The organism is Chryseosolibacter histidinae, assembly GCF_018598225.1.
Classification (GTDB): Bacteria; Bacteroidota; Bacteroidia; order Cytophagales; family Cyclobacteriaceae; genus Chryseosolibacter; species Chryseosolibacter histidini.
In genome coordinates this window covers 1-57,671 of the sequence record NZ_JAHESF010000010.1, presented here as the reverse complement: position 1 = coordinate 57,671, position 57,671 = coordinate 1, and the positions used below count along the sequence as shown (strand labels likewise).

Genomic DNA, 57,671 nt, shown 5'->3' with positions numbered 1-57,671 from the left:
TGCCCCTATCGAGATCGCCAAAAAGCTCAACATCAAAAAAGGCGAGCCCGTGCTCTTCCGCAAAAGGCTGGTCTGCGACCCCGGAGACAGGCCGATCGAGTATAACCTCGGTTATTACAGGGCGGATAGTTTTACCTACGAAATTGACATTCAGCGGTAAATAGGTACGAGGTACGATTTACGAGGTACGAAGTTCAGCCTCCGATCGAAGCCCATCACGTACCTCGTATTTCGTACTTCGTACCTTTTTCTTCAAGCGGTACCCCAATCTTCGCGATTTAGCCCGATCTTTGTGCCGTGTCCTTTCGACAAGTTTCATGAACATCTCTGAACTGAGTTTAAAACGCCCTGTTTTGGCCGTGGTGATGAACATTATCATCGTGGTGTTCGGGGTGATCGGCTATAATTTCCTGGGCATCCGCGATTACCCTGCCATTGACCCGCCCAACATCAGTGTACGTACCTCATATTCAGGCGCCAACGCCGACATCATAGAATCGGAGATCACCGAGCCGCTGGAGAAATCCATCAACGGTATTGCCGGCATCAAGAACATTTCTTCCAACTCCAGCCAGGGCAGCAGCAGCATCAACATCGAGTTTGAGCTGGGTGTAGACCTGGAGGCTGCCGCCAACGATGTGCGTGACAAAGTATCTCAGGCTGCCCGTCAGCTTCCCCGCGACCTCGATTCGCCGCCGGAGGTATCGAAATCTGATGCGAGCGCCGACTACATCATCTCTGTTTCCGTGCAAAGCAATACGCGAAACCAGCTGGAGCTTACGGAATACGCCAACAACGTGCTGGCCGAGCGGCTCCAGACCATTCCCGGTGTCGCCAGCATCCGCATCCTCGGTGAGAAGAAATACGCGATGCGCATCTGGCTCGACCCGAAAAGACTCAGCGCCTACGGGCTCACACCGCTGGATGTACAGCAGGCATTGAACAGCCAGAACATCGAGCTTCCGTCGGGCAAGATCTCGGGCAACTCCACCGAGCTTACCGTGCGCACGTTCGGAAAACTTTTTACAGAAGAGGACTTTAACAATGTACGCATCAGGACTACAGCCACGGGCACCATCCGCTTGCGCGATATTGGCGAAGCGGTGCTGGGGCCGGAGAACGAAGAAGTTGCACTGAAGGGCAGGCTCGTGCCCATGGTGGGGGTTGCCCTCAATCCGCTGCCAGGCTCCAACTTTGTGGCGATCGCGGATGAGTTCTACAAGCGTATGGAAAAGATCAACCGCGAGGTGCCTGACGACATTACGCTGACCGTGGCCACAGACCAGACCGTGTTCATCAAACGTGCCATCACGGAAGTTGAAGAGACCCTGCTGCTTTCGTTCATCCTGGTGGTGCTTATCGTTTATCTTTTCTTCCGCGATTTTATCATCGCCATGCGCCCCCTGATCGATATCCCGGTGTCGCTGATCGCCACGTTCTTCATCATGTACCTCTGCGGGTTCTCCATCAACGTGCTCACCATGCTCGGCATTGTGCTCGCCACAGGCCTGGTGGTAGACGATGGTATTGTGGTAACGGAGAACATTTACAAGAAGCTTGAAGGGGGCATGAACAAACATGACGCCGCACGCGAAGGCTCGAAGGAGATTTATTTCGCGGTGATCGCTACGTCCATTACGCTGGCCTTTGTATTTCTTCCCATCATCTTTTTGGAAGGTTTTGTGGGCAGGCTCTTCCGCGAATTCGGTTTCGTGGTGGCGGGCGCCGTGCTCATCTCATGTTTTGTGTCGCTGACCCTCACACCTGTGTTAAGTGTGAAGCTGACACGCGACCACCGGAAAAAATCGCGCTTTTACGAGGCGACAGAACGTTTCTTTGTGGGCATGGAGAACGCCTACTTCAACAGCCTTTCAGGGTTCATGAAAATGCGCTGGGTCTCCATCGTCATTGTAGTGTTGTGCCTGGCGGCATCGTACCTGCTGATCAACAACCTTCAGTCCGAGTTGGCGCCCCTGGAAGACCGCAACCAGTTCAGGCTGCAGGTGTCTGCGCCGGAGGGAACGTCGTTTGTATACATGGAGAACTACATCGACAACATTGCCGAGTTCCTGATCGATTCCATTCCGGAGGCCAACATCATCTACTCGCTCACCGGTGGGTCGGGTGGCGGTGCCGGCAGCACGAATAACGGCATGGTGCGGGTCTTTCTCAACGATCCCGATGAAAGAGAGCGGTCGCAGCAGGAAGTGGTGAATATGGTGAACCGTAACTTGCCCAAGTTCTCGGCAGGGAGGGCCTTCGCCGCGCAGGAGCAGACCATCTCCACCAGCAGGAGGGCAGGACAGCCCGTGCAGTTCGTGATCCAGAACAATGACTTTGAAAAGCTGAAGCAGGTGCTCCCTAAATTCCTGGAGGCGGCCAACGACCACCCCGTACTGCAGGGCGCGGACACAGACCTGAAGTTCAACAAACCCGAGCTGCGTGTGATCATCAACCGGTTGAAGGCAACGGAGCTGGGCATCAGCGTGCAAGACATCTCTCAAACCCTTCAGCTCGCTTACAGTAACCTGAGGTTCGGTTATTTCACCAAGGAAGGAAAACAATACCAGGTGATCGGGCAGGTAGACCGCATCAACCGCGACGACCCGAGTGACCTGCGCAGTCTTTATGTTCGCACAGCCACCGGAGAGCTTGTATCTATCGACAACGTTGTGACCGTGGAGGAATCCACCACACCACCCTCGCTTTATCACTTCAACCGTTATAAATCGGCCAGCATCTCGGCGGGACTCGAACCCGGCAAAACCATTGGCGACGGCGTTGCGGCCATGCAGGAGATCGCCGATAAGCTGCTTGACGATACCTTCACCACCTCGCTGAGTGGCTCCTCCCGCGACTTCGCAGAAAGCTCGGGCAACACCATGTTTGCCTTCCTGCTGGCATTGGGGCTGATCTACCTTGTACTGGCGGCGCAGTTTGAAAGCTTTATCGATCCATTCGTGATCATGATCACCGTACCGCTGGCCATTACGGGCGCGCTACTGGCACTGTTCCTCTTCGGCGCCACCTTGAATATCTTTTCACAGATCGGCATCATCATGCTCATCGGACTGGTGACCAAGAACGGTATCCTCATCGTGGAGTTTGCCAACCAGAAACGGGAAGAGGGACTGAGTAAAGTCGACGCCGTGATCGAAGCTTCGCGCCTGCGCCTTCGCCCTATACTGATGACGAGCCTTGCCATGGCGCTAGGATCATTGCCATTAGCCTTATCGTTGGGTGCCTCGTCCAGCAGCCGGGTGCCATTGGGCCTTGTGATCGTAGGTGGTGTGATCTTCTCGCTGATACTTACCTTGTTCGTGATCCCGGCCATGTACTCTTACCTGTCGCGGCAGAAGAAAGCTGTTGAGTCGCATGCTCCTGTGTCGGAGCCGAAAAACGGGGCGGTGTATGGGCTTGGAGTAAGGAGTCAAGAGTAGGCGAAATGCAGGTTCACGCAAAGAGCGCGAAGAAGCCGCCTCGTTTCGCCGTCATCCTGAATGGTGGTTTGAGCGTAGGAATGCGCGAATGAAGGATCCCCATTTGACAGTGTGCCTACGAATGTGCAATGCGCTCGAATTAAGTACGCAGTAAGCGATCTGGGGATCCTTCGCTCCCGTATGCTATCACACCTGCATCGCTCAGGATGACGGGTTTCAGAAGAGAGGTTCGCTACCTCTGCGTTCTTTGCGCCTCCTTTGCGATCTTAGCGTTTTGCATTTTGTATTTTTGCATTTGATTTCAGCGCTTGTTCTTCAACAGAAAATACGGGCGACCCTTATCAGGATTTCGCCAGTTGGTAAGCTCACTGATCAATTCTTCGTTGCCGTCTTGCCTTACGTTTGCGATGAATTTTTTCCAGATATCTTCCCGCACGAAAGTGTAGGAGGGTGAAAGCCGGTGGATATGTTTCAGGTCGTCGGGGCTGAGATAGAAACGGAACTGTACATCTTTTATGCCGGCGGCGATTCTCCACAGCTTCTCTTTTTCTATGTTGTATTCAGGGATCCATGACATGGCATCTGTTCCGGTTGCATAGACCACATATTCGGCGAGGGACTTGTGCGCGATGATCAGCTCGCAGGGTTCCTTGCTGGCCACGAGCTCTCTGCACATCATACTATACAGGCCGTAGGGTGGATCGTGCCTGGAAGGATCGTAACTCCGATACGAGAAAGCGCTGAAGAATAGCAGCATCGCACAGGAGACTGGAGCGATGTATCTCAGGCGAACATCCTTTAGTAAAAAGGTGATGAACAACGGACATAACAATATGAATACCAGCAGAAGCCTGAAGCCCGGTGCATCCATCGACCAATGAAAGAACGGAAAGATCAGGAAGGCAGCGATCAGTATCAATGCAGTGAAGCGTGCCTCTGCGTTCTTCTTTATAATAGCCTTTATTACCAATACCAGAGCCGCTAGAAACACGAGACAGCAAAACACTATTTCTGCAAGCCACCAGGATGAAATGAGACCTGGACCGAATCCGCTCACAAAAGAATACGGAGCGAACTGTGGATGTTGAGAGAAAATTCCTTGTAGCCTCTCAGAATCAAAAAAGTTGAGGATCCCCGGAAGGAAAAAACCAGCGACAACAAAAACGAACAGAAACAGGATCAGCACCATCGCTATACGCCCAGGCATTCTTTTCATTGCTGCATACAACGTCATGTATGCCAATGACAACACCGCCGTTACCCGGTGTCCGAAGAAATTGAGCGCCAGCAGCAGGAGGGGAATCACCTTGAGCCTAGCATCCGCTCCATACAGCAACATCAGGAAGAAGATCACACCCAGCAGGTTCTTGGGGTACTGTGCTGCAAAATAGGTAAGGTGGGGACTAAAAAGACAGAAGCTCCCCACGATCAGCGCAACAGCATTTCTGCCCGACCATTTCAGTGAAAGCAGGTACGCCATCACACAAAAAGCACTGGCCAGTATCGCGCCCGTTACTTTGTACATGAGGATATAATCCCCGGTGAAGCATTGAACACCCATCATGATCGGGTAGATGAGCGCGCTGTCCGCAACATCCATTTTCCCCTCTTCAAGGAACGATCTTACCTGGTTGATGTAAAAGTACCCATCCCATCCGTTGGCATACACTGTCTGGCTAAACGCGAGGTACCGAAGGACAAACGAAATGCTGAACAACGCCACGGAGATACCCGCTGCAGGGAGCAGGTCTTTTATCCTCGCAACGCCACTTGATCCCAAAATCAAAACAATAAGGCCGTGTTACCGGTCACCCGGTGATCCGTTGTAGAAGGTATCCACATATTTTTCACCCTTCACCTCTGCCGGCGTGATGGTCAGGTTGTCCTGGAAGATCTTGACAAACGAAGATTGCGTATTGCCTTTGTAATAATCTACCGTCTCAGACAGGTTGATGAGCTTGCCGAAGATCCTCACCCTGGCATAATTACCTTGCTGCTCCACAATTTCCCAGTTGCCATCCGCAACGATCTCTGAATTTTCTTCCCTGGAGGCATCGCTGGAAGTGGTATGCTCGTACAGCACAAAGGTTTTATTAGACCGCAATATGAGCGATTTGTCGGAGGTGGCGTAAGGTGTTTCCTGATGGTTTTTAAGTCTCCGGTCCACAAACGACTCCATCAGCGAGCCCCTGGTGGAAGCGATCAATGACTTGATGTTCTCTTCTGCTTTACCATCGTCCCTGATCAGCACGGGCGTGGCCTGGTCGAAGAAAAGCACTTCACTGATCACAAGGTCTTTGTAAGCGCTGCCCGGAACAGCTTCGAGTACCGTAAGCTCAAACTCTTTTCCGGTGAGCGGCTCGCCCAATGTCACGAGCTGGGGTTCCATGCTGTCTTCAATTGTATATTTTGCTTTGGCGCCGTTCTTCAGCCCGAACTCAAAAGATTTTACCCTGGCATTGGAGGTAAAATGTTTCTCCGAGCGCTGATAACCATTCCAGATCTTGACAGCTGAGATGCGCTGGTCTGCGCCGAAGGTGAATGTGAGCTTTTCATTTTCACCGGTGCCGGCAGCACCTTCTGCCCACACAAATTCCTTGCGTGAATCGAAGAGCATAGAGGGAGCATAGGCTTCGGCGGGCTTCAGGGTAGATGAAGCCGTGATAGCACCTGCAACAGCCAGCGGCGCATGTACCTTCAGCGGGCCTTCGTTGTTGAAGAGCTTCAGGTCTGCAATGCCCACGGAGAACTTGCTGTCAAATGTTTCGGTAGAGAGTGTTTCGTCGCCGCCTTCCTTGACGAGATCTTCCGTGCTTGACTGGTCTGCCGACGCGATCTTGATGAAGAGCGCTGTTACATCTTTTTCGATCTTCACGGGTTGTGAAGCGTCGAAGCTTTCGACTCTTTGTCCATCGGCATAGACGGTAATTTCTTGTACCGTGGCCAGGTCATCGTTTTCAGCCTGCTTGAGCACCAGCTCTTTCACGTAAGTTTTAGCAGGAAAATAGAGCATCAATCCTTCATCCGGTCCTGCGCCTTTGGCGGTTGCCCAATAAGTTGTTGTGTCGTCGTCAAAAACATTTTCAACGCCATACTGCGCCAGGGGCAGGAGGGTAGAAGTGGCATATACACCTTCCATGTAGATCACTTCCTTTGCCTCGGGACCGGAGGAACCAGTTTCTTCGGCAGTGTTTTCAGCGCTTTTTGAATTGGTGCCGCACGATGAGATCAATGCAGCCATTGAACAGGCCATCACGGCCATGAGGGAGTGGGGGATTTTCATGCTGAAAGATACGAATTGCAAAAGTTTTGACAATATCTTTCCGCGCGTGTTTGAAGCGTACAAAGTTTTCGCCTACTTTTAAAAAGTTTGCTTGTGAAAAAGAAGGCATCGGCATGAAGGCAACGTTGATCGAACGGCACAGTCTGCTCAGGGAGGTAATATTTTTTATCAAATCGCGTGGTTTGATCCTGCTCCGGGCATTGCGCAACAGGTTTGATAATGATCTACAACGCTTCCCTTTCGGTGAAACGCTGAAAAGCGGAGCCGTGATCTCCTTTTCAGAAAGCGATCTGTGGAACCCCGACGACGATGAGCAGAACTGGATCCTCACCGCGGGAAAGATCCAGAACCTGCGGGTGGCAACCAGGAAACTGAATGGGCTTGAAATACCTGCCGGAAAGGTCTTCAGCTTCTGGCAGCACGTAGGTTATCCCGGTCGCAGCAAGGGTTATGTTACGGGCAGAGAGATCAGGGAGGGCTGCATCATTCCGACTGTAGCCGGTGGTCTTTGCCAGCTCTCGAATGCGCTTTACGATGCGGCCCTGAAAGCCGGCTTCGAGATCGTGGAGCGGCACAAGCATACCAAAGTAGTGAAAGGTTCCCTGGCGGAGAAGGGCCGGGACGCCACTGTAAAATGGAATTACATAGACCTGCGCTTCAGGTCATCATCATCTTTTCGCATCGAAATAGACCTGGCACCCGAAAGCCTTGTGGTGAAGTTCAGGAGCACAACAGATCATCGTGTACAGCAGATTCCTTCGGCGATGACGGTTCAGCCCTCCAAACTCAACGACTGTTTCTCGTGCGGCAACTTTGAATGTTTTAAACATCCCGGCAAGGTAGTGCTCCAAAAGCGAAAGGCAGTCACCACTTTTATACTGGACGAACGGTGGAGCGAGTACGAAGAGTACATCAGTAAAACCGCAGCAACGGGCGATCGTTTCGTGGTGCCGTTCACGCCGGATCAGCGGATCAGGATCAACCGTTATACCTGGAATGTTGCCAAAGGCTTTCGTGCGCGGGCAGTTCCGTTGATGGCGCTTTACAGGTCACTTAGCATCAGGTTGTTTTCAGGTGGCGGGAACAACGTCTTTTCACAGATGCTGAGGCTCGACAGCAAGGTGACTCAAAGAATGCTGAAACACATTCCGCTTGAGAGCACACACATCGTCATATCGCAGAACCTGCTTCCGTACGCCTGGGCTGCCGGTGTGCTGGGTGGAAGAACTTTCGATGTGCTGATGACCCGGCTCCCGATGGAGAAGCTGCATGAGCGCCTCGATGCAGCGTATCGTCACTATCCTTCCAGCAGCACCCTGAATGATTTTCGTGCACCCGATGAACTTGTGGATCTCGAGAGCATGGCGCTCACCAGATCGCGACACATCATCACACCGCATCGTGAGATTGCAAACCTGTTTAATAACAAGTCCATACTGCTTGACTGGAGTCGTCCCCGCGTTCAGGTGAAAACAAGATCCGCAGGCAACAGGATCCTTTTCCCCGGTCCAGCGCTGGCACGCAAAGGAGCCTATGAAATGCGGCGGCTTGCAAGCGAGCTGAAGCTTAGTGTCACCATCATGGGCGGAGCAACGGAAGAAGATTCATTCTGGAATGGTCTATCCGTAGAAAAAGCAGGTGCTGATCCGTTCGAAGGTGTCGGGTTAGTGGTGTATCCCACCTATGTTGAGCATCATCCGCGTCTGCTGTTGAAGGCCATCGTTCTCGGCCTGCCTGTGATCACAACAACGGCAAGTGGGTTGCAGCCTTCGGATCAGGTTACCATTGTTGAGGCGGGTGATTATGATGCATTGAAACGCGCCGTACTTGAAAAGCTGCCTGAAGAAATCATCCCCATCCCATCAATGTCTAATGCCTCCCGATAGCTATCGGGATCCCAATGCGTAACAGTTGCCCACTACCGGACGGATTCGTACGTATGGGAACAACGATCGGGGACAGAAAGCGTGTTTTTAAGCGATAATCGCACATGGCACCCCGCTTGCAAGAGTGTCGGAGTTAACTATTTGATTTACCGAACCGCCACCTCATGCTTAAAAACTACCTGAAAATCACCCTGCGCAACATTGGTCGTTACAAGACCTTCAGCATTATTAATATCCTTGGTCTTACCGTCGGACTCACGGCATTTCTCGGCATCAGCCTGTACATTACCGATGAGTTTTCGTACGATCGTTTCCACAGCAAGATCGATCGCATCTATCATGTGCTCACATTGCCTAATGGCGATGAAAAAGACGAAAAATGGGCGGGTGTAGCCAACAAGGTGGGGCCTACCATCGCCCAGGAGATCCCCGAAGCAGAAAAGGTCGCCCGCATTCTTTATCACAATTTTGGTGGCGATGCTTTTGTATCGGCGGGAGAGACGCGGGTTGTGGAGAAGAACCTTATATGGGCTGACCCCGAGCTGTTGGAGATCCTCTCCATAGACCTGCTCAAAGGAAAGCCCGGCGATGTGCTGAAGGGTGCGAATGGGGTGATCATCAGCAGTGCAGCGGCCCGTAAATATTTCGGCAGCGAAGATCCCATGGGTAAGGTGCTGCTGATCGACAACAAGACCGAGCTCGAGGTGACCGGCGTATTCAGGGACCTGCCCTTTCATTCGCGTTTCGATTTTCAGCTGATCGCTCCTTTTCAAGGCAGCTGGGCAGGCCGTAACAATAAACAGAGCTGGGGCAATGCCAGCTTCGAAACACTGGTACTGTTGCAACCGGGTGCCAATGCAGCTACCGTAGAAAAGAAAATGAACGTGATGATCGAGCGCAACATCCCCTCCGAAGAGCGGTGGTATGCGCTGGGCCTTCAGGCGCTGAAAGACATGCACCTGTATGCTGCCGATATCCAGAGCGATGCGGGCAATGCCGGCGACATCAGCCAGGTGAAGTTGCTGACGGGATTATCCCTGATCATCCTGATCATCGCTTCCATCAACTACATGAACCTCTCCACGGCACAGTCGCAGCGACGTCAGAAAGAAGTGGGCATCAGCAAGACGCTTGGCGCCTCCGCGGTGCAGCTCTCGCGCCAGTTCTATACCGAAGCTTCTGTCTTTGTGCTGATCGCCATGGTGCTGAGCCTGACCTTGTTCCTGGTACTGCTTCCGGTTTTTAATGATCTTACCTACAAACACATCACCGACGACTTCCTGTATACCGCCTGGTTCTGGGCAGGTTTTGTTTCACTGTGGGCCTTGCTGACGCTGGTGTCAGGCTCGTATCCCGCTTTGTACCTGTCTTCATTCGCACCGAACAAGGTGCTGCAACGCGCGGCTACGGGTTCAGCCGGAAACGTCTCTGTGCGCAAGGTGCTGGTGGTATTCCAGTTCACCGCTTCTGTAGTGCTTATTGCCGGAACGCTGGTGTTGTATGGCCAGCTGGAGTATGTACGCAATAAGAAGCTCGGCTATCAGCCCGAACAGGTGGTGGCTGTCTCCATCGGAGGTGCTGACAAGAAGACTCAGCTCGAGCCGCTGAAGCTCGAATATGAAAAAATACCCGGTGTATTAAAGGTAGCGCTTGCACAAGCGTTTCCCGGTCGCGAGGCCAGTGGTCGCACCATGCCGTCACCCGGCAGCAACGAAGAACGGATCTCCATCAGCACAAACCGCGCCGGTGCAGAGGTGGTAGACCTGCTCAACATCCGGCTGCTGGCAGGTACCTCATTGCCAGTGAAAGCACCCGGTGATACCACAACACAGGTGGTGCTCAACAAATCAGCGGTGGACTATCTCGGCATGAAGCCGGCGGAAGCTGTGGGCGAAAAGATCAAGATCGGTGGCTTTCAGTATCCTGTCGAGATCGCCGGTGTAACAGAAGATTTTCATTTCAGCTCCCTGCATCAGCCCATCGGCGCATATTGTTTTCACAATGTTCCTACAGAGTCTTACAATTACCTGCTGGTGAAAGTATCGGCCGCCAACCTGCCGGCCACCATCGCAAGGCTTGAGCAGACTTTCGTGACGGCTGTTCCCGCTGCCTTCGATTTCGTTTTCCTCGATCAGCACATGGCTTCGCTTTACCAGCGCGAGCAGCACCTCGCCAAAGTGATTCTGTTGTTCTCCGGCATGGCGGTGTTCATTGCCTGCCTGGGATTGTATGCGCTGGCTTCATTCATGGCGGAGCAACGTATGAAAGAGATCGGTATCCGCAAGGTGCTGGGTGCTTCGGTAACGGGTATCGTGGGCATGCTGTCGAGAGACTTCATGCGCCTGGTGTTGATCGCCTTCATCATTGGCGCACCGCTAAGCTATTATCTCATGAGCCAGTGGCTGGAGTCGTTCACCTACCGCATCGAGATCGGCGCAGGGCTCTATGCGTTGTCGGCGTTCCTGATCTTTGCCATCGCGTGGATCACGGTGGGCCTGGAATCGGCAAAAGCGGCAATGGCCAACCCGGTAAAATCCCTCAAAAACGAATAGGGGCACGGGTTTAAAGTTTCAGGTTTCAAGTTTAAAGTTTCAAGTTTCAGGTTTAAAGTTGAGTGGAGGTCAAACTTTTAACTTTAAAGTTTAAACTTTAAATTTTACCTTTGAAGCTTGAATTTTCCGAAGTGCTGCCGGGTTTTAAAATATTGCTCCGTAAAGAGGGTTTGAGCGTAAGTGAGAACATCATTTACCGGAATTTCAATATCCTGCTGAGCATTGCTTTCCTGGATGTACTTGTTTTCCTTTTTTTACTGAAAGATCTCGAGCCTTCCTGGCCTTTCAAGCTGTGTGTAGCGGAGCTTGTCATCTTTGTGGTGCTCATGATCCTTCATGCCAGGGGATACATGGTGTTTGCCCGCTACGCGGTTTTCCTGGTCACCCTTTGCGTACAGTCCATGGCGTCGATCATTCACGGAAAGTCAGAGGGGTTTGACTACCTGTTCTTCGCCATCGGCCTGCTGCCCATGCTTTTCTTTCAGCGCGCCGCCCACTACGCATCATTGTTCTTCATCAGCATGGCGACCATGCTCTCCGTGCATTATGTTTACAGCATCACCGATCCCATCCTCAGCCTCGGACCGTACATTCTCTATTGGAACATGTTCTTTACCGGCACCATCATCTTTTTGATGATGTACATCTTTAAATCAGGGTACGAGCGCACACAGAAGAAGCTGCTGGACCAGAACAACATGATCAGCCAGCAGAAGGAAGAGATCGAGGTGATCAACAACAACCTGGAACAGATCATCGTAGACCGCACCGCGAAGATCAAGGACCACGAGCAGCGCATCACCAAATTCACCTTCATTAACGAGCACCGGGTCCGGAGCCCGCTGGCCCGCATCATGGGCCTGTTGAACCTGATCGACCTGGAAAGCAACAAGGCCAAAACACTCGAAGACTACCTGCCCATCTTAAAAAGCAACGCCGAAGAGCTCAACAACATGCTCAAGGAAGTAAGCGATACGCTGAACGAGATCAATATCGAGAAGAAGAAGTAACGGAAGGGTTCGCTGACCCAGCCTGCTCCCCGCAGGTCCAAACCCGCCTGTGCGCTTTCATCCCCAACTAACAAAGTCAGAATCCCCTGAATTCTAACGATTAGCATTTTTTTCCTCCTGTTAACCCTGTTTTAACCCACAATTTTAACCACTAACCGGTTAGAATAACGTTTGCAAACGGTTTTCAATCGATAACAGGTGGTACCTGGATCACGATCAGCCGGGCAGCCTTTAGGAGCCAAACTGAACATGTCTTTACCCTTAAAACCATATAAACAATGATCAGAATTTTACAAACCTTTATGTACGTGGTGTTGCTGGGGGCATTTATTGTCTCCTGCGACAAGGAAGACGACCCGGTCAATGCCAGCCTGGGCACCATCAGCGGGGTCGTTAAGGATGATACAGGGCAGCCCGTTTCCGGGGTTAAGGTTACCGTTTCCGGCATCAAGGAAGATGATCTGTCAGTAACCACGGCAGATGACGGGACCTACACCGTTGAAAATGTATCATTGAAGATCCACGCCGTGACCTTCTCCAAAACAGGATGGTTGACCGTCAGCGTATCGGTTTCGCCTGAGAAGTTTGATACCAGTAAAAAAGCTACCGCCAATGCCACGCTGGTGAGTGCTTCTTCGAAGATCGTTGGTATCGTTACGGATGCCAAGAATGGCGACACACCGCTGGCAGGTGTCACGGTCAGCGTAGGTGTTGCGGGTACGGTCACCAGTGGAAGCGATGGTGCCTTTACCATCGAGAACCTGGTTGCCGACGATTACACCGTAACCTTTACCAAAAACAATTATGTAACCCTTACCAAAAAGGTAACGAAAGCCGATTTTGTCAACGGCATCGCCACAGCCAATATCAAGATGGGTGGTGTGGAGCTTCTGCGCGGGTTAACGGCTTCGGACCTGGCAAGCGCTGACAAGTGGTACTACAACGAGTACCGGGGCGGACGTAATGGCGATGCTTATCCGCATTGGGACTGGGCGTGCGACTATATGTGTACCCTGGATTTCCGCGGCGCGTGGCAGGAGCAAAACGAAGGCACCACGTTGCAAATCCGCAATAACGTGGAAGACCGCGGCAACCCTGCCGATCTGAATGTATTCGATTCGTTTGTGTATGGAAGCAAAAAGATCACGCAAGACAACAGGATCCTCTCATTGAGGGTGCGCACCCACAATGCCGACGCCGCAAGCCCTGCTCATTTTGGCGTTCAGGTGATCGATCTTTCCGCGCCTCAGGCTGCCACCGTAAAAATCGGCGAGAACAAAACCTATGGCTCGGGCGATTACACCGACTTTGAATTTGACCTGAGCAATTACGTAGGAAAAGAAGTGATCATTGCCATTGGCATTTACCGCCAGGCTACGGGCGACTACTGGAAACAGCTTGTTCTTCGCGCCATTCGTTTTGCCGATAAAAAAGTAGTGAACTGGGACTGGCTGCCCGGTACTGACGTTGTTGACGGCTGGAAGCTGAGCCAGGAAACTGTACGGTCCACCATGCCGCACATGAAAAAGTCCTTCACCGGCATCAGCCCTGTAAGCGGCAACCGCGATAATTATTTTGATGCCTACCGGAAATGGCGTGAGGTTGGCCACCTGGGTGCAACCTGGTCTTTTGTTCCGTTGAAGAAAGATCCGGAGGTGTTCCCTTCCGAAGGTTATATCATCAAAACACGCGGTACGCCAGAGGTGAGCACCAAAGTGCCCGAAGCATACCTGTACGCAAAATTTGCCATCGCATCAGGAAACAACCAGGTGACCCTGCGAACACGCAGCTTCGGCACCAACTACCTGTACTTTAAGCTTACCGCGATAGAAGACAACGGTACCGTTACCCACGTGGCTCCTCAGTCCAATACAGCACAGGATGCCAGTGCTGCCGATGACGGTTGCTGGAAGTTTAAACATGGCGATGGCAGCGCCGGCAACCCCGAAGGTTATGCGTCGTTTGTGTACGACCTGTCACCATTCAACGGCAAAAATGTGACACTCGTTCTGGGTGTGTACAATGGCGTTGCTAACTCAGGTGAGAACAAGATGGCTATCCACAGCATTGCGCTGAACTAAAAACATGAATCATAGCATGACAATTTTTCGCAACATCATTATTACCTGCAGCTTTATTTTGCTGATCATCATCACGGCCTGTAGCGATACGGCAGACGATGCGCCCGAGCCTCCCGCGGAGGTAAGTGTTTCGGAGCAGAACCTGCTTCGTGCCATGGAGCTCACTGACAACGCCATCGCTTCTCATTTTACAGGCGATGGCATGGCCATGGCCAGGTACTATAATCCTTACACCGGCGTACGTTCTGACGAGAAAGGCAGTATCTGGATGTATACCAGCGCCATCGAAGCAGTGAATGCCATTCTTCACGGCCTCGAAGCGCAGAAGGACCATGGCAACGCGGCGCTGCACAGTGAACATTTCAACAGGTATTCCGAGCTGCTGTACAAGTTGTATGACAATGCAGATTATTACCTGGGCACTTTCCAGCTCGTCTCTTACACACAAACCAGGGAATGGTCGGTATACGGTGTGAACCGCGGCGGCTCCAAAGGTTCTGCCAAAGTGGAGGGAATCGAAAACGTGTATGATGACCAGATGTGGCTCATCCGTGAATTGCTCGAGGCTTACAAGCTCACCGGCAACAACGTGTACCTGCAAAAAGCGGAGTACCTGACCGCCTACGTGCTTGACGGATGGGATTGCACACGTGATGCCAATGGGGCCGAGCTTGGGGGTATTCCCTGGGGCCCGGGTTATGTTACCAAACACTCCTGCAGCAATGGGCCCATGGTGAGTCCGTTGGTATGGCTATACGAGCTTTACAAAGGCAAGAGTGATGAAGTAACCTACAGCTACATAGACGCTGCAGACAGGCAAACCCGCCTAACCATGCAGGTGAAGAAGAGCGACTATTACCTGGATTTCGCTAAAAAAATATATGCATGGCAGAAGAAAAAATTGCTGCGCGCCGATGGTGTGTACGACGATATGATGGGTGGCTGCACACCAGGCAGTCCTCAGACAGAAACCGTGAATGGCACTACCTACCGCAAGGGCACCACCTGCCAGGATCGTGTAGGCCCTGCGATCACCTATAACAGCGGCACCATGCTCTCCGGAAGCGCCGATCTGTACCGTGTAACAGGCGATAACGCGTACCTCGATGATGCCAGGAAATTATCGGATGCCACTTTCCAGTATTTCGCAAAGCTTGGACAGACCAAGGCCGGATATTATACCTATGATATCAGCGGCTTCAGGAACTGGTTCAATGGCGTGCTGATGCGCGGATATGTAGACGTGTATCCTTCGTATGGAACGGTTGGTGACTACATCAAGTCGTTCCAGCAAAACCTGGATCACGGATACGACAACTTCCTGTACAAGGGTTTCCTGCCCACCAATTTACTGGTAGGGTGGAGTCGTGACAACGGCAACAACAAGACAGAAGCGATGTTCAACTTTGCGTTTGCCGCGGAGTATGCCGTATTGTCGCGTTACGAGCTCGAGCACGGGAATAATTAAGAGATATGAGATGACACGGCTTAAAACCTTAAACCTTAAACCTTAAACTTTAAACTTTAAACTTTAAACTTTTAAGTCTCAAGTCTCATCCCGATAGCTATCGGGACTATTTATAACAGTAGATCCAATCAATATTTACCATATGCAGAATAACTACAGGCAATTATTAAAAAAACTGATCAGGCATGCCGCGTTCGGGATGATTGTTCAGTGTGTTGTTTTTGCTTCCGTTTTTGCTTCGGGAGTGAAGACTATAAATATGAATCGGTCCGCGGCTCCTCTCCAGGAGGTTACGGTAACGGGCAGGGTAACATCGTCTGAAGATGGCGCTACCTTGCCGGGTGTGAACGTGCTGGTGAAGGGCACAAGCCGCGGAACCACCACAGACGCTGACGGAAAGTATACGATACAGGTATCTGACGCGAATGCCGTGCTGGTGTTCTCATTTATCGGTTATGCGTCGCAGGAAGTTGAGGTCGCTGCAAGATCGGTGATCGATGTTTCCATGGTGACGGACGTTCAGCAACTCGGCGAAGTGGTGGTGGTAGGGTATGGCACACAGCAGAAAGTTACCCTGACAGGTGCTGTGTCGAACATCAGGAATGAAGAATTGCGCCGCACCAAAAACGAGAACCCACAAAACATGCTCACCGGTAGGGTTGCCGGTGTTCGTGTATGGCAGAAAAGCGCTGAGCCGGGTACGTTCAATAACAACTTCGACATCCGCGGTTTTGGTGAGCCGCTGGTGGTGATCGACGGTGTTCCGCGTACCATGGCCGATTTTCAACGTTTGAACCCGAGCGACATCGACGAGGTCTCTGCGTTGAAAGATGCCTCCGCGGCTATTTACGGTGTACGCGGCGCCAACGGTGTGATCCTTGTTACCACCAAAAAGGGTACAAAAGATGGTAAGCCGGTAATAACCTACAACGGTACGTATACCATGCAGCGGCCTGCATCCATGCCCAAGCTTGCCGATCCGTATCAAACCATGACGCTCTACAATGAAAAGTCCATGAACAATATCAATGGCGGCAGCATCATCTATGGGGAAGACAAATTCGAAGCCTACCGCAATGGCACGCTCCGTTCCGCCGATTGGAATTCACTGCTGTTCTCTGACGTTTCACCGCAGACCCAACACGATCTCAGCATCGCCGGCGGCAATGACAAAACCCAGTACTACATCGCGGGCGGGTATCTTTTTCAGGAAGGCTTTTTCAAATCAGGCGACCTGAACTATAATAAGATCAACCTGCGCTCGAACATTACGTCACAGCTTGCCGAGGGATTGACCTTCAACCTCAACCTGAGTGGTATTGCCGATCAGCGCAATACACCGTACTCGAGCTCCGTGGATATTATTCGGAACTACTGGCGGCAGGGTGTGTTGTTTCCCGCATACGCCGATCCTGAAAATACCATGCTGAGCTACGAGGGCCTGGACCTGGAAGAAAATACGATCGCCAAGATGACCTCCGATATCTCGGGTTACAGAAAATTCAACCAGAAATACCTCCAGTCTTCGGCCTCGCTGAATTTCGACTTCGGAACCATATCGCCGGCGCTGGAAGGTTTATCCGCAAAAGCGCTGATCAGCTACGATTACCGGAATGACGATAACACAGCTTACCGCAAAGAGTACTATCAATACGCCTACAATGCTGCCACCGACACGTATACTTCCAAATTGTATAATGCCAGCTCGCCGAACCAGTTAAGGCGTGAATTGTGGTCCAAGCAACAACTGTTGGGGCAGTTCCTGCTGAACTATAACCGCACATTCGGCACGCAACATAATGTAGCCGCGCTGTTGGGTTGGGAAAGTCAGAAGAAGAAGGGTGATAACTTCTACGGCCAGCGCAACCTTGCATTTGCCATGGATTACCTGCTCGGTGGTGTCAATGAAGGTCAGATCAGCGGTATGAGCGGCACCCGGGACGACCTCTACCAGATCGCCAATTCCGCCGTGCTGGGAAGGGTGAATTACACCTATGCCGATCGTTACATCGTTGAAGCCCAGTTCCGTTATGACGGCTCCTCGAAATTTGTTGCAGACAACCAATGGGGCTTCTTCCCCTCGGGATCTGTCGGCTGGCGCCTGTCGGAGGAATCGTTCTTTAAGAACATTTCGGCCCTGCAGTTTGTCAATCAGCTGAAGCTGCGTGCCAGCTATGGCATAACGGCCAATGATGGTGACCTGGAATACGACTGGTACCCTGGTTATCTCTATCCGGCAAAAGGAGAGAACGCGGGCGCGGGCTATTATAACAAATACGCGCCGGGTTATGTGTTCGGCAGCCAGTTCGTTAACGGTGTAGACCTGATCGTTCCCAACGTGCAGGCCACCTGGTGGGAAGCGCATACCGTGAACATCGGTGTGGACTTCGAAGGGTGGAACGGCCTGTTCGGTTTTTCAATAGACTATTTCGACCGTCGTCGCGAAGGACTGCTGGAGCGCCGTAATGCAACCATCCCTACCGTTGTAGGTACCGATGCGCCGCGGGAGAACGTGAACAGCGACCGTCAGTTCGGTATCGATCTGGAGCTCTCGCACCGGAACACCATCGGCCAGGTCTCTTATGGCGTAAAAGCCATCAGTACCATTACCCGCAGAAAACATTTGGTTGCGGTCGAGAAGGGGCCCTGGGGAAACTCCTATGACGCCTGGAAGAACGACAACCTCAACAACCGCTATCAGGGCGTGCAGTTCGGCTTCGAGGACGCGGGGCGTTATACGAGCTGGGAAGATATCTGGTCATATCCTATTTACAAAGACCGCGATGTATTACCCGGCGACTATAAATACGAAGATTGGAACGGCGATGGCGAGATCAACGACCAGGACCAGCATCCTTTTGCCTATGATCAAACGCCCTATCTGAACTACAGCCTAGCGTTCGATTGCGCCTACAAGAATTTCGATATGAACTTCCTTTTCCAGGGATCGGCGCTGGGGTCTATGGAATATAAAGAGCCATTGTATTCCATCTGGGGACCCAATGGAGGCGGTACACTTGAGCAGTACCTCGACCGTTGGCATCCCGTGGATCCGCTGGCAGATCCTTACAACCCTGAAACCGTGTGGGCCAGTGGCTACTATGGTTACACCGGAAGATACCCGCGCAATAATTCAGCGTTCAACCGTGTGAGCACAGCTTATCTCCGTCTGAAGAGCATCGAGCTTGGTTACACGCTGCCGAAAAAGGTCAGGGCACTGGCTTCCATGAACCTGCGCGTGTTTGCCAATGCCTACAACATGTTCACGATAACGGGTGTGAAGTTTGTTGACCCGGAACATCCGGACGATGAGCTGGGACGGTTGTATCCGCTCAACAAGTCGTATACCGTAGGCGTTTCGGCCAGATTTTAAAAGGTGATGTTAAAGAACTTATGAGATGTTTATTATGAAAAGGATATATATAGTTTTCCTGACCGCGTTGTTGTACTGCTCCGCCTGTGCGGACCTCGATGTTCCGCCTCCGAATGTGGTAGGCGACGAAACACTGATGACGAGTGTATCCGGTATGAAAGTTTACCTGGCCCGGATGTATAGCAGGATGCCGTTCGAGGATTTCAAGTACCAGGCGCAATGGGGCCTGCGTTACGACGGGTGGCTCAATGCCATGGGTATCGAAGGCACCGGCGAGGCGCTGAACCGCGATGGCATCTGCAGGGCGTTTACCGGCGAGGACACACCTTATTGGAAGGACGCGTTTATTTTGCTGCGCGATGCCAACTACCTGCTTGAAACATTGCCGAAATATCAAAGCTCGTTTCCTGAGGTAACGTACAACCATTACCTGGGCGAAGCCTACTTTGCGCGTGCTTCCGTATTTTATGCGATGGCGCGCCGTTTTGGTGGTGTGCCATTGGTGACAAAAGTGATCCGTTATCCCGGCGAATCTGAGCAGCTGGAAGTGCCCCGTGCGTCTGAAGAAGAAACCTGGAATCAGGTGCTGGCCGACTTTGATCAGGCCGCTGCTTTGCTGCAGCCCACCAGCCCTGAAAGAGGTATGGCAAACAAATATGTGGCGCTGGCATTCAAATCAGAAGCCATGTTGTATGCCGGTAGTGTGGCCAAATACAACGAGTCTGTTTCGGGCCGTCTTACCGGTACGGGTTTGAAAACAGGCGTACGCGTGATGGGTTTTGCACCGGAGTCGTGGCAAACAGCTTCGAGGAAATATTTCAGAGAAGCTTATCTGTCTGCCCGGCAGGTGATCACTGGTGGTGGGTACTCGCTCTATAATAGAAAATGGGCTGCAGGCAACCGTGATGCACAATATCAGAACATGGTAGACATGTTCAGCGACCTCACCAGCCCTGAGAACATCCTGGTGAAAGAGTATGTGTATCCTACTTCCACCCACAGCTACGACGCCTACAACTCGCCGTATATCTTTAAGTCGCCACTGGCATCAGGCACCTGTCCGACGCTTGATTTTGTGGAGCTGTTTGAAGGTTTCGATCGTTATGCTGATGGCACGATAAGGGTTACAACCGGAGCTTCGAATACAGAAGGAGATTACGTGTTGTACAATACGCCCATGGAGTTTTTCAAAAATGCAGAGCCTCGTCTTCGCGCTTATGTGATCTTCCCCGGCGATGTGTTCAAGGCGAAAGAGATCGAGATCCGTGCAGGGGTATACACAGGTGCTACGCCGGTGAAGCCACTGTTCAATAACTACTCCTACGCAACGGCTGAAACACGTTACCAGCAACTGGGTGCTTACACGCAGGCGCCCAAATCACTGTACCTGAGCTCGCGCGAAGGCAATGGCCAGGAGAACGTGCCTTACAACAGCGGTACGATCACGGCAGCCGGACTCAACGGTCCGTTCTACGACAATGGTGAAGGCTGTCTTACCGGGTTGCTGGGCCGCAAGTGGCTGAACCCTGATCCTTCTTTTGTGCCTGCCGAAGGCAAATCGGCGCAGCCTTTTATCCTCATGCGTTATGCCGAGGTATTGCTCAATGCAGCAGAGGCGGCAGTAGAGCTTGCGCTGGCCGGCGAAACTTCTCCCGACGGCGCTGACCTGATGCAGGTAGCGACCTCAGCGGTAAACGACATCCGCGAAAGGGCAGGAGCAACACTGGTTGCCGGTACCATTACCCCGGACGAAGCCGGACGTAACATCGTAAGGAAAGAACGCCGGAAAGAGCTTGCGATGGAACAGAAAACCAAGTGGGACCTGCGCCGCTGGAGAGTGCAACACTACGAAGGACGCGACGGCTTCTGGGGTGAGACCCGGAACAAAGATGCCTACAGCAGCAACGCCCGCTATCGCTTCCGTGGCCTGTACCCGTTCTTTTCAACCCAAAGCGGTAAATATTTCTTCGATGCACGTTTCCAATGGGTGAGCCTGAAAACGTTCGAATACAATATCATTGACTATTACTTTGGCATCCCAACAGGCGAAGTATCCAAGAGCTCGGTCATTGACCAGCAGCCGAACCGTTAATGAACTATGAACAACTAAGAACTACAACAATGAAGAAGATATCATTTTATATATCGTTGCTCGGGCTGGTTTCTTTTACTTCCTGCAGCCTGTTTGAGATCGACAACAAGGACGTGCCTGCAGAAACGTTGCAGGGCCAGGTGGTGAATGCAGAGACCGGCGAGCCCGTGCTTACCGACCAGGGAAGTGAAGGCATCCGTGTTCGGTTGACCGAGCTGAGCTATGGCGACAACGTCACGCCCAACCCCGACTTCTTTTGCATGCCTGACGGAACGTTCCAGAATACGAAGCTCTTCAAAGGCACGTACAACGTCCGCATCGACGGGCCGTTCATTCCTTTGCTTCGCGAGGACGATCGTGGTGTTCCGCTGGCGGATGAAACCCAGACGCTGGAGATCGCCGGCAAGAAGCAGGTGAAGTTCGAAGTGCAACCTTTCCTCAAGGTAGAATGGGTAGGAGAGCCTACGGTGGTCAATGGTAAGGTCAAAGCCCAGGTGCGTGTCACCCGCGGTGTATCGGCAGCTGATTTCCAGGCCAAGATCGAACCGATGGGCGGTTATAGCGCCAGCTTCCTCAATGTTACCGACATCCAGTTGTTTGTCAGCTATTCTTCGTCAGTCGGCTATCGTGCCCGTGACGAGCGCTGGTCTAACAAGATCGAATATTCCGGCACAGCGTTCAATGCTTTGCTGGGACAGACCGTTACCATCGAATCCAGCGGCACCATTCCTTCGGGAAGAGTGGTCTTCATCCGGGCAGCGGCGCGGATCAACTACGATACACCCAAAGGCAGCGGAACAAGAAGGTGGAATTACAATGAAGCCCTGCAGCTGATGATCCCCTGAAATGGTGATCAGTAATCAGTAGTCTGTGTATCTGCGCAAAACCGAATACAGATTACCGGTTACCGATTACCGGTTAAAACCTCGCTGGCACAGGATGTCAGGTCATCACTAAATCTCTTTTTTTGGGTGAGGGTTATAGTGACCGGCATTTCCACCAGCGGGGTTGATTTTTTATCTAACAAAGCGTACTTATATCAATGCGAAAACCGATCATTATTTATCTGCTGGTGGCACTTCTCTTTCAGGCTTGTTCCCAGCCGCCGCAAAAACAGAGATCAAAAGACCAGCCCGGAGAAAAAACAACATTTCAAACTTCCAATCCCTGGAAACCTGTCACCGATGTGCGGGCAGACGTAGCGATTGTTTACAGCGTGAAAGATCATCACCGGAAAGGAGATCTCACCTTTGAGCAACGTGTTCAAACCTGGCGCGACAAAGGATACACAACGCATTTTATGACCGGCATTGCGTGGGGCGAATACCAGGATTATTTCACCGGCAAGTGGGATGGAAAGATGCACCTCGACGAAGGGCAGGTGACTCAGAAAGGAGACACGATATGGCACGGGCGTATGGTTCCGTACATCGTGCCTTCGATGAACTTTATCAGGTACATGAAAGAAAGCGTTATCAAACGTGTGATCGACGCAGGCATCGACGCTATTTACCTGGAGGAGCCTGAGTTCTGGGCACGGTCAGGCTATAGCACCGCCTTTAAGAAAGAATGGAAAGAATATTATGGCTTCGACTGGAGGCCCCAGCACGAATCGCCTGAAAATACCTACCTGTCAAACAAGCTGAAGTATCACCTTTACTACCGGGCTTTGAACGAATGTTTCACCTTCGCCAAAGCGTACGGTAAAAGCAAAGGCATGAACGTTCGGTGCTACGTGCCAACACACTCGCTTGTAAATTATTCACAGTGGATGATCGTGAGTCCCGAAGCCAGCCTGGCCTCGTTGCCTTGTGTGGATGGCTACATCGCTCAGGTATGGACGGGCACCTCACGTGAGCCCAACTTTTTCAATGGGCAAAGAAAAGAACGTGTCTTTGAAACTGCTTTCCTGGAGTACGGGTCAATGGAGTCGATGACGGCGCCTACGGGAAGGAAGATGTTTTTTCTGACCGACCCGATCGAAGACTGGCCCCGCGACTGGGCGGACTACAAAAAAAATTACCAGGCAACTTTTGCAGCACAGCTGCTGTACCCCATGATCGCCGATTATGAAGTGATGCCCTGGCCGGACCGCATCTATGAAGGGTACTATCGCACCAGCGCCAACAGTGATAAAAAGGAGCAGATCCCGCGTTTCTATTCAACCCAGATGCAGGTGATGATCAACACCCTGAACAACATGCCGTTGTCTCAGAACAAGGTGAGCGGCTCGCAAGGCATCGGCATCCTGATGAGCAATTCACTGATGTTCCAGCGCTTCCCCACGCACAATGGTTACGAAGATCCGCAGCTCTCCAATTTTTACGGGCAGGCACTTCCTTTGTTGAAACGGGGTGTTCCTGTTAAAACCGTTCACATAGAGAATGTTTCTTTCGCCCAGACCTGGAAGGATGTAAAGATCCTGGTGATGTCTTATTCTAACATGAAACCCATGGACAAGGCCGCGCACGATCACATTGCCGAGTGGGTGAAGAAAGGTGGCGTTCTCGTATACTGCGGTCGCGACGAAGATGCTTTTCAAAGTGTGCAGGAGTGGTGGAACACGGGTGGCAATACTTTCAAAGCACCGTCTGAGCACCTGTTCCTGAAACTTGGTTTGAAAGAACCTTTCAAAGCAGGCGAATACAAATACGGAAACGGCAAGGTCTGCATTCTGCGCAACGACCCGAAAGAGTTTGTGTTACAAGAGAACGCCGACACAGAATTTGTAAACACCATCAAGCGGTTGTACGAAGCAGGATCCGGCAGCGGAGCACTCACGTTTAAAAATCACTTCACCCTGACAAGGGGACCGTACGAGATCATTTCCGTCGTGAACGAAAACGCCGACCAGACTCCCTACACCATCAGGGGAAAATTGATCGATCTCTTCGATCCTGAAATTCCTGTTCTTGATGAAAAACAAGTGAACCCGGGAGAGCAGGCGTTTTTATACAACATCGGCAGCGTTAAAAACCCAGGAACACCGCAAGTGTTAGCAGCGGCTGCAAGAGTTTACGATGAAAAAGTAACCAGGAACGGATACTCCTTCGTAGCCAAAAGTCCCCTGAACACCAACAACGTGATGAGAGTACTGTTGCCGCAAAAAGCAACCAGGGTAGAAGTGACCGATGCCACCGGCAAGGTGTTACAATCGAATACCTCGTGGGACGATGCAAGCAAAACCCTTTTCCTGGGCTTCGAAAACAATCCGGAGGGTGTTGTAATAGAAGTGAGTTGGTAAATACAGGTCCCGCAGTCCCGAAAGCTATCGGGAACGCTGATGAACGCAGATTTAATATTTCTGCATCCATGTGCGCTCATCTGCGAAATCTGCGGGAGATGCATTTGATATTTGAAACGAAAAACAAGAAAATGAAATGGTTAAGAAATTAGGATTATCGGTGGCGGTTTTTTTAGGGTGTTGTTTGCTGCAAGTAAATGCGCAGGTCTCCGATCCTGTCAGTTATGTCAGCACGCTGGTGGGAACAAATTCCAAGTTCGAGCTTTCGACCGGCAACACTTATCCGGCGATTGCACTTCCCTGGGCGATGAACTTTTGGTCTCCCCAAACCGGCAAGATGGGCGACGGCTGGATGTACACTTACACGGCCGACAAGATCAGGGGATTTAAACAAACCCATCAGCCCAGCCCATGGATGAACGACTATGGACAATTCTCCATTATGCCTGTCACCGGTAAAGCTGTTTTTAATGAGAACGACCGTGCCAGCTGGTTTTCGCATAAAGCAGAAGTTGCCAGGCCTTATTACTACAAGGTGCATTTGGCCGATCATGATGTGACCACGGAAATAACCCCGACAGAAAGGGCGGCGATGTTCCGCTTCACGTTCCCTGACAGCAAGCGCTCATTCATTGTTACAGATGCTTTTGATAAAGGATCGTTCGTGAAGATCATTCCCGAAGAGAAAAAGATCGTTGGCTACACCACCCGCAACAGTGGAGGCGTGCCTGAAAATTTCAGGAACTACTTTGTGATTGTTTTTGATAAACCGTTCTCTTATTTCGCAACGGTTAAAGATGGTAAGATCACAGAAGGAGAGAAGCAATTTGAAGGCAACCATGCCGGGGCCATTATCGGTTTTTCAACCACCGATAACGAGCAGGTGCACGCGCGTGTAGCTTCATCGTTCATCAGCGAGGCACAGGCGTTGATCAACCTGAAAGAGCTGGGCGACTCTGGCTTCGACCAGGTTGTGAGCAAAGGAAAGCAGCGCTGGAACGAAGTGTTGGGAAAGATCAAGGTTGAAGACGATAACATCGACAACCTCAGAACATTTTATTCTTCTTTTTACCGGTCTGTACTGTTCCCGCGAAACTTAAGCGAGATCGATGCCGATGGTAAAGTGGTTCACTACAGCCCGTACAACGGCAAGGTGTTGCCCGGTTATATGTTTACCGACACCGGCTTCTGGGATACCTTTCGCAGCTTGTTCCCGTTCCTGAATTTTTTATATCCTTCTCAGAATGCAAAAATGCAGGAAGGCCTTGTGAATGCGTATAAGGAAAGTGGTTTTCTTCCTGAATGGGCAAGCCCGGGGCACCGCGATATCATGGTGGGCAACAATTCAGCCTCTGTTGTTGCGGATGCTTACCTGAAAGGATTGCGCGGATATGAGATCGAGACTTTGTGGCAGGCGCTGAAGCACGGCGCCAACAACGTGCACCCTAAAGTTTCCGCTTCGGGAAGGAAAGGGTATGAGCAATACAATAAATATGGGTATATCCCCAACGATGTGGACATCGATCAGAATGTAGCGCGCACGTTGGAATATGCCTATGACGACTGGACCATCTATCGCCTGGGAAAAGCGCTGAACAAACCGCAGCAAGAAATTGAGGTTTACGCGAAGCGGGCCCTGAATTATAAAAACGTCTATAACCCAAAACGTAAGCTGATGGCAGGCCGCGCAGCCAATGGTTCTTTTTCCGATGCTTTTAATCCTGCCGATTGGGGCCGCGATTTTACAGAGGGAAACAGCTGGCACTACTCCTGGTCTGTTTTCCACGACCTTCAGGGATTGATCCAGCTGATGGGCGGACAAAAACAATTTGTATCGATGCTCGACTCTGTTTTTATCATTCCGGGCTCGCGGGGCATGGAAAGCCGTTCGATGATCCATGAGATGCGCGAAATGCAGGTGATGGACATGGGGCAATATGCGCATGGCAACCAACCGATCCAGCACATGGCTTATTTGTATAACTATGGCGGCGAACCGTGGAAAACCCAGTACTGGGCCCGCGAGATCATGGACAAGCTTTACGCAGCAACGCCTGACGGATATTGTGGCGACGAAGACAACGGGCAAACCTCTGCCTGGTACGTTTTCTCTGCGTTGGGTTTTTATCCCGTATGTCCGGGCAGTAACGAGTACGTCATGGGATCTCCCTTGTTCAGGTCTGTAAAAATTGAGCTGGAGAATGGAAAGCAGATCGAGATAAAGGCAGATAATAATTCCAAAGAAAACCGCTATATCGCTGATATGAAGCTGAACGGTAAGCAGTATTCAAAAAATTACGTGACACACGAAGAGCTGCTGAAGGGCGCGAAGATCAATTTTACAATGAGTGCGGCACCCAATAAAGGCAGGGGCGTAAATAAAAGTGACTTTCCGTATTCATTCTCAAACGAAAAATAAATATGTTGCCGGCACTACTTGCTCATTGCATTTTCCTTTCAGTCATATGACGTGAGTACATAAGCCAACCTTTGGCCTGGAAGGGGAAAGCGCGGGTTGGGTTGAGTCCGAACGGCATATGACGAGGCTCCAGCGCTGTGCCCGACGTATCCGCCGGTGGGCGGAGAAGGCGGGGCCTCGGAGCGAACTGACTTTTATTGCGTATACGATCTATATTGGAAAAAAAATGAATTGTAAATAAGCCTTATGTTCAAAACATCTTTTAGTCGAATACAGGTATTTTTTGTCGTGGTGATTGCCCTGGGAGCATGTTCCCGGAAATCACAAAAAGAAGAAGCGGGCCTGAAATTGCGTGCGCCGGCTTATCCGCTGGTAACGATCGATCCGTATACGAGCGCCTGGTCAACCTCCGACACCCTGTATCAAACACCGGTAAAACACTGGACGGGCAGGAATCAGTCGCTGATCGGCGCCATTCGTGTTGACGGCCAAACTTATCGCTTCCTCGGCAAGGAAGAGATCCCACTGCAACCTGTTCTGCCCACGGCAAAACACGAAGCCTGGCAAGGAAAATTCGTAACCAAAGCACCTGCCAAAGGTTGGGAGCAACCTGGTTTTAAAGATGCCTCCTGGAAAACTGGCAAAGCCGGATTCGGTACGCCGAACACTTTTGAAACCAACACGCCCTGGCAAACAAAGGAAATATGGGTACGCAGGGAATTTACACTGCCGGCAGTAAACCCGGGGCAGGAGCTTTACCTGGTCTATGCGCACGACGACGATTTTGAGCTTTACCTGAACGGCACACAGATCGTCAATACAGGCAACCGGGCCAGGGGGCATGTCATGGAGAAACTCGACAGAAGCCTGCTCCGTGCTGACGGAAAAAATATCATCGCCGCGCATTGCCTCGACCGTGGTGGTTTGGCTTATGTTGATTTTGGCATTTTCAAGGAAAGTGATGCCAAACCTATTTTTGAAAAGGCTGCAACCCAAAAGCGTGTACAAATTACAGCTACGCAAACGAAATATGATTTCACATGCGGCCCGGTGGACCTGCACCTTGAATTTGCTTCACCCTTGTTGATGAATGACCTGGATCTGCTGTCGCGCCCCGTGAACTACGTGAGCTATGAAGCAGTTTCAAAAGACGGCCAATCGCACGATGTGGAAGTTTATTTTGAAGCCACACCGGAGTGGGCTGTGAACGAGCTGAACCAGGAAGTTGAAGTAACAACCGGAAAAACAGGAAACATCAGCTTCGGTAAAACAGGAACTACCGAGCAACCCGTTTTGCAGAAGAAGGGTGACAACGTGCGTATAGACTGGGGGTATTTTTACCTCGCGTGCGAAGCATCCGAAAACAGATCGCAGGCCATTGGTGATTTTTCGGACATGAAGCAGTCTTTTCTGAAAACGGGGAAAATAAATTCTGCCGGCGAAAAGATCACCACGCTGATGACAAAAGCAATGCTGGTACTGGCATTCACAGATCACCTCGGAAAGGTTTCGTCAACACCGGCGACAGGTTATGTAATGCTGGCCTACGATGATATTGAATCCATCCAGTATTTTGGAAAGAACCTGAAAGCATGGTGGACCAAAGACGGGCAGGTGAGCTTTGACCAGGCCCTGACTGCCGCGGCGGCCGACCACGCAAAAATTATGGCGCGTTGTGATAGCGTTGATAGCAAGATCTACGAGGAAGCCCTTGCAGCGGGTGGTGAACATTATGCCGGCCTTTGTCTGCTGGCCTATCGTCAGTCCATTGCAGCGCACAAGCTGGTGAAAGATACCGCGGGCAACACGCTCTTCCTGTCAAAAGAGAATTTCAGCAACGGCTCGATCGGAACCGTGGATGTGACCTATCCTTCTGCGCCGCTGTTCCTCAAGTACAATCCCGAGCTGCTGAAAGGTATGCTGAACCCGATCTTTTACTACACCGAGAGTGGGAAATGGACCAAGCCGTTTGCGGCACACGACGTAGGCACCTATCCCAAAGCCAATGGACAGACCTACGGCGGCGATATGCCCGTGGAAGAATGTGGCAACATGCTGATCCTGGCAACAGCCATTGCCGATGTGGAAGGTAAAGCTGATTACGCCGAAAAACACTGGGGCGCGCTGACCACCTGGGCCAACTACCTGCTGGAGCACGGCCTCGATCCGGAGAACCAGCTTTGCACCGACGATTTCGCAGGACATTTTGCCCACAACGTAAACCTCTCGGCAAAAGCCATCATGGGCATTGCAGGTTACGGAAAGCTGGCCGACATGCTGGGCAAAAAGGATGTAGCCGCAAAATATACCGCAGAAGCCAGGAAGATGGCGCAGCAGTGGATCGAAATGGCCAACGACGGAGATCATTTCCGCCTCACGTTCGATCAGCCCGGCACCTGGAGCCAGAAGTACAACCTCGTGTGGGATAAATTGCTGAACCTCGGTATTTTCCCCAAAGAAGTGTTGCAAAAAGAAATTGCCTATTATCTTACGAAGCAGAACCAATACGGATTGCCGCTGGACAACCGGAGAACTTATACCAAGGCAGACTGGATCGTCTGGACCGCTACGTTGGCTGATGATACAGCAACCTTCAGGAAGTTCATCAAGCCGGTGTATGGTTTTGTTACTGAAACGCCAGACCGTGTTCCTATGAGCGATTGGTATGAGACCCCCGATGCCAAACAGGTGGGATTCCAGGCGCGTTCGGTGGTAGGCGGTTATTTTATTAAGATGCTGGAAGAGAAATGACATTTAACCGCAGAGGACGCGGAGGCAATCGCGGAGGACCGCAGAGGTTTTTTCGACAATCTTTTGAACGAGCGTTAGCGAAACCTTTGCGTTCTCTGACAATATGAAATAACAGATTCAAAAGGATCTGCGCAGATCAGAGGAAGTATTAGAGTACATTCCTCTGCGATTTCTATGCGTTTCCTTTGCGCCCTTTGCATTTGAATAACCATTGAGATCATTTAACCGCAGAGGACGCGGAGGCAATCGCGGAGGACCGCAGAGGTTTTTTCGACAATCTTTTGAACGAGCGTTAGCGAAATCTTTGCGTTCTCTGACAATATAGAATATAACAGATTCAAAAGGATCTGCGCAGATCAGAGGAAGTATTGGAGTACATTCCTCTGCGTTCTTTGCGTTTCCTTTGCGTTCTTTGCGTTTTGCATTTAAGAAGAAATCTGATAATTATAACCCGATGAAATACAGAAAGGCATTCATAGCCACCTTTTCCATTGTCCTTATTTTTCTTTTCCATTTTTCGCACGCGCAGAAAAGAACAGGCAACAACCACAACCCGGTTTTTGAAGGCTGGTATGCCGACCCGGAAGGTGTTGTATTCGGTAAGGAGTACTGGATCTATCCTACGTACTCAGCGCCGTACAAGGATCAGGTTTTTATGGATGCCTTCTCTTCTAAAGATCTTGTGAGCTGGAAGAAACACGCGCGCATCATCGACACAACAGCGGTTAAGTGGGCAAAACGTGCCATGTGGGCACCCGCCATTGTTAAAAAGGATAATAAGTACTTTCTGTTTTTTGCGGCCAATGACATTCAGAACGACAACGAGACAGGTGGGATCGGCATCGGTGTTTCTGACGCTCCCGGCGGCCCGTTCAAGGATTATTTGGGAAAGCCGCTGATCGACAAGTTTCATAACGGCGCGCAACCCATCGACCAGTTTGTTTTCCACGATAAGGATGGCCAGTATTATATGATCTACGGCGGGTGGCGCCACTGCAACATTGTAAAACTCACGGACGATTTTAAAAGCGTTGCTCCTTTCGAAGACGGTACAAAGTTTAAGGAGATCACCCCCAAGGGTTATGTGGAAGGCCCGTTTATGTTTATTCGTAACGGTAAATATTACTTCATGTGGAGCGAAGGCGGATGGACCGGCCCGAATTATAGTGTAGCCTACGCCGTTGCAGACTCGCCTTTCGGACCGTTTGAAAGAGTGGGAAAAATATTGGAACAGGATCCAAAAGTAGCCACGGGTGCAGGTCACCATTCGGTGATCAATATTCCCGGCACCGATGAGTATTACATCGTTTATCACCGCAGGCCGTTAGGTGAGACCGATGGAAATCACCGCGAAACCTGTATCGACCGGATGTACTTTGACGAGCAGGGCCTGATCAAACCCGTGAAGATCACTTTCGAAGGAGTCGGTAAAAGGGTGATCAGTAATCGGTAATCAGTAGTCGGTGATCAGTAATCAGTTGAAATCCTAACCACGGGCCTACCGAATACCGGTTACCGAATACCGATTACCATTTCACCGGGTAGTCCGTCCCCATGATCTTTTTATACTCGATCACAAAAGCCTGGTACCGGATCCTGGCCTCATCATTCATCTTTAACCGTTGCATCGCTTTGATCTGGAAGGTCAGGGCTGCATCGTTCAGCGGGTCGATGTTGAAGATGGCTTCGGCCAAAGCAAGGGTGGTCTGGTAAAGCTCGGCGTCAAAACTTTTTTCCATTTCAATGCGTAGCACCGGTTCCAGTTTCTTTTCCACCTCTTCCTTGAATGAATCAAATACAGCGTGGTCAGACATCTGTAAAAATTTGCCGCGGGTTAAGATCTCAACGAACTCATCCCTGTATTTTTGTACTTCATTGGCGGCGATGATCTGCAGGCACCGCGTGTAGTCGCAGTAGAGTGCTTCGGTTTGTACGATCTTGAAATAACCTTTCTCATAGATCAACTCTATTCCATCGAGCTCGCTGAGCGCTTTGCGCAAATGATTGATGGTAACACCCCTGGAATTTTTCACCTTATCGGCAGGTTTGTCAGGCCACAGGATGTTGCTGAGGCGCTGAGAAGTGATGCCTTCTTCCGAGGTGCTGTGCTGCAGTATGAGACAAAATATTTGTTTGAGCTGTTCGCTGAACAGGTAGGTGATATCACGGTTTTTCCTGTCGCGTACAGTGAAATCGCCAAAAAGATAAATGGCGTTGGATCTTGTTGCTGTTGTTGTCTTATGGTCCCCAAGCGATTCGTTCCTGGATTCCTCTTCACCGCGGCGATGCTTGGACTTCAGCTTCCGGAATAAAAGATAACCGATGCCCGCGGCCAATGCGCCCGAGAGGAGAATTATCAATACCGTGTTCGCGTTCTTTTCCATCGAATACCCGGCCAGCTCCTGGGCTGTGATAGGAGGGAATGCCAGGGAATAAACCTTCAGGTTCGAAGAAATGTCATCATCAAACTCTTGAACCACCGCATACAGGTTGTTCAGCGCGCTGTCGTAATACAGGTTGGCATTGGTTGTGATCTTATCGGAGTAGATGGGGATCGAATCGCCCAGTATTTCATAACTGCCATCCTTCAGCGAAAACCGGTACAGCTTCAGGAACGATTGAGAAAAATGCTCCGGGTAACACAACGTGTAAAAACTGGAATCGTTCAGGATCACCATGCCCCTTACGGGAACCACATTATCCCGTTTCCAGGGGATCTCCCAGAGTTTTGTAACATGCTTCGTAGTGAGGTCTACCCGGTGAAGATCGTAATAGTATTTTCTCCCCACGGTCTGTTCGCCCGATTCATTGCCCATGCCGCCGAAGATGTATATGGAGTTGTTCTTTTTTAAATACCCCACAGACGAAAAGTAACGGTACGAGATCGGGTCTCCTTTAAGATCCTCCAGGGTGGTGGTCCATTGTTTTTTTTGCAGATCGTAGGAGAAGAAAGTCTTGCTGAAATGCATGTTCCCAAAACCTCCGAAGATGGTATACCGCTCCGTGGATGGATCGAGATAGGAGCCATGGTGATGGAGCTGCGTGGGCAGTTGCTCAAAATTTTCGGCCGTCCATCGGTACGTATTCAGGTCGAGGCTGGCTACCGTAGCCCCATCGTAGTTGTCATTGGGTGTGGCATAATAGACCTCGTAAGAATACAGCTTGTTGTGGCCTGTATCGAGGAAGTTCGTTCCCAGGATCAGTTTCACGGGACATTTCTCTTCGAAGACCTTGATCTGCGTATCGCCTGACCTGACGTTGTAAACGTGCAGCGAATCCCTGTTGAAATAATAGATCTCTTTCTTTTCAGGATTGTAGTTGGCGCCGGCCACCGACTGCGACTGAAATGAAACTTTATACCGCCAGTGGTACGCGTCATTCATGAGCCACTCCGGATTGGCAACAGTGCCAAAGTTTTTACCGCTGATGTCATGAACGATGTTACCTTCACTTTCCTTTAAGGCGAAAATGTACTTCTCCTGGTTGCCCACGGAGAGGTCTTTGATAGCGAATGAAGGCACATCGATAATATGATCGCTTTTGCCGAAGAGGATCACCGGTTGATAGGAGTCGGGCAGGTCTTTAGCGGCGGCGCCGAACGTGCGGTTGTGGATGGTCAGCTTGATGGAATCGCTTTTGAGGTCGAACGCGATCTTCATTTTGAACCATTGCAGGTTGAGCAATTCCTTGTCCATGTCGGCAACGATCAGGTTGTTGGTACCTTCTTCGTTGAATTGAAAGTTGAGGTGACCGCCCTGGCCATCGTAGAACAGGTTATAGATCCGGTTGTTGTCTTTGTTCTTGATCCGGATCAGGTATCCGATCTTGGTTGCAGGATAGAGCGACAGGTTGAATTCTATGTTGAAATGGTCCGAAAACCGGGCAGTTTTATCCCCGAAAACGTCGTACGATGTCCGCTGGTTGATCGGTTGTTCGCTGCCGTGAAACTTTAATCCGCCCAACGAAGGCGCTTGCGGAGGCGTAAAGCCAAAAACTTGCAGGGGAATAAAACCGAAAATCAGGAATATCGCGCAACGTGACCTCACAGATAAAAGCATAGCTTCAAAATTCCGAAAGAAGCCCCTTACATCTCCTTGCATTATAAATCCAGGTGTTTTATTAACTGTTTTTCCGAGACAAAATAGTAAAAAAACCGATGAAGCGATCCCTAATTCTGATATTGCCCCTCCGGTTGAATTTAAGTACAGACGGGCTGCTTTTGATGGTTTTTCACTTTCTCTTTTAAGAACAGATGAATACACTCAATCTCTCCCGATAACCACCGGGTCTCACATCTCACATCCAGGATCACGCGAACAGGTCATGCCTTTTTTATGGAAGATCCAGTACGATGAAAGGGGCACGCAGGCAATCGGGCGGAGAGGCGGCGGGCAAATGCTACTTAAGTTACGAAGCAAAATTGAATATTGTGCATTGGTATTTCACGTGCCACAGGTAATCCGGATCGAGGTACGCTTTTGCTGGCACGTAACGCACGCGTCAGATCAGGGCATCGCGATCGACGCGCCATGAACAGGCAACGCCCATGACATTGAGCGTCTCCGTTTAAACCGAGCTGTTAGGATACATTGCAATTATGGCTATTTTAGCCGGGCTGAAACCATGTTACAGAACTTAATGCGTTAGACCACATGCGATATCATATTGTATTTCTTTTCATCATTTCATATAGCACGTTACAAGCGCAGGTAAAAGTAGACCTCAAGGATTTCAACCGGAAGAACGGAGCAACTGTGACAGCCAACGGAGAGGTGCTGTCGGTAATGTGGCCCGCCGGAAAAAACAAAACCGGCAAACTTACCGTTGACCTTTCTGCCCGGCAGCCCATCTTTAAAAGTATCGGGCTGCAGGAAGCACGTGTGGATCACCCGATCGCGTCAGGCCTCGATCCCGCATTCGTGCTGACCGTTGGCAAGCGCGACCTCATATCGCAGAACGGATGGAATATTTTCTTCGACAAAGTTCCCAATAAACCTTTCAGGTCCTACAACATCGATCTCGAAAAACAGTCCGCCGCGATCAGCAGCGTTGGCACAAGAACGGTCATCAGCATCGGTTCCTTAAAAGCGCCCGGGTTCACCGGTACGTTGCAAATAACGTTATATAATGGAAGCCCTTTGATGAACATTGCCGCGGTGATGTCTACTGACATTGACTCAACCGCTATCTTATATGACGCAGGGCTGGTCTCAAAAAACGCAGCATGGCAACAGATCGGCTGGAGCGATGTGAACAAACAAATGAGATCGGCAAACCCCAACACCGCTGACAGCGCCACAAACCTGCAGGTAAAATACAGAAGCATTGTCGGAGAAAACAGCAACGGAAGCCTGGCCCTGTTTCCGGCACCCCATCAGTATTTTTATCCACTGGATGAAGCGTTCAACCTGAAGTTTGTCTGGGCGGGCAATCAATACCGCAACATGGTCAACGGGTATGGCATTGGCATCCGCCAGGATCTGTATGGCGACCGGAGGTTTGTTCCCTGGTTCAACGCTCCACCCACAACCCGGCAGCGATTGAATTTTTTTGTATGGCTCAGCAGTGGAAACGCTGCCACGGCTTTGGATGAGGTGAAAAAGTTTACAAACAACGACCGGTATACCGCCCTGCCGGGTTATAAAACCATGACAAGCCACTTTCACAACGAGTTCATCATGAAGGTGGTGATGGCCAATAAACCCGTTCCGGAGACACCTGCCTTCATCAATGTTTTTAAAAGAACCGGTGTCGACATTGTTCACCTCGGCGAGTTCCATTACACTGCACATCCCAAAGGTCCCGACAGCCTTCGTTTAAAAGAGCTGCACGCCTTGTTTCAGCAATGCGAACGGCTCTCGTCTAAAGACATTCTGTTGCTGCCAGGAGAGGAGCCGAATGAATTTTTCGGCGGTCACTGGCTGCAACTTTTTCCTAAACCCGTGTACTGGATCATGTCGAGAAAAGAAGGGGCGCCCTTTGTAACGGAAGATCCCCGGTACGGCAAAGTGTACCGCATCTCGAATGAAGGGGAGATGCTTGACCTGTTGAAAAGAGAGCACGGGCTCGCATGGACCGCGCATCCCCGTACAAAAGGTTCAACAGGTTATCCCGATAAGTACAAGTCTGCTGCTTTTTTTAAGGACGAGCATTTTCTGGGGGCAGCGTGGAAAGCGATGCCCGCCGATCTTTCCGTTCCTTTTCTTGGCAAACGTGTGCTCGACCTCATGGACGATATGAACAACTGGGGTGATCGCAAAAAAGTACTGGCTGAAGCGGACCTGTTCACCATTGAACCGGAAAATGAGATGTATGCGCACCTGAACGTGAACTATTTGAAAATGGACAGGCTGCCGGAATACAAGAACGGATGGCAACCTGTTGTGGACGCGCTCCGGCAGGGAAAATTCTTCTCGTCTACAGGTGAAGTGCTCATCCCTGAATTCACTGTCGACGGAAGATCCACAGGGGAGGAGCTCTCCATCGGTGGTAAAAAATCAACCGTTACGTTCAGCCTCCGGTGGACTTTCCCTATGAATTACGCCGAGATCATCTCCGGTGATGGGCAGCAGGTTTATCGCGAGCGGATCAACCTTAACGATACGCAGGCTTTTGGCGAGCAAACCTTCCGCCGGTCAGTTGACCTTACGGGAAGGAAATGGGTGCGGCTGGAAGCATGGGACGTTGCTGCCAACGGCGCCTTTACACAAACAGTGTGGATCAAATAGACGATTCCCCAACGGTACCCTTGACTGCTTAAGGGCATGCCCCTCCCTGGCGCGGAAGTTTCTTCCGAGCGCCCTTCAAAACCTTGTTCGGAGCAAAGCCTCTCTTGGGAACTTAGTTCCCAAAACAAGGCTTTCGGGTAAGCATGAGAAATAAAGGCATGCCCCACAGCGGGGTACTCACAGGTGAAATTGATCCCCGTGCAGCGTTGATTTCAAATGGCAAGATGGCACTTTCGGCCGCAGCTATAGTTGTTTCAGACCGATCATAATAGGTGGGTTCTCACAAACTGCTATTTTTGCGCCATGCTTAAAAACAGGAAGTGGATCATTCGTTCGCTCATGGTGTTGTTGTCATGTCTTACACTGCTGCAAGCCTGCCGCATGAATTACCCGGTAGAGCGGCCCGCGCGTGTAACGGTAGTAAGGCGCCCCGAGCTCCGGGCCGAGGGAAAGCGGCTTACCATGCTCATGTGTGGCAGTTGTCACTACGATGCAAAAACGAAAAGCCTGACGGGGAAACAAATGAAAGACGCCCCAGGTATTGTCGGTAAGGTATTTGCGGCAAACCTGACTAACGATCCCTCTACCGGTATTTTTCATTATAGCGATCAGGAATTGAAAGTTCTCTTTCGGACAGGCATTTCCAGGCAGGGCAAGCTGATGCCCTATATGCTGCGGCCCAACCTCGCGGACGAAGACATCAGCGCCATCATCACTTTTCTGCGATCTGACGACGCGCTTGTGGCACCGAAACCCAATACCATCGGAAAAACCAAATACACGCCCATCGGTAAATTTGGAATAAGCCGGACCAAACCACTTCGGTATACGGATCAACCGGTGCCAAAACCCGCAGCGGATACGTTGGCCCTCGGCAAATACCTGGTTGATAACCTTGCCTGTTATCACTGCCATTCGAAAAGTTTTTTGAAGCTTGATTATCAATCGCCCGAAAGATCCAAAGGTTATATGGCAGGCGGTAATCGGCTGAAAGGCGCTGATGGAAAGACGATCGTAACACCCAATCTTACTTTCCACGAGACCGGCCTCAAGGGATGGACAGAGAACGACCTCATACTTTTGCTTCGACAAGGCATCACGCGTGATAAAAAAATTGTTCGGCCTCCTATGCCGATACTTCCGGAGCTGACCGATGAAGAAATTGTATCGATGTACAAGTATCTGCGAAAGCTTCCGCCTGTTGAAAATGATACCCAATAAGAACACATCACTGGGCATTCTCATCCTGATGCAGTTGCTGCTATCCGTTTGCTGTTATGCCCAGCATGAGCAAATGATGAAAGGCAAACAGGTATTCGAGCAAAACCAATGTGTGGCCTGTCACGGCAAAGATGGAACCACGCCCTACAACCTGAGCGTCAGGCTTGACTCTTTGAGCGACGAGGTGCTGAAAGAATTTATCAAAGACCCGGCGGCTTTCGGCAACAGGCAGATGCCCGCTTTCAGATCCATTCTCTCCGATGCAGACATCGATGCGCTGATCGTGTATGTGCGCACGCTGTCAAAACCTGACCAAAAAAAGAGGCGCAGAAGGTAAACCGGCACCCACTGCCATCCTCAGCGTTGCTCCCTCGCTGCCACCGGTCAGGTACGTTCATGCTGAGTATACCCATATCGTTGTCAGTTTAACATGATTGGCTAAAGCTATGAAGGAGGCACAATGCCAGCACTGAGATAAGCATTCACGATTGTTCAAATGTTTAAAAAGATACCCAATATCGGATGCCTGGCATTAAATCGGCGAGGGCATAGTTGTTATTGCCTTGGTTGGAAACGAAAAAATCTGCTTATGTTCTATCATGTAAAAGATTTGCAATTCAATGCAAGAGTATCGGCCCCCGATCCGCGTTTTGCGAACCTGCTGTTGCAGCAGTTCGGCGGTCCGAATGGAGAATTAAAAGCTGCCATGCAGTATTTTGTACAGGCCTTCGGGGCAAAGGAACCCTATCCTGACAAATATGACCTGCTGATGGATATAGCAACGGAAGAGTTCAGTCATCTCGAAATTGTGGGGGCGACCATACAAATGCTGCTGGCGGGTGTGAATGGAAAGCTCAAAGATGCTGCCGATGAAGCTGAGATCATGAAGATCATGGGTGGTAAAGCGGCCAAAGAGAATGTGATCCATGAAGCCATGTCCAATCCACATTTCCTGATCGAAAGTGGTGGCGGGCCTATTCTGACAGACAGCCGGGGTATTCCATGGAGTGGAACTTACGTGAATGCCAACGGCGATCTTACGGTCGACCTGCGTTCCAACATGGGCGCGGAATCGCGTGCCAAGATCGTGTATGAATACCTGATGAAATTTACGGACGATCCGTATGTTAAGGAAAGCCTGCGGTTTCTCATGACCCGCGAGATCGCACACTTCCAGATGTTTGAAGCTGCGTTGCAAACCATACAACCGAACTTCCCTCCAGGCGTGCTGCAGGGCGATCCAAGGCATAGCAACACTTATTTTAATATGTCTAATGGAACCGCTGTGCGCGGGCCATGGAATGAAGGTGTAAGCCCCGAGCTGGGTGAGGTATGGCGGTATATCGACGACCCGATCGCGCATGTTGCGGCCACCAACGGTTTGCTGAACCAGGAAATAGAAGGCACCCGGCGCGATGAAAAAAGTGTACAGGAGCTCAATCAGGCGCTGTCCAAGCAACGAAGCAAAGAAGTGATCGCTGCTACACCCGATGGTGAAAATCAATGGAGCACGTATTCGTCTGGCGATGACCCGGGCGCAGACATCGATGCGCCGGACAGAGATCCGGACCAGGAAACAGGCAAAACAGGAAGAAGATCAACACCAGGTGAAAGTGCTAAAGGAAAGTCCACAAGTAAAAAAGGCAAATGATCAGAAGGCGGGTCAGGTTAAAATAACATTTTACACTGACCCGCTTTGCTGCTGGAGCTGGGCGTTTGAACAACACTGGCAGAAGCTCTTGCGTGCGTTTGACGGGCACATACAATACCAGTATGTCTTGTGTGGCATGATACCCGATTGGAAAACATATGAGGACCCTATGAATGCTGTATCAAATCCTTTACAGATGGGACCGGTCTGGATGCATGCAAGCGAAGTCACCCGGGTAAAAATGAAATACAGCATCTGGCATGAAGACCCGCCGGCGTCCTCATACCCACCGTGCATTGCTGCAAAAACAGCCGGGCTTCAGTCGCAGGCTGCAGAAGAACAATTGCTTCTGAATATGCGAAAGGCACTGATGGAAGAGGGCTTGAACATTTCGAAACCGGAAGTGCTTTTGACGATCGCAAAAAAAATGGAAGACGCCGGGGCCCATTTCAGTTTCAGCAGGTTTAAGCGCGACTGGAAGAACGGAAGTGGCCTTGAGCCGTTCAGGAATGATCTTCGCCAGGCAAGATTCCATAACATTGGCCGCTATCCAACTTTAACAATTCACAATTTAAAAAAAGCAGAAGGTGTTATATTGGTAGGTTACCGGCCCTATGAGATCTTACAGCAGGTAGTTGAACGGGCGATCGAACCTGATCTTGCTGAATGATCCAAAGGCCTGATGCCGTGCGGGAAGTTACACCGCTGCACGATCCGGAGGTTGCCTGGCAGGTATTGATTTTATAACTTCGGATAAATAAACAAACAAACTATGCGCTCACCCATCTTAGGCTGGTTGTTAACCGGTATTGTTATCCTGATCGTGCTCCTGGTATGGTTCCTCACCATCCGCAATGGAAAGAAGCTTCTGGACGAGCCCAACCGCGAGCCTGTTCCTTACGGGATGTACGCGCCGGATAACGGCCACAGGTTGTCGATCGCCGGAGACCTTCAGCACAAGGCTTAGTGAAGCTTCCTTGCTTTTTATTTCTTTTAAGATGGAACACTGATGTGAAAGATCTGGCTCAGCGCATGACGCAATTGTGTGATGGAGCCAGGTTTTTCAAGGAAATAGTCTGCGCCCCGCTCCATGAATCGTTTTTCCAGTTCCGGCCCTCCCAATCCTGCGTACATAATAAATTTAGTGCTGATCAGTTTCGGATTGGTCACCAGTTTTTCAAGACACTCGTCGCTTGACATGTCAGGCAACCTGCTGTCGAGAAAGATAAAATCCGGTGCAGCCGGCAGATCCGCTACAAGCTTCAAACACTGAATGGCGGTATCGGCCATGCAGCACACGGTGTCCGGTAGCATCTCTCCAATGGCTTCAAACAGTACCTGGCTGTCTTCTTCGTCATCACTAACAATCAGCACGTTCATCAGTTTTTTTTATTGAAAATTAGCCCAAAACTCCGACGCAAAAATTCGTGCCACCTGCATATTTTTCTCGACTGCATTAGCCTTATGACCCCCATGAAGCCTGATCGCCATTACATAATTGCAAAAATGAAGGAAGCCGCCGGACCAGTTGGATGCAATGGACCGAACGCGTTGATGATGGATGTTTTACAACGATTCCTTTACACGTAAGTGCTGAGACTGCTGGCACAGTTTTTTATAGCTGCTGCGTTTTCTTGCAGGCGAGAGGATACCGATCTTGGCTTTTGACCTTGCAAGTGCTATAATTTTACATTGGTGAATTTTTTTTTAATCCGGAGCCCTGTCCCTTAGAGGTTTAAGGCATATCTCCGTATATTCGATACCAACCCGGAAGGGTCACCTGCCTTGCTACCTGTCGTTCATTTTAAACCACAAGCTATGGAAATGACTCTTTCAACCGGAAATGATACGGTGATCAACAACGAATTGGAGCTCATCGTAAAATCGCGGTTGCTGACGTTCGATGGATTCTGGCATCTGGAAGATGGAGTTCTTGGGTCGTTGCACGATACCTTTGCGCTTCCTGTTACCTACGATTACCTGATCAACATACACAATAGTAATAACCTCATCTACCCGGACGACCTTCGCGCTTTTCTCGAGCTGCTGGACTCCCGGTCGCGAAACAGATCCATAGATTTTAACATCCGTGTGATCAACGCTTCCGGCGAAATAAAATCGCTGCGGGGAAGTGGTACGTTCGTGGATACGCAACGCACGAAGCCATCGTTGGCTGATTGGGACGATGCTACGAACGACACGGAGGTAAAATTGAAAACCTTTGAATATGCGGAAGAGGTATCGTCTGCAGGGTGCTGGCGCTGGAACCTGCACACCGATGTGCTCAACATCTCATCGAACCTCAGCCGTATTTTCAGCCTGCGTCTGGGCCGTACCATGACGGGGTGGGAGCCGTTCATGCAATGCATTGTTGCTGAAGACCGTGAGCGGGTATGGTATGCGCTGGCTGCGGGAAAGGAACAGTTCAAAATATTTACAGTGAAGTTCCGTGTGATCTCACCCGATGGTGAGACCCGTTACCTCCGGTGTAAAGGCATGCCGTATGAGTCGAAAAGCCATGAGAATTACCTGATAGGAACTGTTCAGGATGTTACCAGGTATGAAAAGTTCACCCATACCATCAAGACACAACAGGCGGAGCTGGCCGAAAAGCACAAACTGCTGGAGTCTGTGATTCAGTCAGACATTGTTGCGTTGAGCGTGCTCAGGCCTATCCGCGATGCGCATGGAGCGATCGTGGATTTCGAGTGGGTGATGGCCAACAAACTTCTGAAGGCCATGGCGCAGGGTCAGAATGTGATCGGCAAAAAATATACGGATATTTTTCCGGAGGCCGGCGTCAATGGCAGCCTTGCCCTGATGCGCCAGGTAATGCAAACAGGAGAACGCGCGGTGAACGAGTTCTATCACCAGGACAGGAACGTGAAAGGATGGTTTCGCGGTGTCTATGCCAGGATGAGCGATCTGGTGATCGTAAGTGCCGAAGACATTACCTCCGACAAGGAGGCTGCACAGGAGCTGATGAAGAACTTCCAGATCCTTCGGCAGACAGAAGCCGTGGCCGGCATCGGAAGCTGGGAATTTATCCTGCCTGATAACCAGTTCACGTGGTCGGAGGGGATGTATACCATCTTTGAGATACCGTCAGGCACGAAGGTGGGACCTGAAACGTATCTGCAGTTTGCCTCGAAAGAAGATGTGGCAGTGGCTGAAAAGATCGTGCGTCATTTGAAATACGACCCGGCCCCCTTCGAAGAGATCATCAACATCACCGCGGGAGGCAAGCGTAAGACCCTCAAGGTGAAGGCAATGGTGATCAATGATGAAAACAACAATCCCTGGAAAGTGCTGGGAGTCGACTTCGACATTACTGCCGTAACGGAATTCGATCGCCTGAAAGAGCTCAACAGCAGGCTGAGGGAGCTTGACCGTGCCAAGACAAAATTCTTCAGCAATGTGAGCCACGAGTTCCGCACACCCCTTACGTTGTTGCTGGGCCCGCTGGAAGACCTCGTAAAGCACGGTAATACGTTACCTGCGCAGGACTTGCAGAAACTGGAAATGGTGCACCGGAATGGTATCCGCCTGCAGAAGCTCGTCAATACCCTGCTGGATTTTTCACGCATCGAGGCCGGCAGGCTGGAAGCGTTTTTCCAGCCAACCGATCTCGCCGGATTTACGGGGGAGCTGGCTGCCAATTTCCGTGCTGCCGTAGAGAAAGCGGGACTGAAATTCGTGGTGAAGGCAGATCCCGGGGCCGACCATGTTTATGTGAACCGCGAGATGTGGGAGAAGATCGTGCTCAACCTGCTGTCGAATGCATTCAAGTTCACGCTTCGCGGCAAGATCGAAGTGGCCGTGCGGTCCAAACAAAGGCACGTGAAGCTTTATGTACGCGATACGGGTGCCGGCATTGCACCGGACAATGTGGCGAAGATCTTTGACCGGTTTGTGCGCATAGAAGGTGTGAAAGCGCGCACCTACGAGGGCACGGGCATCGGCCTGGCGCTGGTGAAAGAGCTGGTGACCCTGCACGGCGGATCGATCAAAGTGAAGAGCGAGCCGGGCGTTGGCACAACGTTCACCGTCACCATCCCGAAAGGTAAAGCGCACCTGCCGCCCAAACAGATCTTTGAGTCAACAGACAGGTTGCCCGAAACAACGTTATCCCTATCATACTTCCAGGAGGCAGCAAGCTGGCTTCAGGATACAAGGCCAGGCGGTGTGAAGGCGCTGACGGAGAAACGCGATACCAGCGGTAAACCAGTCATACTGCTGGCCGATGACAACGCCGATATGCGTCAATACCTCACACAGGTGTTGTCTGACGACTACCGTATAGTAGCCGTTGAGAACGGGAAAAAAGCGATCGACGTGATGGAACAGGGCCTGAAGCCTGACCTGGTGCTGGCCGATGTGATGATGCCCGAGCTGGACGGGCACGGCCTGGTGAGCGTGATGAAAAGCCGCGAACGTTTTGCGCGCATTCCGGTGGTGCTGCTGTCGGCGCGTTCAGGAGAAGAAGCAAAGATAGAAGGCATCCAGTCGGGCGCGGATGACTACCTGGTGAAGCCATTCTCGCCACGGGAGCTGAGGGTGCTCATCCAGGCAAGGATCCAGGTATCTGCCATGCGCAACATCGCCGCGCAGGAGCTGAACAGCAGGAACCGCGAGCTGGAGCAGCGCGTGCGGGAGCGCACCAGCCAGCTGGAGGAAAGCCGTTTGCACATAGAGAAGCAGAACATACACTTGCTTCGGAAGAATGAGGAACTGAGCATTGTGAACGAGGAGCTGACGAACTTTGCTTTTATTGCCAGCCACGATCTGCGCGAACCACTGCGCAAGATCCGGCTCTTCACCCAGGAGCTCATCGAGCGCGAAGTTCAGGTGATGACCGAAAAGGGCAGGAGCTACGCAAGAAAGATCCAGGACTCCGTTACAAGAATGAACGCGCTCATCGATGATATCCTGGCTTTTTCGAGGGCAACCACAGGCCCGCGTTTAAAACCGTGCCGGTAAACCTCAATGACCAGTTACAGGTGGTGCTCAGTGACCTTGGTGAAATGATCCAGAACAGCAATGCACGCATCGAATCTACAGACCTGCCTGTATTGCAGGGAAATCCTTTGCAACTATCGCAGCTTTTGCAGAACCTTATTGCCAACGCCATCAAGTTTCAACCGCCGGGCAATACGCCTCAGATCCGCATCTCGGGACGTTTCGTGCAGGGAAAGGAAACCGGTGTGCCCCAGGCTGATCCGGATACACGGTATTTTGAGCTTGAAGTGGCCGACAATGGAATAGGTTTCGACGAACAATACGCAGAAAAGATCTTTCTCATGTTTCAGCGCCTGCATGACAAGGCAGAGTTTCCCGGCACCGGCATGGGCCTGGCCATCTGTAAAAAGGTAGTGCAGAATCACAAAGGTTTTATGACTGCCAAAGGGAAATTAGGAGAGGGAGCGGTCTTTTCGTGTTATTTCCCTGTTTGAACAACAAAGCGATAGCCATAAAATAAAAGAGGTCCCCCTGTGAGGACCTCTTTTTCGAATTATGAACAGGCACTTGTATTTTGCTAATGATCACCTGAAGCTGGCAGCAGTTGCGGTTCATGCTTGCACAGCAACGCCTGCACCTGTTGCAGCAGATCTTCACTGTCGAACGGCTTGGGCAAAAAAGAAGCAGCGCCTGCCAGGTAGGCCTTTCGCATGATGCCATGGTCGGCCGACATGATCAGCACCGGTATCTGTTTGGCGATGGGCTGAAGCTTCAGGTATTTACAGAGCGCGATCCCTTCAATGGTAGGGATCGAATTGTCGAGGATATAAAGGTCCGGTAGCCTGCCAGTTGGCTCCAGCAGCATTCGCCCCTCCGGCATCGAATCCACAACATATCCTTGTTCAGTAAGTATGGTCGTAAGAATGGCACAGGCATCGCTGTCGTCCTCGACCAATACAATATTGTGTTTGATAACATCTTTTTCGTTTTCCATACCAATGGTGTTTTTACTCAGCAGTGCCGCGTTGCAAAAATGTCACCTGCCCACGCGACCGTTTCTTCGTGGCGAAAAGACGGCTTCCGTAAGAATCTTACTGGCACGAAAATTTGTGGGGCGTTTTAAGGTGAAAGTGGCGGGTTCTGCGGCACTTTGCAGCGAAAGGTTAAAAAACATGAGCATCATTGTCGCACCAGCGGCCCTGGCTGGCCTGTGGAGAAAACTCTATAAAAACAATTGGAAGTGCTGAACAACTGCGCGTTGGAGCAGCGCTGCGGTGTTGCTAAATGTAGGTGGCAATGAGCTGGCGCAGCTGTTGAATGGGAAAGGGTTTTTCGATCACACCGTCGGCGCCTGCAGCTTTGGCGAGGCTGGAGATGTTGGGTGTGGCCGAGATCATGATCACAGGGATATGGCGGGTCGATTCCTGGGTTTTCAGGAAGCGGCATACCTCGAGCCCGTCAATACCCGACAGTTGCTTATCGAGCAGAAACAGGTCTGGCAGCTCGAATTCATTGTTCAGCAACGGCTCACCTTTTGAAAAGATGGTGACCTTGTATTCATCTTCCAGGATCAGGTTGATCACATCCTGGATGGTGGAGTCATCGTCGGCAAACACGATCTTTTTCATGGTTAAATTTACGGATATTTACGTCTACGAACTAGCTTAAAAAAATCGATCCTTCCTGAATTTTCGGATCTGATACCTGCAGGGGTATAAAGATTGTGTGATCTCTGTTATGGAAAAGAGGAACATCATTGTGATAGGTGCTTCGGCTGGTGGCTTCGAGGCTATCCAGCAACTGGTGGCAAGTTTGCCCGCAGGTTTGCAGGCGTCTATCTTCATTGTTTGGCATATGTCGCCCAACGTAAGGGGCATTCTGCCGGAAGTGCTGAACAGGAAAGGCGCGATACCTGCCACACATGCGATCAATATGGAGGAGATCAGGCCAGGGCATATCTATGTGGCGCCGCCTGACTATCACCTGCTCATTGAAAAAGACCGTGTACGGATCTCACGCGGACCGAAGGAGAACCGCTTCCGGCCTGCCGTAGATCCGTTGTTCCGTTCGGCTGCGTTTGCGTATGGACCACGCGTGATCGGTGTAATACTGTCTGGCGCGCTGGATGATGGCACTGCCGGGTTGTGGGCCATCAAGGCGTATGGAGGCCTTGCTGTAGTGCAGGATCCCGCTGACGCGGCGGTGTCAGCCATGCCCCAAAACGCAATGCAGGCAGTGCATGTCGACTATAAAGCGCCGATAGCTGAAATGGCAGCGTTGCTGGCCAGGCTTGCCGGTGAAGAAGTGCCTGATGGTAACGGTCATGACAAGGGTAACATGGATAGGAGAACAGAAATGGAGGTAAGTGTTGCTATGGAAAATGAATCGATCAAGTTCAATTTACTGAATGAGGGACGCCTCACGCCGTATACATGTCCTGAGTGTCATGGTGTGCTGGCTGCCTTCAGCGAAGGAGCACGCATGCGCTTCCGCTGTCATACGGGACACGCTTTTTCCGCAGACAGCTTGCTGGCTACCATCACTGAAAATATCGAGGAAAGCCTGTGGAGCGCCATCCGCAGCATCCAGGAAAGTGAGCGGCTGCTGAACCACATGGGCGATCACTTTGCCGAGATCAATCAACCCAAGCTGGCAGCGATGTATTTCAAAAAGGCGAAGGAGGCAGCGAGCCGGGCACATATTGTGCGTCAGGCGGTATTGAATCACGAGCATCTTACTACAGAAAGCATCCGGCAGCAGGCAATAAGCAGCTAGCAGATATGTGATAAGCGCACGCTCTGGTCACACGATTAAATATGCGTGGCATGCTGGAAATCTTATAATCCTTTCATTACTTGCATAACGGCGCTAAGCCCACAACCATAACCGGTACAAGTATCTTATGAGTGGATTTCCTTCAGGCTTTGACAGTGACAACAATCCCGGCAGGCCGGAACCCAACGATCTCCTGGTGGTGGGAATAGGTGCTTCTGCGGGAGGGATCCAGGCATTGCAGGTATTTTTTAAACATGTCGAGGCCAAATCCGGAATGGCCTATGTTGTTATTCTGCACCTTTCGCCCGACCATGACAGCAAGCTTGCCGAAGTGTTGCAACAGGTATCAGACATTCCCGTGATCAAAGTTACCGAAAAGGTGAAGGTGGAGGCCAACCATGTATACGTTGTTCCCCCCAACCAGCACCTGGCAATGTCTGATGGACACATCCTTGTTTCGCAGAACACCCGCGAAGAGGACAGGAGGGCGCCAGTAGATATTTTTTTCCGCACACTGGCCAACGAGCAAGGCCCCCGGGCGGTGTGTGTGGTGCTGTCAGGTACCGGCGCCAACGGATCCATGGGCCTGAAGAGGGTGAAAGAGATGGGTGGCTCGGCCTTTGTGCAGAATCCACGCGAGGCGGAGTACAATGAGATGCCGAGGAATGCTATCGCTACCGATATGGTAGATGAAGTGCTCCCGGTGAGCGAGATCCCTGCGAAGATCGTCGCCTATAAAAAAAGCCTGGGCACGGTACAGATCCCGGTGGATGCTGAAAAGCGCGCGGAAGATCAGCAGCAGGCGTTGCGGGAGATCTTCTCGCATATCAGGTTGCGTACAGGCCACGACTTTTCGAACTACAAACGCCCCACACTGCTGCGTCGCATCGAACGCAGGATCAACATCCGGAATCTTCCTGACCTGCCCTCGTATGCCTCGTTCATGGTGCAGAACCCGGAAGAGGTAACATCGCTGCTGAAAGACCTGCTGATCTCGGTGACCAATTTCTTTCGCGATAAGAAAGCCTTCGACGTGGTTGAGCAGGAGATCATACCGGCCATCATCCAGAAGAAAAAAGCAGGAGAGCAGGTGCGCATCTGGGTGCCCGGCTGTGCTACCGGTGAAGAAGCCTACACCCTGGCCATGTTGTGCGCCGAAAAGACCCTGAGCGTGATCGATGCGCCCAAGGTGCAGATCTTCGCTACCGACATCGATGAGTCAGCCATCTCGTTTGCCCGCGAAGGGATGTATACGCTGAACGATGCAGCCGATGTTTCGCCTGAACGCCTGCGGAGATTCTTCAACAAGGAGGGAGGCGGCTACCGCATCCGGCGCGAGATCAGGGAAATGATCTTGTTTGCCAATCACAATTTTATCAAGGATCCTCCCTTTTCCCACCTCGACCTGATCTCGTGCCGCAACGTGCTTATTTACCTGAATCAAACGGCACAGGAACGGGTGTTGGAAACATTTCATTTTGCCCTGAAGCCATCGGGATTCCTGCTGCTCGGTTTATCGGAATCGGCTGAAAGCGCGAGCGACCTGTATACGCCTTACAACCGTGAGTTCCACGTTTTTCAGACACGGCAGGTGCCGGTGCGCGTATATCCGGTACCAGAATCCGTACCCACATTCAATTTCAGCCAGCCTGTGGTCGTACAGACCGCCACTATTCAGACCTCTCAGGAATACCGTGCGAGAGAACGGATGACGTTGGGAGACCTTCACCAGCGGCTCCTGAAACAATACGCGCCGCCCTCGGTGGTGGTGAATGGTGAATATGACATTGTTCATTTGTCAGATCGCGTGGGCCGATACCTGCAGGTAACAGGAGGTGAGCTCACGCAAAACCTGCTGAAGATGGTGCGGCAGGAGCTGCGGCTGGAGCTGCGGTCAGCGCTGTACCAGGCTGTGCAGCGACGCACGGCGGTGGATGCAAGAGGCCTGAAAGTGACCATCAACGATCGTATCGAAACACTCAATATCCATGTACGGCCCGTTTTGCGTGAGGGCGACGTGGCGCAGGGATTCATCCTGGTGGTCTTCGAGCAGATCTCGGATGAAGCTTCTCAGCCCGACGTAGCGCTTTCTTCTGACGAGCCGGTGGCACGTCATCTCGAAGAAGAGCTCATGCGCATCAAATCGCAGCTTCGTGCTTCCATCGAGCAGCACGAATTCCAGGCAGAAGAGCTGAAGGCTTCCAACGAAGAGCTGCAGGCCATGAATGAAGAGCTGCGCTCGGCCGCGGAAGAGCTGGAGACCAGCAAGGAAGAGCTTCAGTCCATTAACGAAGAATTACGCACCGTAAACCAGGAGCTCAAGGTGAAAGTGGAGGAGACCACGCTCGCCAGCAACAACCTGCAGAACCTCATCAATTCTGTCGACATCGGCACCATCTTCCTCGATCGCAGCTTCAGGGTGGCCCTGTTCACACCCCCGGCCCGCATGCTGTTCAACCTCATCACAAATGATATCGGAAGGCCGCTGTCTGACATTACCAACAAGCTCGATTATCACCACGTGATCGAAGACGCGGAAATGGTGCTTGAAAAATTGTATACGATAGAGCGCGAAGTGGCCGCAAAAGATAACCGGCTCTTTATGATGCGCGTGCTGCCGTACCGCACCGAAGAAGACCGCATCAACGGCGTGGTGATCACTTTTTTCGACATCACTGAACGCAAGCGCTCTGAAAATTCACTGCGCGAGTCGGAAGAACGTTTTCGCGCCATCGTAAGCCAGACCGCGGCGGGAATCTGCCAGACGGATCCCGAAGGCAGGTTCATTCTGTTCAACAAAAAATTTGGTGACATACTGGGCTTTGAAGAAAAGGAGCTTGCGGATAAGACCTTGTGGGACCTGGTCTATAAAGACGATCTTGAAAGATATAAGGAATTGTATGACCGCACGCAGAAGAAGGGTATATCGTTCGACCTGGAGCTACGCATGGTTTGCAAAGACCGGTCGGTAAGGTGGTTGAATGTGAGCGTCTCTGCCATCGGCTATCGCAATGGCCAATCGGAGTCAGCCGTGGCCGTATTTCAGGACATCACTGAACGCAAGGCGCTGGAACAGCAGAAAGACGAGTTCATCAGCATTGCCAGCCATGAGCTTAAAACACCGGTCACCAGCATCAAGGCCTATTCGGAGCTGCTGCTGGAAAAATTGGCCCGGTCGCAGCAGCCTGAAAGTGCATCGATCATGGAGAAGCTCAACGGCCAGATCGACCGTCTCAATTTCCTGGTGAGAGATCTGCTCGATACCACCAAGATCGCTGATGGCCACCTTCAGCTCCACGTCGAGCAGTTCAACCTCAACGAGCTGATCACCGGGCGGCTGGAAGAGCTGCAGCGGTTCTCCGAAAAGCACGAGCTTGTATTCCGGCAATCCAGCATCAAGCCTATCACCGCCGACCGCGAGCGCATCGGACAGGTACTGACCAACCTCATCACCAACGCCATTAAATATTCACCCAGTGGCGGAAAGATCACCGTGAGCACTGAACCGGACCGGGGCGGTATCAGGGTCAGCGTTGCCGATCAGGGCATCGGCATAGCGGGAGATGTGAAGCATAAAGTGTTCGACCGTTTTTACCGCGTGAGCAATCCTAAAATGGAAACCTTCCCTGGTATGGGGCTGGGACTGTATATCAGCGCAGGCATCATCAAACGTCACGGTGGCACCATCGCCGTAGACAGTGAACCAGGCAAAGGATCTACTTTCTACTTCACCCTTCCTTACAATGGAACGAATTAAATAGTTGCTGTGCATGCAGCTAGCCCTGCATACTAGAAGCCAGAAGTCAGGAGCCAGGAGTCAGGAGAGGGTGGCTTCGAATGAATGAAGGAGTGAATTGATAGATGAAGATCTTCGAAGTAGCGGGTAGCGTGAATATTCAAACTGACCTCCTGCCGTAGCTACCTCTTCAACGAAATACAATCTACAATCATCGACCTTCTGGCTCCTGACTCCTGGCTTCTGACTTCTATCCCTGACTCCACCTTTTTTTTCCACCCACATAAATCCTCCGCCGCCAGCCCGGTATTCTTCCTATCTTCAGGGCTTCAAGTTTATAAACCCCGTATGAGAAACCTCCTGCTGATCGCGGCTGTGGTCCTGGTATGTCAACAGGCACGCAGCCAGTCGTTTACACTTCAATCTGTTAAAAGTTATCCCTTCCCCGTGGAGCTCACCGCAGCTGCGCAGGGGTCACGCGTTGCCTGGGTGCTGAATGAGCAGGGCAAGCGTAATATATATGTTGCCGAAGGGCCTGACTTCGCACCGCGTAAGCTGACAAACTATGACGCTGACGACGGGCAGGAGATCACCAGCGTAACCCTCTCAGCCGATGGCAAGTGGGTGGTGTTTGTACGCGGAGGTGATCACGGCTCCAACTGGGATGGCGGCACTCCTGTGAACCCTTCGTTCACCCCTGAGCCTTACAAGATCCAGACCCTCACCATTCCTTTTGCAGGAGGCGATGCCAAAACACTGGCCGAAGCCGATGATCCGGTGTTGTCACCGAAAAGTGATGTGGTGGCCTTCACCAAAGGCAGCCAGGTGCTCACCGTGCCCATCGATGGTTCAGCTGCGGCGAAAGGCCTGTTCACCGTGAAAGGAAACGTGGGATCGCTGAATTGGTCACCCGACGGCTCACGGCTGGCCTTCGTTTCATTCCGTGGCGATCATGCCTTCATTGGTGTGTTCACCGATACAAAAACCCCCATCCAGTGGATCGCCCCGGGATTTACCCGCGACGGCTCCCCACGCTGGTCTCCCGATGGCTCGAAGGTCGCCTTCGTTCGCACACCCGGCGCTGGCGGCGCACCCGACTCCATCCTGACCCGCAAACACAACCCCTGGTCTATATGGACAGCGGAAGTCGCAACCGGAAAAGCTTCGCTGCTCTGGAAAGCACCCGAGACATTGAAAGGCTCTGTTCCCTCCACTCACGGCGGCACCAACCTGCACTGGGCAGCCGGTGGACGTATTGTTTTCCTTTCTTACGAGGATGGCTGGCAGCACCTGTATTCCATTCCTGAGCAGGGTGGAAAAGCGCTGTTGCTCACACCCGGTAATTTCATGGCGGAGCACATCCGCTTGACCCCAGACAAAAGGTGGCTCATCTTCAGCGCCAACACCGGGCCTGATGTGCTGGACCTTGACCGCCGGCATGTGGTACGCGTTCCGGTAGACAAAGCCGCGATGGAAGTGATGACACCCGGCAGTGGACTGGAGTGGATGCCGGTTGCAACCGGTGATGGATCGTCGCTGGTATTCATCAGCGCCACCGCCCAGCGGCCACCCGTGCCTGCAGCGATGCCGTTGAACGCAGCCAAGAAGACCATGCAGCTCATCGGCGCCGATCTTATTCCAAAAGATTTTCCGCAAGATAAGCTGGTGACGCCGAAGAAGGTCACGTTCAAATCAAGTGACGGTGTGCTGGTGCATGCCGACCTGTTCGAGCCTGCGAAAAGCTCCGGAAAGAAACCCGCCATCGTCTACGTGCATGGAGGCCCGCCCCGCCAGATGCTGTTGGGCTGGAATTATTCCGATTATTATTCGAATGCCTACGCCCTCAATCAATACCTGGCCAGCCTTGGCTTCGTAGTGCTATCAGTGAACTATCGCCTCGGCATCGGTTACGGATACGACTTCCATCAACCCGCCAACGCAGGCATGACAGGTGCCTCCGAATATCTCGACATCAAAGCTGCAGGAGAGTGGCTGAGCAAACAACCACAGGTAGATGCGTCACAGATCGGTATCTATGGCGGCTCTTATGGAGGATTCCTTACCGCCCTCGCGCTGGGCCGCGATTCGAAGCTGTTCGCTGCCGGCGTTGACATCCATGGCGTGCATGATTTTGTCATCGGAAGACCCGCGTTGAATCCGCCTGCAGACCGTTATGAGAAAGTGCCCGACCTCGAGAAGGCAATAGCCGTAGCGTGGCAGTCGTCACCCGTAGCCCACGTAGGCACCTGGACCTCGCCCGTGCTGATCATCCACGGCGACGACGACCGCAACGTGCGCTTCAGCCAAAGCACTGACCTCGTCCGCCGGCTCGATAAGAAAGGTGTTCCCATGGAAACGATGGTGATCGTTGACGACACCCACCACTGGATGAAACACAGCAACGCGTTGAAAGTGAACGCAGCCGTAGCGGATTACTTTTCGAGGAAGTTTCTGAAGAAGTCGTTGGTGGCATCGGAGTAGGGGGTGTGGTGGCGTGTTGGTGAAGAACACCAACACGGGCGGGTGAAGAAACACCAACTCGGATTAAGTTTCGTTAGAGACGCAATATTGGTAGCAACTCGGTCCCAATCGCAGCCTGGCGCAAGTCTTCCTGCGATGGCCATGCGTGCAGGCGAGACTTGTGCCCATTACAATGTCAGTCTTCAGACTGATAACCAACGACACATATTTGAAACACACTATTGGGAATTGCGGGCATTGTAGTGCTGTAAACAAGTCTGAAGACTTAGCAAATATGCCAGCACAAGTCTCCCGCATGCCCTAGCGCAACCGGAAGACTTGCGCTAGCGGCGGAAGGTACGGGCGGTAAAAAAAAACAACTCGGCCCGGCGAACGCCTACTCGGATTAAGTTTTGTTAGAAGCGCAATATTGGTGAGCAACTCGGTCCCAATCGCAGCCTGGCGCAAGTCTTCCTGCGAGGCAATGCGTGCAGGCGAGACTTGTGCCCATTACAATGTCAGTCTTCAGACTGAAAACCAACGACACATATTTGAAACACACTATTGGGAATTGCGGGCATTGTAGTGCTGTAAACAAGTCTGAAGACTTAGCAAATATCCCAGCACAAGTCTCCCGCATGCCCTAGCGCAACCGGAAGACTTGCGCTAGCGGCGGAATGGTAGTGATGGCGTGTTGGTTAAGAACATCAACTCGGCCTGGCGAACGCCACTCGGATTAAGTCTCGTTAGAGACGAAATATTGGTAGCAAACGTTAAACGAAAGCCCGCAAGAATCCCGTAGGGATGACATATTTAGGGTATGTAGATTTTCATAACGTGCATGAATATGTCGTCCCTAACGGGACTTTCAATACAATCACTTTATTAGTTTCTTCAAATCCTCTTCACTCAGCACCGCCTCCGGATCGAAATCTTTGCTATTCATATACTGCAAAATACTATACCTTAGTTGCCTTGCTTCCGGGTGCTGCTCCAGGTTTTCGGTGATGTTGATGGCGCAGAGCATCAGCTTGCCGTTGCCAACTTTTGCTTCGATGAGGTCACCCAGTTTTCGGTTTTTGAAAAAGTTGTCTACTACCTGGATGATCGGCTTCACATCGGTGATACCGTCCAGCAGCATGGGTTTTGAGTTCTTGCAGAGGTACCACCATTGCCAGTCGGAGTGGCTGGAGGTAGGGAAATGTTTCAGAGCCGGGTGAGCAGGTTCGCAGCGCAGGCCCATGCTGCCGGGCTGATCAGGGAAATGAACAGGGCTCCAGAACACGGGCACAAACTTTCCTTCAATGCCCTGGATCGACTTTAGGGAAGGGTTCAGCAACACCGTTTTTCCTTTGGAGAGCTGCGTCATGGCTTCTTCCAGCGATTGTGTTACAAGAACATCGCCCGAAGCAGCGGGAAGCTGCTCCGGAAATACCCAGACTCTCCATGTGTTGGTATGCGATGTTCCTTCAATGTTTACGCTTACCGTCACCGTTGTGGCTTCCTGGATATCCCGTAAGGCATACCTGATGTTGCCCAATGAAATTCCGTTGCCGATCCGGATATCCGTAGCGTTGAGCTTGCCCGATGCCAGCACTTTTCCGTCGGCGCCGGAGATCTTCCACGCAGGTGTGGCATTTTTCAAAACTGCGTTGCCGAAGTTGGCGATCTCCACGGAAGCTTCGAAGGTTTCTGCGTTGGTGTATACCGCTTTCTTGTAACGGATCAGGGGTACCACAGGCCCGCAGAACTGCCGGAATGCTTCGGCGGTGATCAGACCCTTGCTTTCCCAGAAAGCGTCCAGCATACCGACCAGCGCCGTGCCCTGGCCGGGAAAATCGTGAAGGTCCAGCAGTTGGAAGCCGCTGAACCCGGGGGTTTTCAATGCACGTTCGATCTCTTCTTTGTACAGCAGCGCGGCGAATTTTCCCGAAGCTTTTGTATACGCATCGGCGGATGCCAGCATACCCTTCTTTTGCAGGTCTTGCGCAATCGCTTTGAAGTTTACAGGTTCAAGCACGCCCGTGTATTTTTTGATCTCCTGCAGGTTGGGATACACCGAGTACTGACCGATCTCGTGCGAGACCATGGGCACCGGCATGCTGTCGATGGCAGCGCTGAAGTCCTTATCGAAGGAGGGAGGCGCCGTATCAAAAATGCCCTGCCCGCGTACCCATCCTTTGCGGGTGTATTGGGTGATGTAATAATCGTCAACGGGTTCAGGCCAAAGTCCTTTGCCTTTCTGGAAAGTAAAAGTGGTGGTAGTATAAAGGTGCCGGTTATCGGCCTTCCTCAATTCCACCAGTGTTTGTTTCATCCAGTCGAAGTTGCCCTGGAGCTCGTTGCCCATAGACCAGAAGCAGAAGGAGGGATGGTTGCCGTATTGTTTGATGATGCGATAAGCCTCTTCTTTCAGGAACCGGTTGATGCGTTCATCTTCGCCTACGGTGAGGCTCCATAACGGTAGCTCTATTTGCAGATAGAACCCCGCTTCGTCAGCTGCCTGGAAAGCAGCTTCGGGCGGGCACCACGAATGGAAGCGCAGGTGATTCAGTCCGTACGCGCGCGCCGCATCGAAGATCTTTTTCCAGCCCTTTTTATCCATCGGCGGATAACCCGTCAGTGGAAAGATGGCGCATTCCAGCGTGCCCCGCAGGTAAGCCCTGTGGTTGTTCACTTGCAGGATGTTCTTGTCGCGGCCGATCTTGCGCATGCCGAAGGAGACGGTCTTGTTGTCGTGCAGCTTCTTCCTGCCTTTGCCGGCTTCAAGATCAACAGAGAGGTTATACAGGTGCGGATCGAACTCATCCCAGGGCTTGAAATCTTTTCCGAGGTTGTATCTGACCCTGATCTCATTCCGTTCTTCCGCGATGGACAAAGATTGTTTTACGGAAGCAAGACCGTTCACGGCCAGGGTCAGCACACTGTTTGTTTTAAGTTTTAAAGGATTCAGCACCGTTATGTTTGCAGTCACTGTACCCGCATCGAAGTCGGGATATACCTGCACATCGTCAATGAACACAGGGTCCTTTGCCTTCAGGTTGATGTCGCCGATCACGCCGTTCCAGATGATCTGCGTGCCATCGGTGTAGGCGTGGGCAAAGTTACGCTTGTCGAGGCTCACGTCGTACTTTTCGCGGTTGTCAACACGGATCGAGAGCACGTGTTTGCCGGGCGTAAGAAGACTGGTGAGGTCGAGCTCATGCGGTGCTACAATGCTCTCGTTCATGCCTGCCTTTTTCCCGTCGACCCATACCTGCGTTTCCCAGAGCACCCGTTCCAGCGTAAGCAGAATGATCTTGCTTCTCCAGCTTTCGGGGATCGTCACTTCGCGGCTATACCACGCGGCGCCGATGTAGGTATGTTTGCGTGTGAGCTGCAGCAGCGTTGCCTTCTCCAGCTTCGGCGTGAGGTCGTTGGCCTTTCCCACACCGGCATCGTCAAGGGTGCCCGGCAGGCGCAGGCTTTTTTTGAAGAGCCGTGCGTTCCATCCTTGCTTTTCGCCAGTGGAGAGACTGTCCAGCTGATAAGACCACTGTCCTGAGAGATCGAGCTGTTGTTGTGCGGAGCAGGCCAGGCTCGCCAGCAACATTATGCCTGAAAGTATTTTCCTGATCATGCTTCCACCAAAGAAGTGTATTGTATCATTTTTTTATGGATGAGGGCTCCCTGGTGATTTACATCCAGGCCCAGTATGATGTTGAAATGTTCTTCTGCCTTCGCGCTGTTGCCGTTGCCGAGCCCGAGGTACCCCAGCCCCATCATGTAGTGGCAATGGATCCTGTTGCGCAGGTCGAGGTCCTGGTCAAACACCAGCAGGTCAGGCAGCGATACTGCAAAATAATCGATTTTGATCTTATCGTTCATGTGTTGCTGGCCGAAGGCGATCAGGCGGTTGAAGATGGCTTCGGCCTTGCTCAAGTTGTTGAGCTTCTTCAGTGCCAGCCCCTGGTAGAGGATCTTGTCGGGCTGGGCGTCGTTGTAAAAGATGGCCTGCACCGGTTCGCTGATACCCGTTGACGCCCTCAGAAAATGTCCGTTGGCCCGTTCCTCGTTTCCGAGACTTTCATACACGCATCCCAGCAGGTAATCGATATCGTTCTCCTGTGTGCCGTAGAGCTTTCCTTCGCCGAGGTTGTGCGGATAAGTTTCTACTTGTTCCAGCAAGTTGAGGGCTTCCGAAAAGTTACCTTCCACGATCGCCTTCTTGGCAAGCTCGAGGTGGCAGATGAGGAACTGGCCCACCACTTTTCCTTCACCGCCTTCCCACGGATGGAATTTCCGTGTGGCGATCAGTTCCTTCGCACGTTCGTACTGGCCGAGCTGATTGTATAATGTAGCCCGCTCCAGGTAGAGGTCGTCGCGATACTCCGTCTCTTTCAGGTGTTTCTCCAGCAGCGCCAGGCGGGTCTTGTGAGGTTTGCCCAGCTTCTTGTAAAGCTGATCGAGCTCCATCAGCACACGGGCATCGTGGGGGTCGAGCGCAAAAGCTTTCTCCAGCGACTCGAGTGCTTTGCCGGCATCCTGCTGTTTGTTGTGATA

At 51.5% G+C, this 57,671-nt stretch carries 33 protein-coding genes (1 of these 33 running past the window's edge); 25 read left to right on the top strand and 8 right to left on the bottom strand.

From position 1 onward, the window contains the following. On the top strand, window positions 1-160 hold the final stretch of the coding sequence (locus KK083_RS11905) for a GntR family transcriptional regulator (protein WP_254163457.1). 602 nt of this gene lie to the left of the window's left edge; the window shows 160 of its 762 coding nt (coding positions 603-762); the start codon falls outside the window, past its left edge; it ends in the stop codon at window positions 158-160. A gap of 157 nt (window positions 161-317) precedes the next feature. Then, a complete protein-coding gene (locus KK083_RS11900; RefSeq protein WP_254163456.1) occupies window positions 318-3,440 on the top strand; it encodes an efflux RND transporter permease subunit in 3,123 nt (1,040 codons plus the stop codon). A gap of 301 nt (window positions 3,441-3,741) precedes the next feature. Here the strand turns inward: KK083_RS11900 and KK083_RS11895 are convergent, their stop codons facing one another. Further along, a complete protein-coding gene (locus KK083_RS11895; RefSeq protein WP_254163455.1) occupies window positions 3,742-5,226 on the bottom strand; it encodes a hypothetical protein in 1,485 nt (494 codons plus the stop codon). A gap of 15 nt (window positions 5,227-5,241) precedes the next feature. Further along, on the bottom strand, window positions 5,242-6,723 hold the full coding sequence (locus KK083_RS11890; protein WP_254163454.1) for an NADase-type glycan-binding domain-containing protein: 1,482 nt from the start codon (window positions 6,721-6,723) through the stop codon (window positions 5,242-5,244). 50 nt (window positions 6,724-6,773) lie between these two features. On the opposite strand from KK083_RS11890, the gene KK083_RS11885 reads away from it, so the two are divergent. The 12 genes from KK083_RS11885 to KK083_RS11830 all read left to right on the top strand — a co-directional run bounded on the left by KK083_RS11885 (window position 6,774) and on the right by KK083_RS11830 (window position 31,052). Further along, complete coding sequence (locus KK083_RS11885; RefSeq protein WP_254163453.1) at window positions 6,774-8,609, top strand: VanW family protein; 1,836 nt, start codon at window positions 6,774-6,776, stop codon at window positions 8,607-8,609. A gap of 164 nt (window positions 8,610-8,773) precedes the next feature. Continuing rightward, window positions 8,774-11,161, top strand: coding sequence for an ABC transporter permease (locus tag KK083_RS11880; protein ID WP_254163452.1), 2,388 nt, complete (start codon window positions 8,774-8,776; stop codon window positions 11,159-11,161). A 110-nt stretch (window positions 11,162-11,271) separates the two neighbouring features. After that, the gene (locus tag KK083_RS11875; RefSeq protein ID WP_254163451.1) at window positions 11,272-12,171 is read left to right on the top strand and encodes a hypothetical protein; all 900 of its coding nucleotides are present in this window, start codon (window positions 11,272-11,274) and stop codon (window positions 12,169-12,171) included. Between the two features lie 278 nt (window positions 12,172-12,449). Further along, window positions 12,450-14,252 (top strand): MSCRAMM family protein, encoded by a 1,803-nt coding sequence (locus tag KK083_RS11870; RefSeq protein ID WP_254163450.1) that lies wholly within the window; start codon window positions 12,450-12,452, stop codon window positions 14,250-14,252. Between the two features lie 16 nt (window positions 14,253-14,268). Continuing rightward, window positions 14,269-15,720 carry a glycoside hydrolase family 76 protein gene (locus tag KK083_RS11865; RefSeq protein ID WP_254163449.1) on the top strand — a complete coding sequence of 484 codons (1,452 nt, stop codon included), beginning with the start codon at window positions 14,269-14,271 and terminating at the stop codon, window positions 15,718-15,720. A gap of 259 nt (window positions 15,721-15,979) precedes the next feature. Next, window positions 15,980-19,093 (top strand): SusC/RagA family TonB-linked outer membrane protein, encoded by a 3,114-nt coding sequence (locus KK083_RS11860; RefSeq protein WP_254163448.1) that lies wholly within the window; start codon window positions 15,980-15,982, stop codon window positions 19,091-19,093. Between the two features lie 34 nt (window positions 19,094-19,127). After that, window positions 19,128-21,185, top strand: coding sequence for a RagB/SusD family nutrient uptake outer membrane protein (locus KK083_RS11855; protein ID WP_254163447.1), 2,058 nt, complete (start codon window positions 19,128-19,130; stop codon window positions 21,183-21,185). A 29-nt stretch (window positions 21,186-21,214) separates the two neighbouring features. Continuing rightward, entirely contained in the window at window positions 21,215-22,030 is an 816-nt protein-coding gene (locus KK083_RS11850) for a DUF3823 domain-containing protein (protein WP_254163446.1), read from the top strand. A 197-nt stretch (window positions 22,031-22,227) separates the two neighbouring features. After that, the gene (locus tag KK083_RS11845; RefSeq protein WP_254163445.1) at window positions 22,228-24,429 is read left to right on the top strand and encodes a hypothetical protein; all 2,202 of its coding nucleotides are present in this window, start codon (window positions 22,228-22,230) and stop codon (window positions 24,427-24,429) included. 136 nt (window positions 24,430-24,565) lie between these two features. Further along, window positions 24,566-26,848 carry a GH92 family glycosyl hydrolase gene (locus tag KK083_RS11840; RefSeq protein WP_254163444.1) on the top strand — a complete coding sequence of 761 codons (2,283 nt, stop codon included), beginning with the start codon at window positions 24,566-24,568 and terminating at the stop codon, window positions 26,846-26,848. A 246-nt stretch (window positions 26,849-27,094) separates the two neighbouring features. Then, window positions 27,095-29,599 (top strand): glutaminase family protein, encoded by a 2,505-nt coding sequence (locus KK083_RS11835; protein ID WP_254163443.1) that lies wholly within the window; start codon window positions 27,095-27,097, stop codon window positions 29,597-29,599. 454 nt (window positions 29,600-30,053) lie between these two features. Beyond that, the gene (locus KK083_RS11830; RefSeq protein WP_254163442.1) at window positions 30,054-31,052 is read left to right on the top strand and encodes a glycoside hydrolase family 43 protein; all 999 of its coding nucleotides are present in this window, start codon (window positions 30,054-30,056) and stop codon (window positions 31,050-31,052) included. A gap of 73 nt (window positions 31,053-31,125) precedes the next feature. Here the strand turns inward: KK083_RS11830 and KK083_RS11825 are convergent, their stop codons facing one another. Beyond that, window positions 31,126-33,645 carry a Kelch repeat-containing protein gene (locus KK083_RS11825; RefSeq protein WP_254163441.1) on the bottom strand — a complete coding sequence of 840 codons (2,520 nt, stop codon included), beginning with the start codon at window positions 33,643-33,645 and terminating at the stop codon, window positions 31,126-31,128. A 606-nt stretch (window positions 33,646-34,251) separates the two neighbouring features. On the opposite strand from KK083_RS11825, the gene KK083_RS11820 reads away from it, so the two are divergent. From KK083_RS11820 to KK083_RS11795, 6 genes are all read left to right on the top strand, one after another. Then, window positions 34,252-36,327: a CehA/McbA family metallohydrolase domain-containing protein gene (locus tag KK083_RS11820; RefSeq protein ID WP_254163440.1), complete on the top strand. Its 2,076-nt coding sequence runs from the start codon at window positions 34,252-34,254 to the stop codon at window positions 36,325-36,327. A 303-nt stretch (window positions 36,328-36,630) separates the two neighbouring features. Beyond that, complete coding sequence (locus KK083_RS11815; protein WP_254163439.1) at window positions 36,631-37,548, top strand: c-type cytochrome; 918 nt, start codon at window positions 36,631-36,633, stop codon at window positions 37,546-37,548. After that, window positions 37,535-37,885 carry a c-type cytochrome gene (locus KK083_RS11810; protein WP_254163438.1) on the top strand — a complete coding sequence of 117 codons (351 nt, stop codon included), beginning with the start codon at window positions 37,535-37,537 and terminating at the stop codon, window positions 37,883-37,885. Before KK083_RS11815 ends, KK083_RS11810 begins: the two co-directional genes overlap by 14 nt. 252 nt (window positions 37,886-38,137) lie before the next feature. Further along, window positions 38,138-39,199 carry a manganese catalase family protein gene (locus KK083_RS11805; RefSeq protein ID WP_254163437.1) on the top strand — a complete coding sequence of 354 codons (1,062 nt, stop codon included), beginning with the start codon at window positions 38,138-38,140 and terminating at the stop codon, window positions 39,197-39,199. After that, window positions 39,096-39,869 (top strand): DsbA family oxidoreductase, encoded by a 774-nt coding sequence (locus KK083_RS11800; RefSeq protein WP_254163577.1) that lies wholly within the window; start codon window positions 39,096-39,098, stop codon window positions 39,867-39,869. Before KK083_RS11805 ends, KK083_RS11800 begins: the two co-directional genes overlap by 104 nt. A 102-nt stretch (window positions 39,870-39,971) precedes the next feature. After that, window positions 39,972-40,166: a hypothetical protein gene (locus tag KK083_RS11795; RefSeq protein ID WP_254163436.1), complete on the top strand. Its 195-nt coding sequence runs from the start codon at window positions 39,972-39,974 to the stop codon at window positions 40,164-40,166. Window positions 40,167-40,192: 26 nt separating this feature from the next. Here the strand turns inward: KK083_RS11795 and KK083_RS11790 are convergent, their stop codons facing one another. Continuing rightward, entirely contained in the window at window positions 40,193-40,579 is a 387-nt protein-coding gene (locus KK083_RS11790; RefSeq protein WP_254163435.1) for a response regulator, read from the bottom strand. Window positions 40,580-41,017: 438 nt separating this feature from the next. On the opposite strand from KK083_RS11790, the gene KK083_RS11785 reads away from it, so the two are divergent. Together KK083_RS11785 and KK083_RS11780 are read left to right on the top strand one after the other, a co-directional pair. Beyond that, the gene (locus tag KK083_RS11785; RefSeq protein ID WP_254163434.1) at window positions 41,018-44,179 is read left to right on the top strand and encodes an ATP-binding protein; all 3,162 of its coding nucleotides are present in this window, start codon (window positions 41,018-41,020) and stop codon (window positions 44,177-44,179) included. Beyond that, window positions 44,170-44,652 (top strand): sensor histidine kinase, encoded by a 483-nt coding sequence (locus tag KK083_RS11780; protein ID WP_254163433.1) that lies wholly within the window; start codon window positions 44,170-44,172, stop codon window positions 44,650-44,652. The genes KK083_RS11785 and KK083_RS11780 overlap by 10 nt, the downstream gene beginning before the upstream one ends. Window positions 44,653-44,735: 83 nt before the next feature. Here KK083_RS11780 and KK083_RS11775 read toward each other — a convergent pair whose 3' ends face one another. Both KK083_RS11775 and KK083_RS11770 read right to left on the bottom strand, forming a co-directional pair. Beyond that, a complete protein-coding gene (locus tag KK083_RS11775) occupies window positions 44,736-45,152 on the bottom strand; it encodes a response regulator (RefSeq protein ID WP_254163432.1) in 417 nt (138 codons plus the stop codon). 286 nt (window positions 45,153-45,438) lie between these two features. Continuing rightward, complete coding sequence (locus KK083_RS11770; protein WP_254163431.1) at window positions 45,439-45,786, bottom strand: response regulator; 348 nt, start codon at window positions 45,784-45,786, stop codon at window positions 45,439-45,441. A gap of 109 nt (window positions 45,787-45,895) precedes the next feature. Between KK083_RS11770 and KK083_RS11765 the strand changes: the two genes are divergently transcribed. The 3 genes from KK083_RS11765 (at window position 45,896) to KK083_RS11755 (ending at window position 53,150) form a co-directional block, all read left to right on the top strand. Beyond that, window positions 45,896-46,933: a chemotaxis protein CheB gene (locus tag KK083_RS11765; RefSeq protein WP_254163430.1), complete on the top strand. Its 1,038-nt coding sequence runs from the start codon at window positions 45,896-45,898 to the stop codon at window positions 46,931-46,933. 127 nt (window positions 46,934-47,060) lie between these two features. Beyond that, window positions 47,061-50,690, top strand: coding sequence for a CheR family methyltransferase (locus tag KK083_RS11760; RefSeq protein ID WP_254163429.1), 3,630 nt, complete (start codon window positions 47,061-47,063; stop codon window positions 50,688-50,690). Window positions 50,691-51,017: 327 nt separating this feature from the next. Then, window positions 51,018-53,150 (top strand): S9 family peptidase, encoded by a 2,133-nt coding sequence (locus tag KK083_RS11755; RefSeq protein WP_254163428.1) that lies wholly within the window; start codon window positions 51,018-51,020, stop codon window positions 53,148-53,150. Window positions 53,151-54,006: 856 nt separating this feature from the next. Here the strand turns inward: KK083_RS11755 and KK083_RS11750 are convergent. Together KK083_RS11750 and KK083_RS11745 are read right to left on the bottom strand one after the other, a co-directional pair. Further along, a complete protein-coding gene (locus KK083_RS11750; protein ID WP_254163427.1) occupies window positions 54,007-56,748 on the bottom strand; it encodes a glycoside hydrolase family 2 protein in 2,742 nt (913 codons plus the stop codon). Further along, the coding region (locus KK083_RS11745) for a tetratricopeptide repeat protein (RefSeq protein WP_369074969.1) at window positions 56,745-57,671 on the bottom strand (927 nt) is incomplete at its 5' end. The genes KK083_RS11750 and KK083_RS11745, both read right to left, overlap by 4 nt.

What these genes read in the sequence shown, in the direction of transcription:
- KK083_RS11775 (WP_254163432.1), bottom strand. Translation starts at nt 45,152, where the DNA reads ATGGAAAACGAAAAAGATGTTATCAAACACAATATTGTATTGGTCGAG.
- KK083_RS11815 (WP_254163439.1), top strand. Translation starts at nt 36,631, where the DNA reads ATGCTTAAAAACAGGAAGTGGATCATTCGTTCGCTCATGGTGTTGTTG.
- KK083_RS11860 (WP_254163448.1), top strand. Translation starts at nt 15,980, where the DNA reads ATGAATCGGTCCGCGGCTCCTCTCCAGGAGGTTACGGTAACGGGCAGG.
- KK083_RS11755 (WP_254163428.1), top strand. Translation starts at nt 51,018, where the DNA reads ATGAGAAACCTCCTGCTGATCGCGGCTGTGGTCCTGGTATGTCAACAG.
- KK083_RS11750 (WP_254163427.1), bottom strand. Translation starts at nt 56,748, where the DNA reads ATGATCAGGAAAATACTTTCAGGCATAATGTTGCTGGCGAGCCTGGCC.
- KK083_RS11900 (WP_254163456.1), top strand. Translation starts at nt 318, where the DNA reads ATGAACATCTCTGAACTGAGTTTAAAACGCCCTGTTTTGGCCGTGGTG.
- KK083_RS11850 (WP_254163446.1), top strand. Translation starts at nt 21,215, where the DNA reads ATGAAGAAGATATCATTTTATATATCGTTGCTCGGGCTGGTTTCTTTT.
- KK083_RS11795 (WP_254163436.1), top strand. Translation starts at nt 39,972, where the DNA reads ATGCGCTCACCCATCTTAGGCTGGTTGTTAACCGGTATTGTTATCCTG.
- KK083_RS11800 (WP_254163577.1), top strand. Translation starts at nt 39,096, where the DNA reads ATGCGCCGGACAGAGATCCGGACCAGGAAACAGGCAAAACAGGAAGAA.
- KK083_RS11830 (WP_254163442.1), top strand. Translation starts at nt 30,054, where the DNA reads ATGAAATACAGAAAGGCATTCATAGCCACCTTTTCCATTGTCCTTATT.
- KK083_RS11880 (WP_254163452.1), top strand. Translation starts at nt 8,774, where the DNA reads ATGCTTAAAAACTACCTGAAAATCACCCTGCGCAACATTGGTCGTTAC.
- KK083_RS11805 (WP_254163437.1), top strand. Translation starts at nt 38,138, where the DNA reads ATGTTCTATCATGTAAAAGATTTGCAATTCAATGCAAGAGTATCGGCC.
- KK083_RS11820 (WP_254163440.1), top strand. Translation starts at nt 34,252, where the DNA reads ATGCGATATCATATTGTATTTCTTTTCATCATTTCATATAGCACGTTA.
- KK083_RS11855 (WP_254163447.1), top strand. Translation starts at nt 19,128, where the DNA reads ATGAAAAGGATATATATAGTTTTCCTGACCGCGTTGTTGTACTGCTCC.
- KK083_RS11790 (WP_254163435.1), bottom strand. Translation starts at nt 40,579, where the DNA reads ATGAACGTGCTGATTGTTAGTGATGACGAAGAAGACAGCCAGGTACTG.
- KK083_RS11870 (WP_254163450.1), top strand. Translation starts at nt 12,450, where the DNA reads ATGATCAGAATTTTACAAACCTTTATGTACGTGGTGTTGCTGGGGGCA.
- KK083_RS11845 (WP_254163445.1), top strand. Translation starts at nt 22,228, where the DNA reads ATGCGAAAACCGATCATTATTTATCTGCTGGTGGCACTTCTCTTTCAG.
- KK083_RS11760 (WP_254163429.1), top strand. Translation starts at nt 47,061, where the DNA reads ATGAGTGGATTTCCTTCAGGCTTTGACAGTGACAACAATCCCGGCAGG.
- KK083_RS11785 (WP_254163434.1), top strand. Translation starts at nt 41,018, where the DNA reads ATGGAAATGACTCTTTCAACCGGAAATGATACGGTGATCAACAACGAA.
- KK083_RS11765 (WP_254163430.1), top strand. Translation starts at nt 45,896, where the DNA reads ATGGAAAAGAGGAACATCATTGTGATAGGTGCTTCGGCTGGTGGCTTC.
- KK083_RS11840 (WP_254163444.1), top strand. Translation starts at nt 24,566, where the DNA reads ATGGTTAAGAAATTAGGATTATCGGTGGCGGTTTTTTTAGGGTGTTGT.
- KK083_RS11810 (WP_254163438.1), top strand. Translation starts at nt 37,535, where the DNA reads ATGATACCCAATAAGAACACATCACTGGGCATTCTCATCCTGATGCAG.
- KK083_RS11890 (WP_254163454.1), bottom strand. Translation starts at nt 6,723, where the DNA reads ATGAAAATCCCCCACTCCCTCATGGCCGTGATGGCCTGTTCAATGGCT.
- KK083_RS11865 (WP_254163449.1), top strand. Translation starts at nt 14,269, where the DNA reads ATGACAATTTTTCGCAACATCATTATTACCTGCAGCTTTATTTTGCTG.
- KK083_RS11770 (WP_254163431.1), bottom strand. Translation starts at nt 45,786, where the DNA reads ATGAAAAAGATCGTGTTTGCCGACGATGACTCCACCATCCAGGATGTG.
- KK083_RS11835 (WP_254163443.1), top strand. Translation starts at nt 27,095, where the DNA reads ATGTTCAAAACATCTTTTAGTCGAATACAGGTATTTTTTGTCGTGGTG.